Annotated in this window: 54 protein-coding genes, 1 tRNA gene and 6 pseudogenes (1 of these 61 running past the window's edge); 33 read left to right on the top strand and 28 right to left on the bottom strand. The window is 42.9% G+C overall.

The features are described from left to right. From IM475_RS16785 to IM475_RS16775, 3 genes are all read right to left on the bottom strand, one after another. Positions 1–1,640: part of an NACHT and WD repeat domain-containing protein coding region (locus tag IM475_RS16785; RefSeq protein ID WP_287728359.1), annotated on the bottom strand (this coding region is incomplete at its 3' end). The annotated region extends 145 nt beyond the left edge of the window; the window shows 1,640 of its 1,785 annotated nt. A 23-nt stretch (positions 1,641–1,663) separates the two neighbouring features. Continuing rightward, on the bottom strand, positions 1,664–2,077 hold the full coding sequence (locus IM475_RS16780; protein WP_287728356.1) for a Het-E N-terminal domain-containing protein: 414 nt from the start codon (positions 2,075–2,077) through the stop codon (positions 1,664–1,666). A gap of 37 nt (positions 2,078–2,114) precedes the next feature. Next, a complete protein-coding gene (locus IM475_RS16775) occupies positions 2,115–2,285 on the bottom strand; it encodes a hypothetical protein (RefSeq protein ID WP_287728354.1) in 171 nt (56 codons plus the stop codon). A 277-nt stretch (positions 2,286–2,562) separates the two neighbouring features. On the opposite strand from IM475_RS16775, the gene rplS reads away from it, so the two are divergent. The 7 genes from rplS (at position 2,563) to IM475_RS16740 (ending at position 6,337) form a co-directional block, all read left to right on the top strand. After that, entirely contained in the window at positions 2,563–2,925 is a 363-nt protein-coding gene (gene rplS / locus IM475_RS16770) for a 50S ribosomal protein L19 (RefSeq protein WP_002738040.1), read from the top strand. Between the two features lie 101 nt (positions 2,926–3,026). Beyond that, positions 3,027–3,099: transfer RNA gene (locus IM475_RS16765), tRNA-Trp, on the top strand. Positions 3,100–3,223: 124 nt separating this feature from the next. Further along, positions 3,224–3,460, top strand: a complete 237-nt coding sequence (secE, locus tag IM475_RS16760; protein ID WP_002737505.1) for a preprotein translocase subunit SecE — start codon at positions 3,224–3,226, stop codon at positions 3,458–3,460. Further along, positions 3,457–4,074: a transcription termination/antitermination protein NusG gene (nusG, locus tag IM475_RS16755; RefSeq protein WP_002735925.1), complete on the top strand. Its 618-nt coding sequence runs from the start codon at positions 3,457–3,459 to the stop codon at positions 4,072–4,074. Before secE ends, nusG begins: the two co-directional genes overlap by 4 nt. 3 nt (positions 4,075–4,077) lie before the next feature. Then, positions 4,078–4,503, top strand: coding sequence for a 50S ribosomal protein L11 (gene rplK / locus IM475_RS16750; protein WP_002735897.1), 426 nt, complete (start codon positions 4,078–4,080; stop codon positions 4,501–4,503). A gap of 55 nt (positions 4,504–4,558) precedes the next feature. Then, positions 4,559–5,272: a 50S ribosomal protein L1 gene (gene rplA / locus IM475_RS16745; protein ID WP_287728352.1), complete on the top strand. Its 714-nt coding sequence runs from the start codon at positions 4,559–4,561 to the stop codon at positions 5,270–5,272. Between the two features lie 141 nt (positions 5,273–5,413). After that, the gene (locus IM475_RS16740) at positions 5,414–6,337 is read left to right on the top strand and encodes a bifunctional riboflavin kinase/FAD synthetase (protein ID WP_287728351.1); all 924 of its coding nucleotides are present in this window, start codon (positions 5,414–5,416) and stop codon (positions 6,335–6,337) included. Here the strand turns inward: IM475_RS16740 and IM475_RS16735 are convergent. After that, positions 6,334–6,606 carry a hypothetical protein gene (locus IM475_RS16735; protein WP_287728348.1) on the bottom strand — a complete coding sequence of 91 codons (273 nt, stop codon included), beginning with the start codon at positions 6,604–6,606 and terminating at the stop codon, positions 6,334–6,336. The genes IM475_RS16740 and IM475_RS16735 overlap by 4 nt on opposite strands. A 6-nt stretch (positions 6,607–6,612) precedes the next feature. Beyond that, positions 6,613–7,131, bottom strand: coding sequence for a hypothetical protein (locus IM475_RS16730; RefSeq protein WP_104395601.1), 519 nt, complete (start codon positions 7,129–7,131; stop codon positions 6,613–6,615). 253 nt (positions 7,132–7,384) lie between these two features. Between IM475_RS16730 and IM475_RS16725 the strand changes: the two genes are divergently transcribed. After that, positions 7,385–8,308 carry an AAA family ATPase gene (locus IM475_RS16725; protein ID WP_287728347.1) on the top strand — a complete coding sequence of 308 codons (924 nt, stop codon included), beginning with the start codon at positions 7,385–7,387 and terminating at the stop codon, positions 8,306–8,308. 393 nt (positions 8,309–8,701) lie between these two features. Here IM475_RS16725 and IM475_RS16720 read toward each other — a convergent pair whose 3' ends face one another. From IM475_RS16720 to IM475_RS16705, 4 genes are all read right to left on the bottom strand, one after another. Continuing rightward, positions 8,702–9,616, bottom strand: a complete 915-nt coding sequence (locus IM475_RS16720) for a glycoside hydrolase family 75 protein (RefSeq protein WP_287728346.1) — start codon at positions 9,614–9,616, stop codon at positions 8,702–8,704. 237 nt (positions 9,617–9,853) lie between these two features. Beyond that, a complete protein-coding gene (locus IM475_RS16715) occupies positions 9,854–10,300 on the bottom strand; it encodes a protease inhibitor I42 family protein (RefSeq protein WP_287658533.1) in 447 nt (148 codons plus the stop codon). A gap of 264 nt (positions 10,301–10,564) precedes the next feature. Next, on the bottom strand, positions 10,565–11,956 hold the full coding sequence (locus tag IM475_RS16710; protein WP_287658535.1) for an IctB family putative bicarbonate transporter: 1,392 nt from the start codon (positions 11,954–11,956) through the stop codon (positions 10,565–10,567). Between the two features lie 144 nt (positions 11,957–12,100). Beyond that, positions 12,101–13,744, bottom strand: a complete 1,644-nt coding sequence (locus IM475_RS16705) for an alpha-keto acid decarboxylase family protein (protein ID WP_287728345.1) — start codon at positions 13,742–13,744, stop codon at positions 12,101–12,103. 254 nt (positions 13,745–13,998) lie between these two features. Here IM475_RS16705 and dndD point away from each other — a divergent pair, with 254 nt between their 5' ends. The 5 genes from dndD to IM475_RS16680 all read left to right on the top strand — a co-directional run bounded on the left by dndD (position 13,999) and on the right by IM475_RS16680 (position 19,894). Continuing rightward, positions 13,999–15,984 carry a DNA sulfur modification protein DndD gene (dndD, locus tag IM475_RS16700; protein ID WP_287658538.1) on the top strand — a complete coding sequence of 662 codons (1,986 nt, stop codon included), beginning with the start codon at positions 13,999–14,001 and terminating at the stop codon, positions 15,982–15,984. Positions 15,985–16,175: 191 nt separating this feature from the next. Then, a complete protein-coding gene (gene dndE, locus IM475_RS16695) occupies positions 16,176–16,574 on the top strand; it encodes a DNA sulfur modification protein DndE (protein WP_002735106.1) in 399 nt (132 codons plus the stop codon). Positions 16,575–16,680: 106 nt separating this feature from the next. Continuing rightward, positions 16,681–18,192 carry a cupin domain-containing protein gene (locus tag IM475_RS16690; protein WP_287658540.1) on the top strand — a complete coding sequence of 504 codons (1,512 nt, stop codon included), beginning with the start codon at positions 16,681–16,683 and terminating at the stop codon, positions 18,190–18,192. 26 nt (positions 18,193–18,218) lie between these two features. Next, on the top strand, positions 18,219–18,980 hold the full coding sequence (locus IM475_RS16685) for a class I SAM-dependent methyltransferase (RefSeq protein ID WP_287728344.1): 762 nt from the start codon (positions 18,219–18,221) through the stop codon (positions 18,978–18,980). Further along, entirely contained in the window at positions 18,977–19,894 is a 918-nt protein-coding gene (locus tag IM475_RS16680) for a TauD/TfdA family dioxygenase (RefSeq protein WP_287728342.1), read from the top strand. Before IM475_RS16685 ends, IM475_RS16680 begins: the two co-directional genes overlap by 4 nt. A gap of 94 nt (positions 19,895–19,988) precedes the next feature. Here the strand turns inward: IM475_RS16680 and IM475_RS16675 are convergent, their stop codons facing one another. Beyond that, positions 19,989–21,503 (bottom strand): SagB/ThcOx family dehydrogenase, encoded by a 1,515-nt coding sequence (locus IM475_RS16675; RefSeq protein ID WP_287728340.1) that lies wholly within the window; start codon positions 21,501–21,503, stop codon positions 19,989–19,991. Between the two features lie 247 nt (positions 21,504–21,750). Between IM475_RS16675 and IM475_RS23020 the strand changes: the two are divergent. Both IM475_RS23020 and IM475_RS16665 read left to right on the top strand, forming a co-directional pair. After that, a pseudogene (locus tag IM475_RS23020) lies at positions 21,751–22,096 on the top strand (type II toxin-antitoxin system RelE/ParE family toxin). Continuing rightward, entirely contained in the window at positions 22,083–22,445 is a 363-nt protein-coding gene (locus IM475_RS16665; RefSeq protein ID WP_287728339.1) for a helix-turn-helix domain-containing transcriptional regulator, read from the top strand. The pseudogene IM475_RS23020 and the gene IM475_RS16665 overlap by 14 nt, the downstream one beginning before the upstream one ends. Before the next feature lie 208 nt (positions 22,446–22,653). Here the strand turns inward: IM475_RS16665 and IM475_RS16660 are convergent, their stop codons facing one another. Then, positions 22,654–23,385: a PEP-CTERM sorting domain-containing protein gene (locus tag IM475_RS16660; protein WP_287728338.1), complete on the bottom strand. Its 732-nt coding sequence runs from the start codon at positions 23,383–23,385 to the stop codon at positions 22,654–22,656. A 260-nt stretch (positions 23,386–23,645) separates the two neighbouring features. On the opposite strand from IM475_RS16660, the gene IM475_RS16655 reads away from it, so the two are divergent. After that, complete coding sequence (locus IM475_RS16655; protein ID WP_287728336.1) at positions 23,646–24,587, top strand: Uma2 family endonuclease; 942 nt, start codon at positions 23,646–23,648, stop codon at positions 24,585–24,587. A 59-nt stretch (positions 24,588–24,646) separates the two neighbouring features. Here the strand turns inward: IM475_RS16655 and IM475_RS16650 are convergent. Further along, positions 24,647–24,736 (bottom strand): annotated as a pseudogene (locus tag IM475_RS16650) (PEP-CTERM sorting domain-containing protein); the annotation flags it as partial. A 265-nt stretch (positions 24,737–25,001) separates the two neighbouring features. Here IM475_RS16650 and IM475_RS16645 point away from each other — a divergent pair. The 7 genes from IM475_RS16645 (at position 25,002) to IM475_RS16615 (ending at position 31,098) form a co-directional block, all read left to right on the top strand. After that, positions 25,002–26,285, top strand: a complete 1,284-nt coding sequence (locus IM475_RS16645) for a flotillin family protein (RefSeq protein WP_149975649.1) — start codon at positions 25,002–25,004, stop codon at positions 26,283–26,285. Positions 26,286–26,456: 171 nt separating this feature from the next. Then, the gene (locus IM475_RS16640) at positions 26,457–26,834 is read left to right on the top strand and encodes a phosphomannose isomerase type II C-terminal cupin domain (RefSeq protein ID WP_061431867.1); all 378 of its coding nucleotides are present in this window, start codon (positions 26,457–26,459) and stop codon (positions 26,832–26,834) included. Positions 26,835–26,882: 48 nt separating this feature from the next. Then, positions 26,883–27,434 carry a bifunctional adenosylcobinamide kinase/adenosylcobinamide-phosphate guanylyltransferase gene (gene cobU / locus IM475_RS16635; protein WP_002736797.1) on the top strand — a complete coding sequence of 184 codons (552 nt, stop codon included), beginning with the start codon at positions 26,883–26,885 and terminating at the stop codon, positions 27,432–27,434. 5 nt (positions 27,435–27,439) lie between these two features. Beyond that, entirely contained in the window at positions 27,440–27,883 is a 444-nt protein-coding gene (locus IM475_RS16630; protein ID WP_287728334.1) for a class I SAM-dependent methyltransferase, read from the top strand. Between the two features lie 104 nt (positions 27,884–27,987). After that, positions 27,988–28,578 carry a 3-isopropylmalate dehydratase small subunit gene (gene leuD, locus IM475_RS16625; protein WP_002740602.1) on the top strand — a complete coding sequence of 197 codons (591 nt, stop codon included), beginning with the start codon at positions 27,988–27,990 and terminating at the stop codon, positions 28,576–28,578. A gap of 101 nt (positions 28,579–28,679) precedes the next feature. Next, positions 28,680–28,856 carry a hypothetical protein gene (locus IM475_RS16620; RefSeq protein WP_002737666.1) on the top strand — a complete coding sequence of 59 codons (177 nt, stop codon included), beginning with the start codon at positions 28,680–28,682 and terminating at the stop codon, positions 28,854–28,856. Between the two features lie 169 nt (positions 28,857–29,025). Further along, a complete protein-coding gene (locus IM475_RS16615; RefSeq protein ID WP_287658550.1) occupies positions 29,026–31,098 on the top strand; it encodes an AAA family ATPase in 2,073 nt (690 codons plus the stop codon). 29 nt (positions 31,099–31,127) lie between these two features. Here IM475_RS16615 and IM475_RS16610 read toward each other — a convergent pair whose 3' ends face one another. The 3 genes and pseudogenes from IM475_RS16610 to IM475_RS16600 all read right to left on the bottom strand — a co-directional run. Beyond that, positions 31,128–33,365, bottom strand: coding sequence for an FUSC family protein (locus IM475_RS16610; RefSeq protein WP_287728333.1), 2,238 nt, complete (start codon positions 33,363–33,365; stop codon positions 31,128–31,130). 56 nt (positions 33,366–33,421) lie between these two features. Continuing rightward, positions 33,422–34,867, bottom strand: a complete 1,446-nt coding sequence (locus tag IM475_RS16605) for an Ig-like domain-containing domain (protein WP_287658554.1) — start codon at positions 34,865–34,867, stop codon at positions 33,422–33,424. Between the two features lie 288 nt (positions 34,868–35,155). After that, positions 35,156–35,398 (bottom strand): annotated as a pseudogene (locus IM475_RS16600) (photosystem II q(b) protein); the annotation flags it as partial. A 226-nt stretch (positions 35,399–35,624) separates the two neighbouring features. On the opposite strand from IM475_RS16600, the gene IM475_RS16595 reads away from it, so the two are divergent. Then, positions 35,625–35,852: a DNA-directed RNA polymerase subunit omega gene (locus IM475_RS16595; RefSeq protein ID WP_002761217.1), complete on the top strand. Its 228-nt coding sequence runs from the start codon at positions 35,625–35,627 to the stop codon at positions 35,850–35,852. A 28-nt stretch (positions 35,853–35,880) separates the two neighbouring features. On the opposite strand, the pseudogene IM475_RS23015 reads toward IM475_RS16595, so the two are convergent. The 3 genes and pseudogenes from IM475_RS23015 to IM475_RS16585 form a co-directional block, all read right to left on the bottom strand. Further along, positions 35,881–36,066 (bottom strand): annotated as a pseudogene (locus IM475_RS23015) (hypothetical protein); the annotation flags it as partial. A 53-nt stretch (positions 36,067–36,119) separates the two neighbouring features. Then, a complete protein-coding gene (locus IM475_RS16590) occupies positions 36,120–36,776 on the bottom strand; it encodes a DUF3782 domain-containing protein (RefSeq protein WP_287728331.1) in 657 nt (218 codons plus the stop codon). Positions 36,777–37,023: 247 nt separating this feature from the next. Beyond that, positions 37,024–37,147 (bottom strand): annotated as a pseudogene (locus IM475_RS16585) (Uma2 family endonuclease); the annotation flags it as partial. 380 nt (positions 37,148–37,527) lie between these two features. On the opposite strand from IM475_RS16585, the gene IM475_RS16580 reads away from it, so the two are divergent. After that, the gene (locus IM475_RS16580) at positions 37,528–37,950 is read left to right on the top strand and encodes a SufE family protein (RefSeq protein WP_046663438.1); all 423 of its coding nucleotides are present in this window, start codon (positions 37,528–37,530) and stop codon (positions 37,948–37,950) included. Positions 37,951–37,954: 4 nt separating this feature from the next. Here IM475_RS16580 and IM475_RS16575 read toward each other — a convergent pair whose 3' ends face one another. Beyond that, positions 37,955–38,506, bottom strand: coding sequence for a ferric uptake regulation protein (locus IM475_RS16575; RefSeq protein ID WP_061431859.1), 552 nt, complete (start codon positions 38,504–38,506; stop codon positions 37,955–37,957). A 105-nt stretch (positions 38,507–38,611) separates the two neighbouring features. Here IM475_RS16575 and IM475_RS16570 point away from each other — a divergent pair, with 105 nt between their 5' ends. Then, a complete protein-coding gene (locus tag IM475_RS16570) occupies positions 38,612–39,877 on the top strand; it encodes a DnaJ domain-containing protein (RefSeq protein WP_287658556.1) in 1,266 nt (421 codons plus the stop codon). Here the strand turns inward: IM475_RS16570 and IM475_RS16565 are convergent. Continuing rightward, on the bottom strand, positions 39,830–40,444 hold the full coding sequence (locus tag IM475_RS16565; protein WP_287658572.1) for a molybdenum cofactor guanylyltransferase: 615 nt from the start codon (positions 40,442–40,444) through the stop codon (positions 39,830–39,832). The genes IM475_RS16570 and IM475_RS16565 overlap by 48 nt on opposite strands. Before the next feature lie 264 nt (positions 40,445–40,708). On the opposite strand from IM475_RS16565, the gene IM475_RS16560 reads away from it, so the two are divergent. From IM475_RS16560 to IM475_RS16540, 5 genes are all read left to right on the top strand, one after another. Further along, positions 40,709–41,848, top strand: coding sequence for a DegT/DnrJ/EryC1/StrS family aminotransferase (locus IM475_RS16560; protein WP_287728329.1), 1,140 nt, complete (start codon positions 40,709–40,711; stop codon positions 41,846–41,848). Between the two features lie 37 nt (positions 41,849–41,885). Further along, positions 41,886–42,791: a cyanoexosortase B gene (crtB, locus tag IM475_RS16555; RefSeq protein ID WP_287728327.1), complete on the top strand. Its 906-nt coding sequence runs from the start codon at positions 41,886–41,888 to the stop codon at positions 42,789–42,791. After that, entirely contained in the window at positions 42,784–43,530 is a 747-nt protein-coding gene (locus tag IM475_RS16550) for a cyanoexosortase B system-associated protein (protein WP_287728326.1), read from the top strand. The genes crtB and IM475_RS16550 overlap by 8 nt, the downstream gene beginning before the upstream one ends. Positions 43,531–43,684: 154 nt before the next feature. After that, positions 43,685–44,899: a polysaccharide biosynthesis/export family protein gene (locus IM475_RS16545; RefSeq protein WP_287728325.1), complete on the top strand. Its 1,215-nt coding sequence runs from the start codon at positions 43,685–43,687 to the stop codon at positions 44,897–44,899. Between the two features lie 117 nt (positions 44,900–45,016). Then, positions 45,017–47,215 (top strand): GumC family protein, encoded by a 2,199-nt coding sequence (locus IM475_RS16540; RefSeq protein WP_287728323.1) that lies wholly within the window; start codon positions 45,017–45,019, stop codon positions 47,213–47,215. Positions 47,216–47,221: 6 nt separating this feature from the next. Here IM475_RS16540 and IM475_RS16535 read toward each other — a convergent pair whose 3' ends face one another. The 5 genes from IM475_RS16535 to IM475_RS16515 all read right to left on the bottom strand — a co-directional run bounded on the left by IM475_RS16535 (position 47,222) and on the right by IM475_RS16515 (position 53,912). Beyond that, positions 47,222–48,670, bottom strand: coding sequence for a family 10 glycosylhydrolase (locus IM475_RS16535; protein ID WP_287658564.1), 1,449 nt, complete (start codon positions 48,668–48,670; stop codon positions 47,222–47,224). After that, entirely contained in the window at positions 48,606–49,580 is a 975-nt protein-coding gene (locus IM475_RS16530; RefSeq protein ID WP_287658566.1) for a hypothetical protein, read from the bottom strand. Before IM475_RS16530 ends, IM475_RS16535 begins: the two co-directional genes overlap by 65 nt. Before the next feature lie 84 nt (positions 49,581–49,664). Continuing rightward, entirely contained in the window at positions 49,665–51,029 is a 1,365-nt protein-coding gene (locus IM475_RS16525; protein WP_287728322.1) for a DUF3370 domain-containing protein, read from the bottom strand. Positions 51,030–51,481: 452 nt separating this feature from the next. Next, positions 51,482–51,931, bottom strand: a complete 450-nt coding sequence (locus tag IM475_RS16520; RefSeq protein ID WP_002735919.1) for a YlqD family protein — start codon at positions 51,929–51,931, stop codon at positions 51,482–51,484. Positions 51,932–51,992: 61 nt separating this feature from the next. Next, a complete protein-coding gene (locus IM475_RS16515; RefSeq protein WP_287728321.1) occupies positions 51,993–53,912 on the bottom strand; it encodes a long-chain fatty acid--CoA ligase in 1,920 nt (639 codons plus the stop codon). A 284-nt stretch (positions 53,913–54,196) separates the two neighbouring features. Between IM475_RS16515 and IM475_RS16510 the strand changes: the two genes are divergently transcribed. Continuing rightward, complete coding sequence (locus IM475_RS16510; RefSeq protein WP_287728320.1) at positions 54,197–54,787, top strand: Uma2 family endonuclease; 591 nt, start codon at positions 54,197–54,199, stop codon at positions 54,785–54,787. Positions 54,788–54,792: 5 nt separating this feature from the next. Continuing rightward, the gene (locus IM475_RS16505; protein WP_287728318.1) at positions 54,793–55,353 is read left to right on the top strand and encodes a Uma2 family endonuclease; all 561 of its coding nucleotides are present in this window, start codon (positions 54,793–54,795) and stop codon (positions 55,351–55,353) included. 27 nt (positions 55,354–55,380) lie between these two features. Here IM475_RS16505 and IM475_RS16500 read toward each other — a convergent pair whose 3' ends face one another. From IM475_RS16500 to IM475_RS16490, 3 genes and pseudogenes are all read right to left on the bottom strand, one after another. Further along, positions 55,381–55,638: a hypothetical protein gene (locus IM475_RS16500; RefSeq protein ID WP_287659522.1), complete on the bottom strand. Its 258-nt coding sequence runs from the start codon at positions 55,636–55,638 to the stop codon at positions 55,381–55,383. Between the two features lie 79 nt (positions 55,639–55,717). Further along, positions 55,718–56,359: an OmpA family protein gene (locus IM475_RS16495; protein WP_002733090.1), complete on the bottom strand. Its 642-nt coding sequence runs from the start codon at positions 56,357–56,359 to the stop codon at positions 55,718–55,720. 6 nt (positions 56,360–56,365) lie between these two features. Then, positions 56,366–57,233 (bottom strand): annotated as a pseudogene (locus IM475_RS16490) (methyl-accepting chemotaxis protein); the annotation flags it as partial.

Genomic DNA, 57,233 nt, shown 5'->3' with positions numbered 1-57,233 from the left:
TGCAAAGCATCAATTACCTTCGTGTTGCTTGCGTTGTGTTTCTGCAAAATTTTTCCTGCCTTAATCGCTTCAACAATAGCATCTAATTCTTTTCCCTCTTCATTAAAGAGATGCAAAGAATAACCACTGAGAGAATTTGCTAAACTAAGTTCTGTATCAACTTCGCGCCGTTTTCTTTCTGCTTCGATTTTTTCTCGTTGCTTTTGATAGTGATAACTAGCTTTAATAAATTTTACGGCTACATCATCTAAATTAGAAAGTGATTTTTCTTTGATAAGATTGACAATCCTTGTCAGTTTAGAACCTCCCCAAAGCTCACTACTCGCTTTTACTGCATCTTGCTTCTGTAAATCATCCCACTGTTTAGCATCAGCATATAAACGACTTCTCAGAACAATTATCTCCTCTTTTTCTCGAATTAAATCCTGTAACACTTTCCAAGAACGAATTAACTCCTCATGTGCCACCTCAACCGTTGCTTTCCCGTCTTCTCCCTTACTCACCAAAAGACGATTATCTATCAATTGATAGAGAACCTCCCCTTGCATTTCCTCCTGTTCAAAACTCGATTTATCCGCCCTTATGCTAACCGCTTCTTTCCCTTCTAAACTAATTAACTCTAGAAAAATTTCCTCTGCTGCTTTCCTTTGCTGTTCATTAAATTGACTATAAATTTTATCCGCTTGTTTTTCTAGCGCACCCGTTACCCCACCAATCTCTTGATAAATCTTATTATTTAAAACCCGCTCTTGAATATGATTTTTTTGCCACAATAAATCTAACGTATATTGTAACAGAGGTAAAGAGCCAGCCTGTTCATAAAAATCCGCAACAATTTGATTAATTAATCCCTTTTCAAATATTACCCCATTTCTCGCCGCCGGTTCAGCAATAGCTAATCTTAACTCACTTTCATCCATATCTGTTAACATCTTGCTATACTGATCATGGATTTTTCCTAAACTGGGATAAGGACTTAATTTATCTAAAAAATCCGCCCTCATCGTCATCACAATTTTAACTAAACTATTATTATTTTCAATTAATTTAATCAAACTTTTAATGAAAATATCTCTTTCAGTTTTCGGTGTACGAGTAAATAACTCCTCAAATTGGTCAATAAAAATAAACCATAAATCAGAATTATTTTTTAATCCTTCAACCACATTAATTAAAGTCTCTTCTTTAACAGCTTGTGCTAATTTCGCTTGGGATTGTTTATATCTATTTGCCAAAAGACAACCATAAAAAGACTCAAAGGGATTAACATCAGGAACAAAAGTTAAATTAACCAATTTATTTGCGCCCAAATTATCCTTTAACTTAGGAATTAAACCCGCTTGCACGAGAGAAGACTTACCGCTTCCCGACGCACCTAAAAGCAATAAAACATTCTTTTGCTTTAAATAATCAGTTAACTCAACAATCCAATTATCTCGCCCAAAAAACCTATCCTTATCATCTACTTCAAACTTCCTTAAACCCAAATAAGGTGAACCCGTAATTAAGGGTTGATTGGTAATTTCAATCTCAGATTTCTGGATGCTAATATACTGATTGACTGTCCCTAGATTTTCACCAGCGACAGCTTGAACCCCACCTTCAATATTAAGATTTTTACCGGCTTGATTCTCATTCATCAGGTTTGGGTGCTAAAGCGCAACTACGAGCTTTTAGGATTGTAAGTAACTGTTTGGCTTGCAGTCCCTCGATTTGAACCAACAACATTTTGAACCCCACCAGAAATATTTATATTATATTTACCTTCTTTTGCCCCTTCTGGATCTTCTTTTTTCATTACTTCTTGGGCTGCTTTAATAATTTCGTCATCCTCCTTCAGTTCTTTAAGTCCCGCTTCTTCTAACTCATCTTCCAAAAGAGCTTTCGTTTTTTCAGGTTTCTGTTCGTATTTATCTAAAATTGTTGATGAATCTGTTTTCCCTTTTTCTGCAAATTTCTTCTTAATCAACGCTTTTAAACTCTCATAAGCATCCTTAACGGCTGTTCCTGCCGTATCCTTAGCAGCAGCCGCCGCACCAGCAGCCAACGCAGTGATAATTAGAGAAATTGGTTCCATTGCCTGAGACTCCAAATTAGATATTGCTGACTCAATCTTAGATCAAAGCAAAGTATCTGACGCGATTATGGCGCAGGTATTGGGCGCAAATGGCTTGCTCGTCGGGGTTGTTGGCTACTACTATAAGCTGGACGTGGGGGACTTGCTTGGGAATAATATCCCAGCCAGAAAATCGCTCTGTAGAAGAATCAGACCAGCTAGATAGCATATTATCAAAGCGTAAGTCCCTTAGCTGCGGGGACTCTCGAAGGACTTCCCCCTACTTAGGGTGATCAGCACACTTGAGCGATCGGAGGGCGCAGGTTCTTGGCACTTCTACAGTAACGGATTTTGTCCACAATGTAGGGGCGAACTGCGTTCGCCCAAAAGATACATTATCAAAGCGCAAGTCCCTAATCCCGTTTAGAGCATATTTCATTTAGACGAGAAAGGCTGTACTTAAAAAAATATGGTATGATAGTAAATTGTCAGTTTTACGAAAGCCGATGAAAACGGAAGAGATTATCAAATCAATCGAAGCCGAGTATCTCAAGAGCGATCTGCCCATTATCCATGTCGGTGACACGATCCGGGTAGGGGTGCGAATCGTTGAAGGAGATAAAGAGCGGATTCAGCCCTACGAGGGTATTGTCATCGCCAAACGCCATGGCGGTATCAACGAAACGATTACAGTACGCAAAGTCTTCCAGGGTGTGGGAGTAGAAAGAGTTTTCCTACTCCACTCGCCCCGGGTTGCCAGTATCAAGATCATCCGTCGTGGTAAAGTACGCCGGGCGAAACTCTACTATCTGCGCGATCGGGTTGGCAAAGCCACCAGGGTCCAAGAACGTTTCGATCGCCCCCTCTAAAAAATTTCCGGCGACAGCCTAACCAAGAAAGTTGCTTAATCGCCAACAACTACGCTATAATAAATAAAGGCCTTAAAAAAGCCAAATAGTTTAGCGAATGGGCGCTCTTAGTTCAGTTGGTAGAACGCAGGTCTCCAAAACCTGATGTCGGGGGTTCAAGTCCTCCAGGGCGCGTTTGGTAATCACCAAGCCGATAATTGCAAAGGACATGATCTAAATGTCTGGGGGTTAGTGTGGGTTGTCCGGTGAAAATGATAAGTTAAGGATAGCTTGAGTATCATTTTAAGGAGTAGCGATCGTGGCCAAAAAAGAAACCCTAGAAAAAGACGCGAGCGACAAGAAAGAGGGAAGCTCCTTTCAGGTCAAGGAATTCGTCAATGAAACCAAAGAAGAACTCGCCAAAGTCGTCTGGCCTTCCCGTCAGCAACTTTTGAGTGAATCGGCGGCGGTGATGTTAATGGTGACTTTAGTAGCCACTCTCATCTATCTGATCGATAAATTCTTTGCCTGGGGTGCGGGGAAGGTGTTCCCATGAATCTAGAAGAAGAGCAGTTTCCCGAAGAACTCAATCTTAGCGGCCTACCGAAAAAACCCCGTTGGTATGCCGTGCAGGTGGCTTCCGGTTGTGAGAAACGGGTCAAAGCCAATTTGGAGCAGCGCATCCACACCCTCGATGTGGCAGATCGCATTCTGCAAGTTCAGATTCCCCAAGCGGCCACCGTCAAAGTCCGCAAGGATGGTTCACGGCAACACGGTGAGGAAAAAGTCTTCCCGGGTTATGTCCTGATCAGAATGATCATGGATGATGACGCTTGGCAGGTGGTGAAAAACACCCCCCATGTGATCAACTTTGTCGGGGCCGAACAAAAACGGCACTACGGACGCGGCCGCGGTCACGTCACCCCGCTACCCTTGAGTATGTCAGAAGTCGATCGCATCTTCAAACAAGCTCAGATTCAAGAACCCGTCGTCAAAATCAATATGGAAGTTGGCGATCAAATCTTAGTCCTATCCGGTCCATTTAAGGACTTTGAAGGGGAAGTGATCGAAGTTAGTCCCGAGCGCGGCAAACTCAAGGCCCTGCTCTCCATTTTTGGTCGGGATACCCCGGTCGAATTGGAATTTAATCAAGTCGAAAAACAAAACTAAATCATGGCTAAAAAAGTCGTCGCAATTATTAAACTAGCTTTACCTGCTGGTAAGGCTAACCCTGCTCCTCCGGTCGGTCCTGCTTTGGGTCAACACGGGGTGAATATTATGGCGTTTTGTAAAGATTACAACGCTAAAACCGCCGATCAGGCCGGGATGATCATCCCTGTGGAAATCTCCGTTTTTGAGGATCGGAGTTTTACCTTTGTTCTCAAAACTCCCCCCGCTTCCGTTCTCATCCGCAAAGCAGCCGGCGTGGAAAGAGGTTCCAACGAACCTAACAAGAAATTTGTCGCCACCATTACCCGCGACCAATTACGCGAAATCGCCCAAACTAAAATGCCCGATCTTAACGCTAACGACATCGAAGCGGCCATGAATATTGTGGCGGGAACGGCCAGAAATATGGGTGTCAAGATCTCAGACTAAATCTTATTTCGGGGAGAAGTTAAGCTTCGTTATTACCCAAGGAGCAACAAATCAGATGGTAAAAAAAGTTTCACGACGTTTGCGAGATGCCCAGGCTAAGGTAGAAAATAAAGCCTACGAGCCATTAGAGGCACTGACATTATTAAAGGAATTAGCGACGGCGAAATTCGACGAAACCGCCGAAGCTCATATTCGTTTAGGTATCGATCCTAAATATACCGACCAACAACTGCGGACAACGGTAAGTTTACCCAAAGGAACCGGACGCACGGTGCGAGTAGCGGTCATTACTCGCGGGGAAAAGGTACAGGAAGCGAACAACGCCGGGGCCGATATCGTTGGTTCGGAAGAATTAATCGAAGAAATCGCCAAGGGGATGATGGATTTCGAGGTGTTAATCGCCACCCCCGATATGATGCCGAAAGTGGCTAAATTAGGTCGTCAACTCGGTCCACGGGGTTTAATGCCCTCACCGAAAGGGGGAACCGTAACCACGGATTTAACGGGGGCAATCGCTGAGTTTAAAGCGGGTAAATTGGAATTCCGGGCTGATCGCACCGGGATCGTTCACGTTCAATTTGGTAAAGCTTCTTTTAGTGCCGAGGATTTGTTGATTAATTTGAAAGCTTTACAGGAAACGGTGGACAGAAACCGGCCTTCCGGGGCCAAGGGGCGTTACTGGCGCACAGTTTACGTTTCTTCCTCCATGGGGCCATCGATTCAAGTGGATATTAGCGCGCTGCGGGATCTGAAATTAGCAGAAGGTTAATGACAGTTATTTTTTCTGAAAAAGCCTCCAAGTAATTGGGGGCGTTTTTTTGGCTTGATCGCCCGATTGATATAGAATCAAAAGGCTACACTCAAGATTAATCGCTTGAACTATTCTCTTGTATCTGTTCTTAGAGCCAGCGTGTGGATTGTAGATTCCCCTAATACCCGTATTTTAGCCCCTTGTGCGATCGCTCTTGGTAACTTTGATGGTTTGCACCTAGGTCATCAAACCGTCCTACAGCCAATTTTTCAGGATGGCCCCGCTTATCCCACCGTTGTTAGTTTTACTCCCCACCCGCGGGAATTTTTTACGCGAGAAAAATGGCAATTATTAACTCCTCTAGGGGAAAAGGTGGAGGTTTTAGAGAATTTAGGCGTTAAACAATTAGTTTTACTGCCTTTTTCGGCTGAATTAGCTTCCCTGACTCCCTTGGCTTTTGTCGAACAGATTTTAGTAGAAAAATTACAGGCTAAATCGATCAGTGTTGGTCAAGATTTTCACTTCGGTTATCGTCGTCAAGGTACAGCCGAAGATTTATTACAGATCGCCTCTCAATTTAATATTAAAGTCGAGATTGTTGGTTTAAAAAACTGTGGGGCGGGTCGGATTAGTAGTTCCCTAATTCGTCAAGCTTTGGCAGCAGGAAACGTTGAGCAAGCTGGGCAAATGTTAGGTCGTCCCTACAGTTTAACCGGTCGCGTGGTCGTCGGGCAACAGCTGGGCAGAACATTAGGTTTTCATACCGCTAATCTACAGGTTCCCCCCGATAAATTATTGCCGCAATTCGGGGTTTATTGCGGTTGGGTGCCTCTTGATGGTTCTCGCTTACCGGCAGTTATGAATATCGGTTATCGTCCCACGATTGAGGGAAAAACTATCAGTGTGGAAATCCATTTATTGGATTGGTCAGGCAATGTATATGATCGCATTTTAACGATGGATTTAGTGCAATTCCTGCGACCAGAACAGAAATTTAATTCTCTCGATCGATTAAAAAATCAGATCGAGATAGACTGCGATCGCTCTCGGTTAATTCTAAGTTCTGTAACCGACAACTCCTAATATTTTTGGTATTCTCTTTCCACTTTACCCACCGCTTTCAATAAAGGAGAATCGAGGGAATCGATCCAATCAGCTACTTCTCGCGCTAATCCTAGGGTAACAATACCTTGAGACGATGGTAATTGACCGGCTAACGCCTGACTTTTGATGGTTTTCAGGACAGAAATTAAACCCTCAATCCGAGTTGATATTTCTGTTTTCCGCATCTGTTCGGCCACGGTAATAGCTTGGTCAATTGATTGAACTAATTCCCTCATGTTCGTTTCCATAATATTCTAGCGACAGGAAAAAGATGTAACCGTTATTGCTCGCCCCTCTCCCCATTGTATATTGGCATCTCGCGAGTCTTTAATAAAAGTTTGCTGACCACCACCGGGATAACAATCAGCCGGATTCTGGGGGGCGACAATTCCTTGATAAACCGTTGTTCCCGCAGGTAAAGTCACCGATACTACTTTGGTCGCTTGATTGGGAGGATTCCACTTTTGATCGAGGGCTAAATTTCTGATCACCTCCACATTGGTGGTATATTGATCCGTAGTTAGAAAACGACCTTTTTTGTAATTTTCGTCACTATAATAACGGAAGAAAGTCTGGGGTTTTTCTAGGGTAATTGCCTGACATTCACTATTGCGAAAAGTGATGGCAAGATCTGGAGGAAGGGGACAGGAAGGCGCCTGATCTTGAGCCAATATTTTCCGAGAATTGAAAGTCAAATTTTCGGGTAAACTATTGGTTAATGTACTGGCAGCGATTCCTAAAACAAGACTAAAAACGAGCGAACTAGCTTTCATCTTCACTGATTAAGAGAAATTCTTCTCGATTTTACCGTACTGAACCGACTGAAAATCTTGATTTCGCCCACTGGCAACAATTCTTAACTAATTTTCTCTATGCTCGCCACCCTAACCCCGATTAGCTCCCTAGCAGAAAAATTACCGCCATTGTCTGTCAACTTTCCTCGCTAGTGTGGGCAAATTGGGAAAAGAATCGTTAAGATCAAAAAAATTAACATTAATCTTCTTGACAAAATACCCCATTTGTACTATGAGAGACGCTATTGATATTTTGATGGAAAATTTGAGCCAGAGCATCGTCGGCCAAACCGAATCGATTCGCATTGTGCTGGTGGCTTTGCTCAGTGGTGGTCACGCTCTCCTCGAAGATGTCCCCGGAGTCGGCAAAACCCTGTTAGCTAAATCCTTAGCGCGTTCAATTAACGGTCGTTTCCAACGGGTACAATGCACCCCTGACCTCCTCCCTAGTGATATCACGGGAACCACGATTTGGAACCCCAACAGTCGCGAATTTGAATTTATCCCCGGCCCCGCTTTTGCTAACGTCCTGTTGGCCGATGAAATCAACCGGGCCACCCCGCGCACCCAATCGGCACTTCTAGAAGTCATGGAAGAAAAACAAGTTACCGTCGATGGAGAAGCGCGGCCGGTCCCCCAACCCTTCTTTGTTATCGCCACCCAAAACCCAATCGAATATCAAGGCACTTTTCCGCTTCCAGAAGCACAAATGGACCGTTTTGCCGTTTGCCTGAGTTTGGGTTATCCCAGTGCAGCAGAAGAATTAAAAATGTTACAAAGACAGCATTCTCAAGAGACGGTTAAATCCCTAGAAGCTTGTATTTCCTTAGAACAGGTGGGAGAATTGCAAAGATTAGTCAGTCTGGTCAAGGTAGCTCCTGCTTTACAGCAATATATTGTCGATTTAGTCCGCGCTACCCGTGACCACGAAGATATTAGTTTAGGAGTCAGTCCCCGGGGTTGTGTGGTTTTGCAAAAAGCAGTTCAAGCTTACGCTTTCCTCGAAGGTCGCGATTATGCTATCCCCGATGATGTTAAGTTTATCACTCCCTACGTCTTCTGCCATCGTCTGATTCCTAGTCACGGTCGTCAAGCTAAAGCTATCGTGGAAAGACTTCTGCAATCGGTGGCGATCGAGGATCGCATCTATGCTTAAATTTCAGTTATCGATGAACGGTAAGTGACAGGGTATTTCTAAATTCTGCCAAATTGGTAGAGCCGATCTATTAATTGCTAGTATTACCTTAGCTCACTCAAAGCTGGAGTAAAAAAATTTAGTGAGTCCACGGAAAATCTGCTCTCAGGAGAAAACAATGTTTTGTTCACAGTGTGGAATCAAAAGTGGACATCTCTAAAAATTATCACCCGATCACAGCTTGCTTTTATGCCCTGTACTAATCAAACAGTTCGATAACGGAAATGTATGTCTATCGTTGCTAATTCAATTTCAATGATCGTTCCTTTCCTCCTTGCCAGAAAAGCGATCGCCCGCTCTTGTATAGGCTAGATTAAGTTTCTGTAAAATTACCTCTCTGAATTCGATCATCAATCAATTTTGATACCACGGAAGTATGTAATTTTTAGAAGCTCTAACAAACCCTTTTTGGTTGTTATATTCAACCATCAGCCATAAACCACTATTGCCAAAACCAACATGGAAAACTTTCGGTCTTTGAGAACTAGAGTCAACCAGACTTTTGATCACTGTATCTATAGGGATAGTGGTGATAGGCGGTGAGCCTGTACCAACTGAAGGACGTAAATTCAAATCAGTCAAGGTTTTAAAGTTTGGCGCATTGATAATCTCCCAAACCTCAACATCATTTTCACCGGCCTTTTCTTGCATTTCTTCCTGCGTCATGGAGTAGGTTACGTCACCAAAGTATTCTCGAAAGACTTCTAGACCCACAGATTGAATTTCATCAAAAGAGGATGGGATAGGTCGTGTAGCAGTTGATTTTGGAAAAACCAGGTACTCAACTCCAAATTCGATTCCACTAATAATCTCAGTTTTACCAGCATTCCAAGGGTTTTCTCCCAATGCTTCAACCAGTTTGATCGAGCCTTCGCCAATTTTATCGGTAGGTCCTTGATCAGCATAAATTGCCAAGATTTCATGTCCTTGCCAACGAACAAGAGCTAAGTCTCCTAGTTTACAAGTTACACCGGAGACTGAAGCAAAATTTCCGGGTAAAACATAATAGGGAATGGTTTCTGCATTGACATACTCAGCATCTCCTCGCCAACCATTGCTCTTGCGGAGAGATGTGGGAAGTTGACCATATTTGGGATCAATCTGGTTTGCGCGAGGTGAACCATCAGCATCCGTATCCATATCAGCTTTGATGTAAACAGCACCGTTACTGAGTATCTTGATGCGTGATTGAGTTGGTTTATAGGAATGGGAAATGCTCCTTCCTGCTTGTATAGCAGAAACAATTTTATCTGACCATAACTGAGACATATTGACTTTCTCCAAAGGATAAAAGATAATTTTAGTTTGACATTAAAAACCGACTGGATTTACTCGCATTTAAAATATCTACCTTCTTTATCTTCAGACTTTTGTTTACACCAATCGTTCAATCTCTCGTAAAAGTTTTTGTGCTTCTGGATAGCATCGATTTATTACGAATGTTTCACTCATTTTTCTTTCCCTCCTAAGTCGTTACTCACTAGCCCCTGGCTGTCCGAGAAGCCTTTACTCTCGGACTTGGAGCGTGACAGTAAATCGTTCGACAACTGACGATTCTCCTTGCCACTCTCGCCAGAGCTTAAGCCTTAGTTGGTCTATCCCAGCCCGTTGCGCTTTAAAGGTCAGGATTCTCCGACCGCCCCCGCCGACTTTCGACTCCCCGGCAGGTACATACTCAGAGGACTGCAGCTCCACTAAATCGCCCCCGCCGCCATCAAGCGCCCACTGAAAGCCGGTAGTGGGATTCTCGTCGAGGGACAGTAGCAGCAGGTCGTTGACCTGCATGATGATGGATTTGCCGTTGTCAGTGCGAGTAAGGGTTAGCATTGTATCTTGACCGTTCCCTCCTTTCGGGTTCCACTCTGTCGCCCCAAATCCCTGGGAAAAGACCGGGGAAAGCACGAGGATTAGAGTTATGACAATCGCAACGGCCCACTTAAGAGAACGATCCATTATTTTCCTCCCTCGTCTCTATAACGGCCACAGGGATTTACTCTCGTTATTGCAGTTAGGAAATCGCGCCAAGCGCAGAACAAACTGGGAAACGATCCAATTTAATTGTCTCTTGCTTTGCCCACCGAGAAATGGTAGGATGGAAGATTTGTGATTTTTCTTAATAATCCCCCTCGCCTACGCCTACACGAGCTTCAAATACCCTTCAGAGCAGTCCTATCCGTAATTTGAAATAACTCCTCAATGCTCCCCCATTTCGCCCCCCTAGAGGAGAGAATTGCCAGGATCAAAACCTCTAGCGGGGGAATAACAACGACTAGCAATTAAACCCAAAACTAACCACCAGAGGGTACTAACCTGGGGACGATACCAAACCGTATCAAAAAAACCGTGGGCAAGAATTCCAGCCATAGCGGCAATTGCCCCGATTAACCAAAAGCCTTGACTATCCATTTTATCGCGTAAAAGTTTAATTTGATGGATGCCTTGGCCGATAGTTGTGACTAATAACCAGAGGAAACAGGTAAAACCAATAATTCCCGTTTCTACCATGATTTCTAATAGCACAGAATAGGCACTTAAAGCCGTGTATTTTGGCTTCATGAATAGGGGGTAAATTTTCTTAAAAGCATCATTACCCGGTCCGATGCCCAAAAGTGGATAGGTTTGAATCATGCGAATAACTGCATCCCAAACATTAATCCGAAAGTTATTACTACTATCTTCCCGTCCGGCGAAAATACTCATCACCCGAATTCGCAGGGGATCGACCAATAAAATCGCCCCTAAAATCACCACCGCTAAACCACCTAAAATTAATGGTAAAAGCCATGTTTGCCAAAATAACGGTAGATAATTTTTGAACCAATAAAATAATAGCAATAAGAAGACGATTCCTAAGACCATCAAACCAATCCAACCGCCACGACTCTCGGTAAAAAATAAACAAGCGGCATTGGCTAAAGTTAATAAAGCCGCTAAAATTTTCGGTAGCCATCCCTGCCACACAAATAATGCCGCACCGCTAAAGGCAATACCAGGGAATAAATAACTAGCTAATAAATTAGGATTACCGAGATAACTATAAACCCTAGTATCCCCCGCTAATTCTGAAGTGGGATCGTTCCAAGTTGCTAACTGTTCCGCACCAAAAATTTGCTGACGAATGCCGTAAACGCTGACTGCTAAAGCGGTTAAAACTAAAGTAGTCAGAATCCAATTTGTTAGGCGTGGTGATCGCATGATTCGGGCGGTAAAGGCAAAAAAGATGAGATTGAGAGTTAATTTAATTAATCCTTCCAAGGCTGCGGTTTTAACGGGAGAAAAAGCAGTAGAAACCGTGGCAATTCCCCAATATAAAAGTACTAAAATGTGAATCGGTGTCACCCCGATTTTGCCTTCATCCACAAGGGTTAAGAGTAGCCAATAACCCGCTATTGCTAACAATAAAAAACCGATTTGACTGGTGGAGAAAAACGGCGCAGTGGCGATAAGGAGAGAGATTAACAGCGCACCCATCAGTTCTGTCCACTGCACAAACCAGCTACCCTGTCGCCATTGACTAAAAAGGCCGACTAAACGATGCAGATAGCTATATTTTGACCAAGAAGCAGGCGAAAAGTTCAATAGGGTGATTTGTTTCCATAAAGCATTCATAGGGTTTTTAGTTGTGGTTGTCACCATCACACTTTGATTAAGATACCGATTGTATCTTAATTGTTGACTCTTGGGAGCCAAAAGAGTTTCAGTCTGGTGTCTTAGGACAGCTTCACACAGTCAAAACCTAATAGCATAACCAGTCTAAGCGTGGGGTGAACGTAAAGCTTGACCTAAACGAGTTAAGCCTTGGGAACAGTCAAAACGATCGAGATGTACTTCAATAAATGATAGGCGATCGATGTTACCCTGGGCAATCGATAAAGCCTTTTCTAATTCCCCTTCTGTCCTGACTTGACAACTCCAACTTTCCCCGTTAAATACTGCTGGTAATTGGTGATATTTCCACGGTTGTAGATCATTATAAATATTATCCTGAATTACCCGCTCGATCGTGTAACCGTCGTTATTAATTAAAAAGATAATTGGATTGAGATGGTGACGGATAATTGTCGAAAGTTCTTGGGCGGTCATTTGAAAAGCACCATCACCCACAAAGACGATAGGACGAGTATTGGGTGCGGCAAAAGCTACTCCCAAACAGGCGGGAATTGAATAACCAATGGATAGATAAAATGCTTGACCGATAAAGTCGGTTTTTTGGGGCATTAATAAATCAATTGTGGCAATAATTGAGTCCCCTGTATCGGAAATAACAAAAGATTCTTGAGCGATAAAATGATTTATTCGCTCATAAAAACGAGCATTAGTTAATTTTTGCTCTGGCACGGGGATGAATTCTAAATTCTTCAATTCGGCCGCGGGTTTAATCTCTAGTGTAGCCGCTTCTTTGTGACTTAGCTTATCAATTAAACCATCGATAAAATCCCCTAGGAATACCGGTTGATAGAAGTGATGTTTAATTTTTACTTTCTCGGAATTGGCATTAATCAAATTATTGGGATTTAAATTAGCCGTAAATCCGCCTAAATTCATGTCGGACATTATTGCCCCTAAACAGAGGACACAATCGGCATTTTCCACCCGTTGATTAACGTATTCGCGACTTAATGCCCCCACATAAGTGCCGATAAATTGCGGCTGCATTTCCGAAATTGACGACTTACCTAAAATAGTGGTGGCTAAGGGATAACCCGTTACCTCTAAAAGTTTCAGCAACTTATCCTGGAGTTTAAACCGATGGAATTCTACCCCTGCTAAAATAATTGGTTTTTCCGCTTTTTCTAATAAAAAAACCGCTTCTTCAATGGCTTCTTGTAAAGCGGCGGCATCCGTGAGATTATCGGTTAAATAAATTGGCTTTTCTGAGGGGATACAGGGACGATAGACCAGATCCCGGGGAATTTCGATATACACGGGACGTTTGTGATGCAAACAAGCGGCTAAAGTTTGATCGATTTGACTGGCTGCTTGGGCAGAATTAGTGAGAATAACCGAGGCAACCGTGACTTTTTCCATGATGGACAATTGCAGATTATAATCGCCCGTGGTGTGGTGTAATAATAAATTATCCCGGCGAATCGAGCGATCGGAAGCTCCACTAATTACCACCAGGGGAACTCTTTCAGCGTAAGCACCGACCACAGCATTAACCAGGCTAAATCCCCCAACACCGTAGGTGACACAGACAGCACCCATCCCTTTGACTCGCGCGTAGGCATCGGCGGCATAACCCGCGTTAAGCTCATTACAGGTACAAACTAATTCGATCGGACTTTCCACCAAAACATCCATCAAATCGAGGACATAATCCCCCGGCACCCCGAAAACATGATTAATCCCTAAATTATGGAGACGCTGGCATAAATATTCGCCGATCGTGATCATAGCAATTTTCTCCCCTGTGTTGGCACTTTCACGCCGATCATAACGATTTTTTCAAAAAATAGGCTAATGCCCAGTAATAAACTGGAAAGTAAAGATCAGGAAACCTTGATTATATCTAGGCGATGGTGATCAATGCTATAGTATAAAATCTGGGGTTTTTTCTTGGGTGTAAAAAAATATCTGCGGCACTTTTTCAGGTATAATTTTTACAGGAGATTCCCTAAAACTTTCGACTTAACTAAGGCTGACTGTTAATGATTTTTACTGAATTAGTTTTGCAAAATTTCGGTCCCTACGCCGGTCGTCAAGTGATTAATTTACGTCCCGAAAAAGATAACAATCCCTGTCCGATTATCCTTTTAGGAGGCATGAATGGCGGCGGCAAAACTACTTTAATGGATGCGATTCGTTTGGCTTTGTACGGTGCGCGGGCGAAGTGTTCTACTCGCAATAATTTAAGTTATGCCGAGTTTCTCAGTCAAGCAGTTAATAATCAAGCTTCCCTCATCGATCAAGCTAGAATAGAACTGGCTTTTGAACATCTAGTTAATGAACAATGGCGACAATATCGTATCGTTAGATACTGGACAAAACAGCCCAAAGATGGTAGGGATACCCTCGGTATTTTAGATGAAGATTGGCCCGATCCCGCCTTAGCTAATACTTGGGATGAATATATTGAAACTTTATTACCTTTGGGTATTTCTAACCTGTTTTTATTTGATGGGGAACAGGTAAAAGAATTGGCAGAACAGGATGTACCTCCTGACAGCGTTAAGGATTCGATGCAGACTTTATTAGGGTTAGAATTAGCGGAAAGATTAGCAGTTGATCTTGATATTTTAGCTGGTCGCAAGCGCCGGTTATTAGCAGCAGAAAATGAACTGGCAACTATTGAAGCTATTGAGAAAAAATTAGCTCAGTACCAAGAAGATTTAGAATTGGCTAGACAAGAGATGGAAACTCAACAAAAAAATTTAGATTTGGTTAGAAATGATTTTGATGCAGTCTCGGATAAATTTCGCATTGATGGCGGAAAAATTGCCGCCGAAAGAAGTCAATTAGAGAGCAGAAAAAAGGATTTAGATAAAAAGTTAGATAAACAGAGAGAATATTTAGGTCAATTGGCGGGGGAATTTTTACCATTAAAGTTAATTTTTCCTCTCCTAGAAGCGGCTAAAATTCAGGGAGAAAAAGAGCTAAAATTTCAATCGTCTCAAGTCGCTCAATCGGTTTTAGAATCCAGAGATAAAAAGTTACTTGCTTATTTAAAACAACTGAATTTAACTTTAGAACAATTAGATAATATTAGAGAATTTTTACAGCAAGAAAATCAGTTTTTAGCTGAGGATTGCGATTCTTTGATTACTCCTTACTTAGATTTAGACGAGGAGGCGATCGAATTATTAAATCGAGTCTTAACCCATCAACTACCGGCACAAATTAACCTCGCTCATCAAGCGATGGAACAATTAAGAAATCTGGAAGTTGACTTAGATAATTTAGAGCGAGAATTAGCAGTAGCAGCCTCTCCCGAAGAATACGAAACCCTGAGTAATAACTTAAAAACCGCTCAGAAAAAGTATCTAAATGCTCAAGCGGAATACGAGCAAAGCCACAAAAATTATGAGGAAATCAAAAAGAAAATTGAGAAAACTAAAAAAGAATTATTTGCCTATAGTGAGAAAGCTTTAGAATCGCAAAGTAACGAACATATCGTCAATGCAATTGTCAAAGCACAGCAAACTTTAAAAGTGTTTAAAGAGCGCTTAACTTTAAAAAAGTTAAATAGATTAGAGGGAGAAGTGGCGGAATGTTTTCGTTATTTATTGCATAAGTCCGATCTGGTGCAGAAAATAGCGATCGATGCTGATACTTTTGGTCTATCTCTCTTTGGTCCCGATGGACAAAATGTGCCTAAACACCGTCTTTCTGCTGGAGAAAAACAACTATTAGCGATCGCTTTTTTGTGGGGATTAGCGCGAGTCTCCGGGCGAGATTTACCCATCGCTATCGATACACCCCTCGGACGTTTAGATTCTTCCCATCGCCATAATTTAGTTGAACGTTATTTTCCCGCCGCTTCCTCTCAAGTCATCCTCCTTTCTACCGATACAGAAATTGGACAAAATGAGCTACTCTTATTAGAAGAACAGGAAGTAATCGCCCGAAAATACCTGCTAGAATACAATTCCCAACAACGTCAAACCACTATTCACCCTGACCGCTACTTTTGGTAAGATTATGACTGAGATAAATTCCCACGAAATCCTCCCCCAATTAACTTGAGACATTGAATCAGTTATCAGTTATCAGTTCACTGTTTATCGATCACTGAAAAAAAGCTCTCCACTTCCCACTCTCCTATTAAACAGTATTGAGTATGACTAACTATTTTATCATCGGTAAGATCGAGGGAAAATTATAGATTATGGAATCACCGATCGAACGTTTTCGACTATCTCAAACCGCCAAAGATAGCCTAATAAAATTAAAACGCTACACCAAAATTGACCAATGGAATATCCTCTGTCGTTGGGCTTTTTGTCGTTCCCTTGCTGAACCGAGTCTCCCCTCTCCCGTTCCCATTCCTGCCGATAGCAATGTAGAATTATCCTGGAAAGTATTCGGTGGAGAAATGGCCGATATTTTCTTAATTGCCCTCAAACAACGTTGTCATCAAGACGGATTAGGAACCGATAAAGAAACTCTAACTCAACAATTTCGCTTACATTTACATCGCGGGATCGGTTATCTTGCCGGGGATGCCAAGCTAAAAAAAATCGATAATTTAATCGAATTAGAGAGAGAAAATCTCAGAGAATCTTAATCAAGAATGATCTGTTTTCAGGGGGAGCGCATCTCAAACGCTATTGACAATTGGCCAATTTTGTGATGGTATTTAAAAGAGGGCGGCTATCGGGGGATGAGAAAAAATGGAAAATTTAATCGAGGAAGCACTAAGCCATCGAGCGATTAATCATCCGTATTTACTGGCTTTAGAAAAAGGAGAATTTCAACATATTGATGAAGTTCTGACAGACTTTGCCAGTCAATACGGAGCTTATAGTGACTGGTTTTCCCGTTATTTAACAGCAGTAATATCAAAGCTAGAAAATCCCACTCATCGAAATCACCTGCTGAAGAACTTAGCTGAAGAAAACGGACATCTACACCATGAAGATCTCGAAGCAATCCGTAAATTAGGTATTAAGGACGAGTGGGTACAGGAAATTCCGCACCCACAGTTATTCAAGCGTTTTCAAGAAGCGATGGGAGTAGATAGCACGCAAACGCCTTGTGTTGAAGTGGAAATCTGGCGTGAATCATTCTTATCGCTGCTCCAGAATGGAAGTTCACTCCAAGCTATTGGAGCGATAGGTTTAGGGACTGAATCTGTTGTTAAATTTATCTACAAACACATTATTGAAGCGATCAAAAAACATACATCATTATCCTTGCAGCAATATGTATTTTTTCCTTTACATACAGAAGTGGAGGATGAACACAGCTTAACTTTAGTTGAGATTGCTAAAGAATTAGCCAGTGAAAGCGAACAGGCTGTTCTGGAATTACGGAAAGGAATGTTAAAAGCCTTGAATCTACGTGCTGCTTACTGGGACAATATGTATGAACGTGCGTTGGCGCTAGATAAATCTTTGACATCATCAGACCAACTCAAGATTGTTACGCTTTTCACTAAAATGATTAAAGGCAAAAAGCTGTCTAATCAGGAACAGGAACTTTTATTGCATCAAATCAATGACGTGCGTATTGGATTGACGGAAGACTTATCTACTGTTCCAGTGGAAAAACTACTACCCGGATTGAGTTCACTTTTGCTATACGGGATGCAAACGGAAAAGCACAAAGAAGAAGTTCTGAACCTGTTAAATTGGCTTGCAGATCCATCTAATGAATGCCAATGCTCTCAAACAATATTAAGGCTTGCATCACAACTTTACCATGATTTTCAAACAGTGCGACTGGGAGCATTGACCGAAAAAATCAATGAACAAAAAAGCTTGACTCATGTGCAAGAAGGTAAAGAGCTTATTTCAACAATCAGCGCCAGCAACTTAGAAGCCTTATACAACAATAAGGTTGATAAACTCAATATTGATTTTAACGTATTTCGCCTACCATTTGATCTAGAAGTTTTAGATCCACGCCTAGTTATAGTCAAGCCAGGAAAGGCGAATGAAATGCACAGACACGCACATGAAACCGTATTTGTATTTCTTCAGGGTCAAGGAAAAGTTATTGTTGATCAATACGAAAACGAAGTCGAACCGGGTACTTTTGCTGTTATTCCCCGTTGGTGTGTTCATCAATCTGTGAACTTAGGAGAAGAAGATCTGGTTTTTCTGGCGATAGCTGATTTTGGATTAACTGGTAAAAGTTTTATGGGTAATTACTTACACAGTGCTAGACTAAAACAAAATTAGTGCAAATTTTATCACGTTAGATAGGTATGAAAGCAACACAAGAAACCAAAAAACTTTACGACGAAAGCGCAGCAGACTGGAAACGAGTAGAACCGATTTTGCTTTCTGATTACTCCGCGCGTCCGTTTGTCATTGATTTATGTGAACCGATTGTCAACAAGAATATATTAGATCTAGGCTGTGGGGAAGGTTATGTAGGAAGAGAGTTAATTAACCGAGGCGCTCAATCTGTTCATGGGATTGATATTTCATCGCAAATGATCGAGCAGGCCTTGATTCAAAAAAACGAGCATCAGATTACTAATGCTTCCTATGAAGCTGGTGATATTCGTGATTTTGCGGTCACTGAGTCCGAACAATACGATTTAGTTCTGGCTATGTTTCTGTTCAACTACTTAAATGTTTCAGAAACTATTAGCACGATGCAGAAAGCCTACCAACTTTTGAAATTCGGTGGCTATTTCCTGTTCGCCGTCCCCCATCCCTCTTTACCTTTTCTGAAAAAAGATAAGTTTCCCTTTTATTTTAAACCGAAAGCTGGCTATTTTTCCGGACGCAATCAATTATTCCCCGGTGAGATTTGGCGCAGAGATAGAAAAGCCGTCGCCGTGCAATGTGTTCATAAAACTATGGAAGATTACTTCACATCTCTTCGTTTAGCAGCCTTCACAAAAATGCCAGAAGTTTATGAACTAAAAATTAATCAGGAACATTTAGAACTAGACCCAGAATTTTTTACTCCGCTCATTGACCTTCCCCTTCACGTTGCTTTCAAAATTCAAAAATGATTATACCGATTTCTGAGCTTAATATTTCATTACTGACTTGGAAAAAATTGCCTGATCCTTCTCAACTATTTTTTCATGTACCAGAATCATTAGTCTCAGATTTACTAAAAAGAAGCAATCACAAATGGCTTGAAAAACCCAACGAAATAGGACAGGAAACAGTCAATAAAAATCTTGATTTTTTCCTACCATTTCGTGAGAAATTGCTCCAGAAACCAGGCATAATTATTTTCCGATTAGAACCGGAATTAACAGAAATAGAAATGCGGTTAATTTATGCTTTTATTTCTCGCATTTTTGGACTGCTAAACCACCGCTATGGCTATTTTTTTGATGTAATCGATCGAGGAATGGATTACACTAAAGAAGCTATACCCGTTTCGATGACGAATGCAGAAACTGGCTATCATACCGATAGTACAGCCAAAAACTACTTCCCTGATATTGTTGGCTTACTGTGTCTTGCTGCCGCAGATGAGGGAGGAGATTCCCTGGTAGTAAACGCCGCCAATTTGTATCAATATTTCTGGCAAAACCATACAGACCTAGTTCCCTATCTTTACAAACCTTTGGCGCGGGATGTGATTACACCTGGAGAGATTAATTCTCAAGAAGCTATTCAAAAGAATAATTTCCCCTTATTCTCAGCCGATTCTCAGGGTCTGGTTTTTCGTTATATGCGGTACTGGATTGAAGTCGCTTACTCCAAACTGGAAATAGCGCAACCGGAAGCTATCACAAAAACACTCGACATCATCGACGACTTTTTTTCGGAACTGGAAAATACAGTCCGCTTCAAAATGAAAAAAGGTGATATATTTTACATTAATAATCGCTTTTTATGCCACAATAGAACCGCTTTTAAAAATTCAGGAAAACCCCGACAGATGGTCCGTAGTTGGATTAACCTTTAAACAAAATACGTACAAGGGAGAAAGTGAACCGGTCAAAGTACAGAGTACAATGACCTCAACTTCCTTGTCACCCCTTCAGTGGTTCAAACTCACCTTAAAAAACTTTCGGTCGGCCTAAAGTAGTGATATAGATAACTGCTTCATCGGAGGGAATTCCTAACACTTCATTCACTTGATCATCAAAAAAACCACCGATACCACTAACCCCTAACCCCAGATGAATAGCCGCTAAATTTAATCTCTGTCCCAAATGGCCCGCATCTGCATGAAGATAACGATAAACTCGATCGCCATATTTAGCCACTGCTTTTGACAGATCCGCCGTATGAAAAACCACAGCAGCCGCATCCCGTCCCAAATCCTGACCTAAACAGAGATAATGTAACTCTTGCTGGAAATTTTTAAAGCGAATTTGCCGCAATTCTTGGGCTTTAGGAGCATAATAATAACAGCCTTCCTCTAATCCAGTTACTGCCGAAACAGCGATAAAAGTTTCCAATAAATCCAGAGCAAAATAATCGGGATTGGGATCGAGATTTTGACTGGCATAATCTTGGGGTTGATAGGTAAAATGCAGCAGCGCTCGCAATTCGTCTAAACTGAGACTAGCACCACTATAAGCGCGGGTAGATCTGCGTTTAAGCATCGTACTTTCCAGATCGATTAAATCTTCCCCCCAATTGACGGGACGGGATGTCACGGAAACTTTTAGACAAAAAGGAAAATTATATTTATCTTCCCAATTAGAGGGGGTAACAGTTGCTTCTATCTTCTCATCTGTAGCTATGATAGTGGCTCGGTGTAGGGAGTTTAATAATTCTCCCTCGGGAATTTTGGGATAAAGAGTCGTGGTTGCCGAAGGGAGTGCCGTGGTACTATGGGGGAGATTTTGCCGGATATTGAGCAGATCTGCCAAAGGAATCACCGTCATGACACTTTCTTTCTCGGAATCAAGATAAAGTAATTCATTCATCTGACTATCGTTAAAACCACCGATTAAATGAGCGCGATAGTCATTAATCGAGGCTGATAGCTCAATATTGCCCAATAAATGCCCTGTATCGAGGAAAATACGCCGATAAGCTCGATCCTCGTAGCGCCAAGCAGACCGATAAAAAATGGCACTGGTAACTAAAGCGATATCGGTACTTTCTAAAACAGGATTCCAGAAACAAGCAGATTGTAGGTTGGTCCAGACATCACTTTCCCAGAATAAAAGCAGCGAGTGACTTTGACCTTGATAACTGTAGAGACCGGCGGGTAAAAATTCCGTGCCACGGGAGATCAGATAGACCTCGGCGGGGTATAATCCACCAGCAGAGGGTGCGGAACGTAGGTACAAGGGACTCCCCATAGTGGCGATTTTGGCAGTTAACCCATAGCTACAGCCCAAAATTCGCGATATACGTCGCCAAAAGTCTCCTTTTTGGGGAACCGTTTGACGGGAGAGGTAGGGTTTGAGATCGAAAGTCTGACCGATTTTGTATTCTTTGAAGGGATGGGGTTGTTGACTCCAATCAAGACCTTTACTTTTTGAGGCGATCGTCTGGGGGTCGTATTTGGTCCGCTCGTGGTAGTATTGGGCGATCGAGATTGGCTGATCTGGCATGATAAAGATAGGCTGTCTAAGCTTTACTTTTTAGTTTGACATACTCCCACCCCTAGAAAACGGGTTTCTGAAAGAAACCCGTTTTCTAAATACTCCCCTCTCCCACCCCCCTGCTCTACGATGTCGGGTAGGGTTGATTCATGAATCAACCCTACCCTTGATAAAGGGGGTGGGGGGTTGGGGGTGGGGGTAATTAACCATATCTGCCATTACTTTAGAAAAATAGTATAACTGCTATAATTATCCCATAGCGGCTCAACCCAGAGAAATTCGACGTTATGTTACCAGTGACGGCAAAGTTCCCTTTGCCCAATGGCTCGATTCTTTGCGGGATATTAAGGCTAAAACTAAAATCGCTCAACGCCTAAACCGGGTTAATTTAGGTAACTTAGGGGATTATAAATCAGCTTTGAGCAGGAGTTTATGAACTACGAATAGACTATGGTTCTGGTTATCGCGTTTACTTTGGACAAATCGGAACAACAATTATCTTACTCCTGTGTGGAGGAGATAAAAAAACGCAAGCTAAAGAAATTGAAATAGCCCAAAAATATTGGCAAGACTATAGGAGCCGAGAAAATGCCAGTCAGTGATAGTTATCATGATTCCCTGATCGAATCCCTTAAAGATCCCCATTATGCAGCAGTTTATCTGGAAACTCATCTCGAGGGAGATGAATATGAATTTGAATCAGAATTACTCAGACTCGCGTTCAATCACGTCCTAGAAGCCCTTGGCCCTCAAAATCTAACACCAGAACAAATCAAAATTCAGGCGAAGCAATTGGAAGAACTAATGCAAAAACCTGCACCTGAAGCCATGAATCAACTAACCTCTTGGCTTCAAGCTTTAGGATTGAAATTAACGATAATGATCGCTCCAAAAATGCCAGAAATAAATCATGAAAATGACGCTGTTAGTTCAATCAAGATTACAGGGTAGTTTGTAGGTTAGATTGAGCAATTTAATACTTAACCCAAGTTGCTAGGGCGTAGGGTGCGTGTTTGCGGCTATCAATTTGGTCAAAAAAACAAAATTAAAATTCGCCGTAACGCACCACCTCTGTAATCAGGGACGACTACTTCGTGCCAGGTATCAAAAACCCCTAAAAAAGAGAGAGGAAACCCGCGTCTCCTCTCCCTTGTAGGCATTATTTCCTCGCTTTGCGGACAGCACCTCCTAGCATTAAACCGCCCAGTGTGATATAACCAAGAAGGCTAGAGGGTTCGGGGACCGAAACGGGCGCGGGCGGGGTCGGTACAGTCAAGATGCTGGAGAGACCATAGAGCCTAAGCGAGCTGCTAGCCTGCTGATCTGAACTGAACACCCAGCCAAAAGTCTGATCAGTCTGGCCCACGAGCGCCAATCCTGAACCCAAGAAGTATGCGCCCCCCAAACCACCAGTCCCGTCGGACGACGTCCCAGTCCATACAAAGTTGAACCCAAGATATGTGTTAGAAGGTGTTAAGTTAAGTTTAGAAGACACTTGACCATCCCACAGATCTGCATTATCGTTCGCGACCAGGTTGCCATCAATGAGGTAGATGGGAACACCCGTACTCGATGGATTAGTACCCGTATTATCACGGGCAGCGACCGAAGCGGTAGAACCGATCGCCTTCCAAGTGGTCGTCAGTCCAGCAGCATTCAGAGCAATTGCGAGAGCTGATGTTGGTGTTACATCATTAGTGACAAAGGTATTGTAGTCGTTGATGTTGGTGCTTGTTGCATCCCGTGTGCCGTCAGTAACAAACACCAAACGATACTGATCGCCTGGATTCAAGCCAGGTGGGACGACAACAATAGCAGCTTGTGCTGCACCAGCCGTTCCTAGAGTGGCTGCTAGGGCAACCCCGGATAGAATGCCGAGTTGTAATTTCATCAAAAAAAAAGGGTTAATGGTAGATAATTTGAGTGCTTACGACATTTCGATTCGGGTTAAGCGATAGCGCAACCCAAAACAATGACAAGCGAACCTAACAGTCAAGAGGATACACACTCCCCCCCCCGCATTGTATCAAAAGCTACAATTTAATAAATCTTTATATTCTTTTCCCCCAGGGCTGACGCCGCTACAGTAATCACAGTTACAATGTTTGAGAGGTCTGAGTGGTAACTGATAACTGATAACTGATAACTGAAATGACTACACCTACCTTCACCATTCCCCAATCTGACCCTCCCCTTTCCCCTCGGCAATCCTTGCCGACGATGTACGATTTACCTAGTGATAATCCACTGGAACCCGGTTTGCCTGACGAATTTCACCTATTACAACCTCAGTTATTACTGCTGACTTTCCAGCCTCCCAACTGGGAACCAGAGCTAGTTTTTAGCGCCGCTGACCTTAACCTTTACTACGATGTCAGACACCCTCAATGGTACAAGCGTCCTGATTGGTTTGGGGTGGTCGGTGTTCCTCGTCTCTACGATGGCCATGACCTGCGCTTAAGTTATGTGATTTGGCAGGAAGGGGTTTCCCCTGCGATTGTGGTGGAATTATTGTCTCCAGGTACGGAAAATCAAGATTTAGGCGAAGAACTACGCCAACCAGAAGAACCGCCAACTAAGTGGACAGTTTATGAACAGATTTTGCAGGTTCCCTACTATGTAGTTTTTAGCCGCTATACTAACCAACTTCAAGCGTTTGAACTGGTAGGCGGTCATTACCAACCCGTGACTTTAGTGGAGGGACGCTTACCGATTCCTCAACTGGAATTGAGCTTGGGTTTGTGGCAAGGTTCCTATCGGGGAATTGAGCGGCTATGGTTACGCTGGTTGACGCTGGAGGGAGAGTTGATTCCCCTGGCCGATGAGGAGTTAATTGTGGCCAGACAAGAGGTTTCTGCGGCTAAACAAGAAGCTTCTGTGGCTAAACAAGAGGTTTCTGCGGCTAAACAAGAAGCTTCTGCGGCTAAACAAGAGGCTTCTGTGGCTAAACAAGAGGTTTCTGCGGCTAAACAAGAGGTTTCTGCGGCTAAACAAGAGGCTTCTGTGGCTAAACAAGAGGCTTCTGTGGCGAAACAACGAGCAGAACAACTAGCGGCACGATTGCGGCAATTAGGGATAGATACTGAAACCTGAAGGCTCAAAAACCACCCAAAAAAAGAGAGAGGAAACCCGCGCCTCCTCTCTCTGGGACATTATTTTCTCATTTTGCGGACAGCACCCCCTAGCATTAAACCGCCCAGTGTGATACAACCAAGAACACTCGTAGGTTCGGGGACACCCACAGCAGCAGAAGCGACGGTCAACAAATGCCGAGAGATTTTTTGAGATTATTTATACATTGAATAATTGGCTCTACGAATAAAGTTATGTGTAGATTTTAGAAGCAATTTGATTGAAGTCAACATAAAACTAGAGGATTTTACTCTATCATTACTTATTTTAATTTTGGATGTAGCCCACCCTACTGGACTTCAACGTCTGTCAAAGTTGGAAATTGATGGATACAATTTAGTTAATTTGATCCGAGCATCGACCGTAATAAAATCTATGGAAATTATCGCTGTTTTACTGGGAGTTTTCGGTTTAGGCACAGGTGCGGGTTTATTAGTCATCCGTAACTATTACCATATCTGTCAACCGAGCGAAGTTTTAATTTTTGCTGGTAGTCGTCGTCCCACGGCCACGGGCAAAACCATCGGTTATCGTTTGGTAAAAGGGGGCAGCAGTATTCGTTTACCTATGCTAGAACAAGTGTATCGAATGGATCTGACCAACATGATCATCGATCTCAGGGTGGTTAATGCCTATTCTAAGGGCGGTGTGCCTTTGATCGTCACCGGGGTGGCGAATATTAAAATTGCCGGGGAGGAACCGATTATTCATAATGCGATCGAGCGTTTATTGGGCAAGAAACGCAAGGAAATTGAACAATTGGCTAAAGAAACCCTAGAGGGGAATTTGCGCGGTGTCTTGGCGAATTTAACCCCAGAACAAGCGAACTCCGATCAGATCGCTTTCGCTAAAAGTCTCTTGGAAGAAGCGGAACAGGATCTGGAAAAATTGGGTTTAGTTTTGGATAGTTTGCAGATCCAGAATATCTCCGATGAGGTGCGTTATCTCGATTCGATCGGACGGAAGCAAAAAGCCGAATTACAGAGAGATGCCCGGATAGCAGAAGCAAAAGCCCGAAAAACATCGATTATCAAGGCTTCCGAAAACCAACGCCTAACCGCTTTGCGTCGTATCCAAAAAGATTTAGAAATAGCCAAAGCTGACGCAGAAAAACGGGTGCGCGACACTCAAACTAAGCGCGGCGCCATGATTGCTGAGGTAGAATCGGTGGTTATGTCCGATTTAGCTAAAGTACAGGCCGAAGTGGCGGTACAAACTGCCCGAATTAAGCAGGTGAAACAGCAATTACAAGCAGATGTGATCGCCCCGGCGGCAGCGGAATGTCAACAAGCGATCGCCAAAGCCCGGGGGGAAGCGGCCAAAATTATCGAACAGGGGAAAGCGCAAGCGGAAGGAACCAAAAAATTAGCGGCCTCTTGGCAAGGAGCGGGAAATAACGCTAAAAACATCTTTTTATACCAAAAACTGGAGTTATTACTTAAATTAATGGTCGCTAGTGTGCCAGAAGTGCAGGTGCAAACGGTGACGGTAGTGGACGGAGGTGATGGTAATCTTGTCCCGAAAATGACTGCTTTTGCCGAACAATTGCGTCAAGCTACCGGAGTGGATCTGGTACAAATGGCTAATCGCCTAGCACAAACCGAGCCATCTGTCAAGGGCAAAGACACAAATTTTGATTTTAAACAATTGCCCTCCTGAATCAGTTATCAGTTATCAGTTATCAGTTTTGAGTTTTAAGTTTTGAGTTTTAAGTGAGCAGTGTGTATTAAGTGATCATCATCAAATGGCAGTTTACTGCTGTCTTTTCACTGTTCACTGATAACTGATTATTGTCCACTAGAATGTTGATCAAGTTTGGAGACCACCGCCATGGATGACTTAATTAATGCTCCCTCCCCTTCTCCCCAAGACCTAGAAATGACGAGGACTCCCCCCTGGGGAACGGTGACGGTATTGGAGGAAGGTCCGCGGTATCGCATCAATCGCATTGTCATTAAACCCGGCCATCACATGAGTACCCAAATGCACTACCATCGCAGTGAACACTGGATTGTCGTCTCTGGTACAGCGCGGGTAATTTGTGATGAAAAAGAAACTCTCCTCAAACAAAAAGAATCTACCTATGTTCCCATGAATACCCGTCATCGGGTGGAAAACCCCGGTTCTATTCCTTTGGTGATGATCGAGGTGCAAAATGGCGAATATTTAGGAGATGATGATATTCACCGTTTTGATGATCGAGAATAGGACAGTTTTCTCCTGTATATACTTTAGTTATTTGCCAAAATCTCGATCGTGGATGAAAAAATTATCCTAGTTACAGGGGCCGCCCGTTCTGGGAAAAGTGAATGGGCCGAATATTTAGCCAAAATCAGCCAAAAACCCGTTATTTATATCGCCACCTCCTCGGTGGATGAAAAAGATCAAGAATGGTGCGATCGCATTGAAAGACACCGGCAGCGACGTTCCCCCCAATGGCAAACCCAAGAAATTCCCCGACAATTGAGCGAAACTATTGATAATAGCCCATTTACTCACTGTTTGTTAATTGATTCCCTCGGTACTTGGGTAGCCAATTGTTTAGAAATGTCGGCAGCTGAATGGTTAGAAATTAGCGATCGATTCTTGTATTCCCTCAAAAATGCGGCGGTTGATGTTATTCTGGTGGCGGAAGAAACCGGTTGGGGTGTGGTTCCCGCTTATCCCCTCGGTCGTCTGTTTCGTGATCGTTTAGGCGATCTCTGTCGTAGAATTGGCACAATAGCAGACGCGGTTTATCTAGTTACCGGCGGCCATGCTCTTAATTTAAGTCAATTGGGTCAGTCTTTGTCGATAATTGGGCAATAGAGAAGATGAGCAACGATTATCAGCGTCAAGTGATTGATTTTTATGCCCGTCGTCACGATTACGATAACGATTTTACCGAAGCTCGCGCCCTTAAATTAGTAAATTATCTCTATTTACAAAAAAGCCAATCTGTGCTAGACGTGGCAACGGGAACGGGATTTATTGCGGTCGCAATTGCGCCAAAAGTAAAAAGTGTCATCGGGGTTGATTTGACACCAGAAATGATTGCCAGAGCCGAAAAAAAGCTAGAAGCATTAAATATCGAGAATATTGACCTGATTAACGCCGATATAGCTGCCATTGACTTTGCCGAGTCTAGTTTCGATCTGATTACCTGTTCTCTGGCGATTGCACTTTTCCCCGATATCCCGCAAGTGCTGGCAAAATGGTATCAATGGTTAAAAAAAGGCGGTTCGGTCGCCTATCGGCTGCCGAAATTGCGACTCTAGTGAACAATTATCGCCGAGAAATCCAGAAAAATGCCACCGATCAGGGGGTATGGCAAGATGCAACCACCTTTTTTATCACTGCTAGTAAAAGTTAGAAAAAGATCATGAGTCAAGTTAAAACCATCTCCGGACGAGCTTTACCCTTGCGAGGCAACGATATTGACACCGATCGCATTATTCCGGCTCGTTTTTTGCGTTGTATCACCTTTGAAGGTTTAGGCGAACAAGTGTTCGCCGATGATCGAGCGGCTTTACAGGGGAGTCATCCTTTCGATCTACCCCAGTACCAAGGGGCGAAAATTCTGGTAGTCAATGGTAATTTTGGTTGTGGCTCTTCTCGGGAACACGCACCGCAAGCGATTTTACGTTGGGGAATTCAAGCAATTATCGGGGAAAGTTTCGCCGAAATATTTTTTGGCAATTGTATCGCTAATGGGGTTCCCTGTGTCACTGCCGAGGCTAAAACCATCACCCATTTACAGGATTTAATTGCAGCTAATCCCGAAATTCCCGTCGATCTTTCTTTGACAACCATGACAGTGGAATGGGGGGATTTTGTCGCTACCGTCTCTATGAATGAAGGTTCCCGACAGATGTTAATAGAAGGGGGTTGGGATACCTGCGGACAGCTGTTACAAAATCTCGATCTGATTCAATCTACCGCCCAAAAGTTACCCTATTTAAGTTTCGTTTAGGGAAACAATCTAGGCTGAGGGTGCGTTAGTAATAGATTAACGTACCCCGGCAAGGATTTTGTTTGCAATGCAGCGGCTGTAAATATTAAAAAATCTGCCCTATGACTAATCCTGATAATAATCTCCAAAATATCCAAGAACCGATTTTAAACGCTCCCGAAGATGTGCGAAAAATCATCGATCGAGTTTTAAAATTGGAAAGAGATAAGTTATACCAGCGCAATCCTCGCAATATCAATGATGATGTTTTAACGATTATTAAAGAAGTAATTCAATAATTAGCTTTTAGCTATCAGGAGTCAGGAGACAGGAGTTAGGAGTCAGTAGTTAGGAGATTAGTTTTATTTATTCTCCCCTCTCCCATCTCCCCGCTCCCCGCTCCCTTCTCCCCACTTCATAATTCATAATTCATAATTCCCACTTCCCCATTATCCCCTCTATCGAACTATGAAACTACTATCAATAAAGTTATGTAATTTTCGACAATTTTATGGTAAGACTCCTGAGATACATTTAGCGGCGAGTTCTCGCAATACGACGGTAATTTATGGCAATAATGGGGCGGGAAAAACAACAATTTTAAATGCTTGTACCTGGGTTCTTTATGAAAAATTTACAGCAGCTTTTGCCGAACCAGAGTTATTAGTTAATAAACGGGCAATTACGGAAGTAACCACGGGAACTTCCATAGAATGTTCCGCAGAAGTAAACTTTGAACATGAAAATAAACGCTATCAGGTAAAACGAAAATTTTTCGCCTACCAAGATGTAAATAGCAAAATTAAATACGGTTCAAATAGTTTATATATGCTCTACGCTGGTGATGATGGCAATTGGTACACACCCAATCAACCAGCGGAGGATATTATTAATCAAATTTTACCCGAAAGTTTACACCGTTATTTCTTTTTTGATGGCGAATATATCGATCATCAATTCCGCAGTAGTAGCCAAGGTAAAATCGCCGAGGATACAAAAGAATTATTGGGAGTTAAAGTATTAGACAGAGCGATCGAGCATTTAAAAAAAGCCAAAAAATCTTTACAAGATGATCTTAAAGATTTAGGGGAATCGGATTTAAAAAAGTTATTGAAACAGGAAAGTAAAATTGAGCAGGATTTAGAGAAGTTAAAACAGCGTCAGCAGGATATTATTAACCAGTTATCCCAGCAGGAAGAATTAAAAAAAGCCGTCACTAATCGCTTACTAGATTTAAGTGGTGCCGAGGAATTAAAACAGTTAAAAGAAAAATTAGAACAACAGGAAAGAAATCTGCGGCAAGATTTAGTCAGAACTAAAGATAAATTAAAGAAATTAATTTCTCAGCAAGCTTATCAAGTCTTTTTAAAAGGAATTAATCAAAATTTTCAGCAATTAATCGATCGCCTACGACAACAGGGGGAATTACCCAGTGGTATCAAACAGCAATTTGTCCAACAATTATTAGAGCGGAAAAAATGTATTTGTGGCCAGGAATTACAGGAAAATAGCCAAGCTTATTTACAGGTGGAAGACTGGATGAATAAAGCAGGAATGGCCGATGTGGAAGAAGCGGCCATTCGCTTATCTTCCACAGTCAAAGAAATGGATAAGAGGGTCTTAGATTTTTGGCAAGAAGTGGATAGTTATCAAGCTAATATTCACCAGTGGCGCTTAGAATTATCTTTGGTAGAATCAGAATTAGATGAAGTTCGGGATAAATTTCGCCATTATCCCGATGAAGATATTAAAAATCTGCAATCTCGCTTAGATGCGATCGAGGATTCCCTAAAAGATTTACGCTTGGAACAGGGCAGCAATAAAAATCAACTAGATATCTATGAAAAAGAGTTAGAATCCCTGCAAAAACAGGTACAGAAACAGCAACAAAAAGAGGAAAAATATAATTTAGGACAACGACGTATTTTAGCGACTCAAGAGGCAATTAATCGCATTAGTGAGGTAAGACAGAGATTAGAAAATCAGTTTCGTTTGTCCTTAGAAAAACGGGTACAGGAAATCTTTAACTCAATTTCTTTTACTCCCTATATTCCCCGTATTAGTCCCGATTACGAGGTAAGATTATTAGAAAATACGACAGGATTCGCCATTCCCGTGGCAGCTTCCACCGGAGAAAATCAGATTCTCAGTTTATCTTTTATCGGGGGAATTATCGATCGAGTGCGAGAATGGAGTCAGAAAAATACTTTGATGGGAATTGATAGCAGCACTTTTCCTCTGGTGATGGATTCCCCTTTTGGTAGTCTTGATCATATCTATCGTCGGCAAGTTGCGATCGCTATTCCTAAATTAGCCAATCAGTTAATTGTTTTAGTGACAAAAACTCAATGGAGAGGAGAAGTAGAAACCGAGATTTCTCCCTATATTGGTAAAGAATATGTGTTAGTTTATAATTCTCCGAAAGCGGATTGTCAAGAGGATTTAATTAATCTTCATGGTGTTGATTATTCTCTAGTGAAACGCAGTCCTAATAATTTTGAATATACGGAAATTATCGAAGTTAATCGATTTTCCTCCTGACTGCTAAATTCTGTTGTTATAACTAAATTTTAACTTCTAATAAAACGATCAATTGCTGTGTTCATTACCCCAACACGACTGGATAATTCCACAAGTTCCGTGGTGACAATATTATAATCCCCTAAATATTTATGGAGATTAGTTCCCTCTTTTTGATGGGCAATTTCTACTAACCTTTCCTCTCGCAATTCTTGCAAATGATCGAGGATGCTTTCTAAAGTATCTTCGAGGGGAGGTAAGGGAAGAGGAGGATTATTTGTTTGCAAAGCTTGGGTTAATTGCGTCAAAGCTTGGGTTATTTGTTGCGTGAACAGACTTAGATTAGGATGGGGAGGACTACCGCGATATTGTTCCAATTCCGTCAATAAAACTGTCACCCCGCGACCAAAACGAGGAATATAATTACTTAAAGTGATTGCCGGTTCCATTTGTGGAAAGGGTGTGCTAGGATCATCAATTAATCGTTGTAGGGCCGTTTGCATAGTTGTATTTGCTCGTCGAGCTTTATGGCGATGGGAAGATAAAATTGCAGTTTGATAGGATGATTCTCCTAAATAAACTGCCATAACTGACTGAAAATATATTTGATTAGCTTCTAATGCTTTAATGGCAGCGAGGGAAAAACGTTCATCTTCATTAAACCGTAAAAAACCGAAGGAAAGTGCAAAGGCTAAAGCACTACCGATTAAAGTATAAACTATTCTGATATACTCTAAATTAATACCGTCATTGCTGGCATCCAGACGACTGATGATTAAAGCAAAAATTGTGATAAAAAATACGGCCAAACTATAGTGAAATCGCACCAAAGTTAAAGCGATCGCTATAGAAATCACTCCAATAATTTCTAACCAGATCGGATTATCTATAATTCGCAACAGTGCCAAAACAAAAAACGAGCCTAAAATCGTGCCAAACACCCGATTAAAAAAGCGTTGAAAAGTCAAGCTAAAATCTGGTTTTAACACAATAACTAAGGTTAAACCAATCCAAAAACTATGGGTAATTCCCAGCTTATTGTAGATCAACACTCCTACGGCACTTCCCAAACCCAAACGTAAACCATGGCGAAATAGGGGCGATTCTAGATTAAAATTAGATCTTAATGGTTCCCACCAAGCTTTTTCTTGACCGTACTCTTTTTCTATCCCTTCAAAGTTCCGCTGCCAGAGATTTTTTTTATCGGAAAAGTTCTCGCTTTGCCGCAAATGTTGCGCTGTTTCACTGGCTATTTTTAGCTGTTTAGATAATTTTTTTAAACGATTATTTAATTGCGAAATTGCCACATAACTGCTATAATCATCCTGGGCATTTTCTAAAACTTTAGCTTGCAGGTTTTTTTGTTGCTCGATCGCCTTGAGTAATAGCTGCAAGCGCTCACAATCCGGTTGTTTATTTCTACCCAAAATTAACCAGGCAATATCTTCGCTAATTTCCGCCACTTGCACGAGAATATCTTCTAATAAAATACCCACCGTGGTCAGTTGTGGCAAGGGATGAAGATGAAGCAATTCTCGCAGCGCAATTAAGCTGGTATTAATGCGATCGCTATCTTCAATCAAGACGATTAACAATTCCCGCAGCTCACTCTTTCCCCAACGTCCCCGACGCGTCAAGGTGACAGTTTTCCTAGAACGGAGCAACAGTTGCCGGATTTTGTTAAAAGATGGCTCCTCATTAGCATTAGAACGAGAGTTTAAGGGCAAAGAGCGGAGATAGGTGGCGATACCATGAAAATTTTCCGCCGTTACCTGACGTAAAGGCTGATTAGGGCGAAAAGGCCAGATAAACAGGGCTAAAAAAATTGTCCATCCCCCTCCCAACACAGCGATTCCGGCCCGTTGTAAAGCGACGATAATATCTCCCGATGGCAAAGAAACAGCAAAAAGCAGCAATAAACTAATTACTACCCCAGCTAACGCCCCATTTTCCCCGTAAACTGTCAAATAACCCGCTAGAAACAACCCGCAAAAAACTATGACTACGGTCAATCCTAGCCAAGCACTGGCTAATGTGCCGATAATCAAAGCTAGAGCCATCCCGATAGTCGTAGCGACCAGGGTTTTCGCTCTCAGGCAGTAAAGCCCCCCCACATCGGCTAAAATCAAGATTTGAGCCGCTAAACCGACCATTAACCCCAATTCTGACTGATTTAAAATATCACCGATAATAATCGGTACCGCGAGCGCCAATAAAGTCCGAATCCCCCGCTCGATCTCGATATCGCCACTAGGACGGAATAAAAAAGCAAATCGCTGAAGTAGCATAAATTCACTGAAAACTTAACTCTGGAACCTGATAACATAGCTACCGATCAATAATTTTAGGGCAGCCAACGGGGTTTAAAACCGGCGTTGAGTTCTTGCGGTAAAATTTTCGGGGTGCTATCGGGACTGAACTGATCAGGAAGTGGTAATAACCAGAGACGACCATCGGCAATGCTCGACCCCTCCCCGGTGACTAAATCATTTCTGACTCCAAAGGGTGTGGTTGCTAACTGATCAAATAATAAGGCCACGCCATCGGGAGACATACTCATCTGCACGTCACGATAATTAGGTAAGGCCAGCAGGGGCATCATTTTACCCGTTTCTAGCTCAATAATCCCTAAAAATGGTTCTTCTTTCACTTTGCCATCGCTGCCCATAACCAGATCGCTTTTCAGACAGTAAAGGGTTTTTTCTTGTCGCGGTTCAAATTCACAGCTAATAATCGGATTAGCTGTTCTTAATAGTAGTCTTGACTCTCCCTGATCGTTGAGCAAAAATAGCGATCGCTGATTATCCGCTTCTGATTTCACCATTAATTTTTGGCGACCATCCTGGGAAAAAGCGAGTATTTTTTCGTAGGTGGGCAAAAATTGCGATTTTCCCGCCTGGACATCCAAAGGAATCACCGCTACCCCTCCCGTTTGACTGACAACCGCTTTTTTACCGTCGGGAGATAGTAAAAAATTATCCGCTTGTATTCCTAACGGTCGCGATTGTCCATCATCACTGATTACCCATAAACTGGCATCCCCCGGATTACTGTGATTGATTCTCTGCACGATTAGGGTTTTGCCGTTATCTGAGAGATCAAAGCGCAGATTTTGATAGGTTTTCGCATCTAAAAACCTTTCTATACGACCACTGGGCAAATTTTGACCATGTTCGTCATGATTTAAACCCGTGGTAATTGTGTAAAGTTGCTGTTTCGGGGTATCCCGTCCTAAGTCAGAGCGATCGAAGGCCGAGAATAAAATTCTCTCCCCCCTCGGATAGATTTGAAAATCCGTGACCACCAGATCCCCAGGGGTAAGGATGGTTTTTTTCAGTTCTGTGACGTTATTTGCCCCCTGAATGATATTACAGACGATTAAACGGCCTCTTTCCTCTTGGTTGACTCCAATATAGGCAAAAGCTCGATCGTGGGTGTAAAATTCCCCGATAAAGTCCTCACCTTGGGCAATGAGTAACTTTACTTGATATTTTTTGCCGTAGATAGGCAATTCCGTCAAGGTATAGGTCAAGCGATCGCCAGACCAGCTAATTTTACCCGGCAAGGGAGGATCGATCACCAAGCTGGTTTCCACGTCCGAACGGTCAATCGGTCGATTAAAACTTAAAGTAAAATAATCGTCCCTAACGCCGATTTTTCGCCCTTGCCAGCTAAAATTCTCCCCTCGCGTAGGAACTTGATTTCCCTGGATCAAAATCGACGATATTGCGGCAATTAAAGCCAAAATAGTCGCTAACACTAAGCGATCAAACCAAGCTAATCTTTTCATCAGTTATCAGTTATCAGTTATCAGGAGTCAGTCAGGAGGCAATAGGCAAAAGGCAATAGGCAATAGGCAATAGGCAGTTTTATTCTCCCCACACCCCACACCCCACACCCCACACCCTACACCCCACTTTCTTATCAGCTTTAGTAATGATTGTCATCGGTTTTTTCAATCGAATAAATAAAAACGCCCCCAAAAAGGAAGCGTTTTTTAACTTATCATGAGGACTTAGCAAAATGTGTGCAGAGTTAGAACGCGGATGTTGGATGGGGATCCAGCATCTGTTTATTTTTAACCATTGATCGCCGCTGCCGTCAAGGCCATGGGGATAGCATCACCGGAAGCTAAATCGAGGGGGAAGTTATGAGCGTTGCGTTCGTGCATTACTTCAAAACCAATGTTAGCGCGGTTGATCACATCCGCCCAAGTTGCGGTCTCGCGTAGCGAGCGCGTTGCGACCGCACGTCCCAGGGAATCGATAATCGACTGGTTAAAGTTGAAACCGTTGAGGTTAAAAGCCATGGTTGAGATACCTTTTTTGGGTTTATTTATTTCAAAAATTATCTCTTTATTTGTATATTTTTAAACTTGTCTTAAATTGATTTAAGTTTTGTAAAAAGTAGTTGACAAAATCTGATCGAGATAAAGGATAACCCTATCCTTAAAGTTGACAAAATATGGTAAGGTGGACTGAGTAATAAAACTTATCACTAAAATCAGTGACAAGTGCCAAATTCACCAGAGAAGGCTAAATATAACTATGTCCAAACGGTTTAAATTCGACTCCTCCGAGATGATTTATCTCACCGATAAACTGATGAATGCGGCCAGCAATCGTTACTCGATCGTCGTGCAAGTCGCTAGACGGGCCAAACGCGTCCGCTACGATACCGTAGAAAATATCGATGACCCGATGATTAAACCCGTCCAACGGGCCCTGATGGAAATGACCGACGAATTAACCGAACCAGAATTATTACGCGATTAATCCCCTAAAATTGCCGGAGAACCCACCCCTAAATTTCATCGGGGTTGATACCCAGTGATCTTAGTCTTTCCGCTAGTCGTTGGGCTTTTTGTTCCGCTTCCTGTTTGGCTAAACGTTCTTGCTGGGCGATCAAACCTGCTTGACTGGCGATCGCCGCAGCTGCCCTCGCCCTTTCCTCTGCGGTTAAATAACGATTTCCCGATACTGGGAAGAAGGCGATTTTTGTCTAGGAAAGGTTAACCATAGCGATTGTTTTGACTAGGGAAATTACCAAGTATTCGGTTGAAAGTCGGCATCATTAATAATGACCACCGTATCCCCGGAGGGTTTAATCACAAATAGACCTTTTTTATAAGCGTATCGATCGATCCCCTCGTTGATTTCAATTCCCGCCACCGCACCGTAAGCTTGATAGTTTTGATAATGGGGAAAAGCGATTTTAAAACGAGTCAATTTTTCAATAAATTCATCCACATCATCTTTAGATAATCTAGATTTACATTCCACCACCACGAGATCGGTATCATCTACCGCTAGAATATCAACTTCCATGGCGATGCCCTGACGCTTGACTCTAGCGCGGGGATAAACTTCTTTAATATCGATGCCTTTTTCCTGAAAAAGCCGTAAAACCGCCGGTTCTACCAATTCTTCCACAAATCGACCCCAGCGAGTGGTGAGACTATCTACCGCTTTGCTGGTTCGTTCAACCGTCCGTTTCAGTTCTGCCATCGAGCGATCGCTTTCTAGCTTAGATTCGGCGAGGAGGTTCTCTATTTCGACTCTATGGCGATCGTATTCCGCCTTGGATTCGGCAGCCCGGCGATCATATTCCGCCTTGGATTCGGCAGCCTGGCGATCATATTCCTCGGCGGAAGCGCGGAATAGCTGGTAAATATCCTCAAGAGTTACCGGTTCATTCATAGACTTACCTCTAAAACACCCCTGATCATTTTAGCGATTCCGTCGAGAAGCCAGACGAGAGCCAGAGAGCAAAACGAAAAAAATATTAAGAATTATTTAAAAGACTTGACAAATGCGAAGGGTTAGGGTGAGTTTTCTCTGGAATTTACTTGCTTCCAAAACTTGCATAATCCTTACAACGCTCAAAGAGCTTGATCTTAGATGAAACTAACGATTATCGGCATTTCATCTGGGGTTGCCTTCGCGACATAAATGCTAATAAACTGAGTAATAGATGGGGAATGTCGTTGGTGTAACTGGTTATCCACCGGCGTTTCGTCAGCACAGGGCAATTCTTCGGCACTGGGAAGAAGGCGATTTTTATTAGACATCTCCAAAAATTATAACCCAGTCATAGCTTGCTTTTAGTCTGCGTACTAATTAGATAGTTCGATAGCTGAAATGTACATCTATCGTTGCTAATTTAATTTTACTGAAAAAATATGAGGCAATTAAAATAATTTTTATTCAGGTAGATTCCTTAACTAGAAAGACTTTTAGTCTTGAGATAATATTAGGTCGAGGTCTATTGTAGGAAAGGTTAACCATAGCTCCTGCAAGCGTGGTGTTTGATTGATGCCAATTCTAGCAGATAGCCTCCAGACCCTCTGACCAAGGCAGTCCTAGCCGCGATAACCACAGCGCTCAACTTCCGCGAGAATGCTAATATAAAAAAGCTATTGGCTAATTTTTTCTTATTTTAACTTGCAATATGCTCCCGTCTAATCTCGATCGCATCGTCGAACGCCTCAAACGTCGTACCGATCCTAAGCAAAAATACGAACAATTACTAGCTTTTGCTAAAAAACTAGAACCAATACCAGAATCTGCCAAAATACCCGCTAATAAAGTTCATGGCTGTGTATCCCAAGTTTATATCACTGCCGACCTCGAAAATGGCCAGGTTTGGTACAAAGGGGATTCCGACGCGCAATTAGTCAAGGGTTTAGTTGCTTTGTTAATCGAGGGTTTAAATGGACTGACTCCCACGGAAATCCTGCAAGTCACCCCGGATTTTATCGAAGAAACCGGTTTAAAAGTCAGCCTTACCCCTTCCCGCGCCAACGGATTTTATAATATTTTCCAATTAATGCAGAAAAAGGCTCTCGGTTTTCAGTTGGGAATGTCCGCTTAGATGTCTAGTTTTCCGGTTCTGGCTCCTTTGATTCGGGAATCTCGCAGTTTTGGAAACGAGTATCCACCAGCGAACGCGTACAGCACCAATTACTCGGTATTCCCGACGGCCAACCCATCCGCAAAGCTTCCGGACAGATAGCCATCACCGTTAACTGACAGTCAATTAACTGAAAACCCTCTTTCTCACACTGTTTGAGACTGTGTTTGAGAATAGAATCATTGTTAAATTCGATGGTTTTATTGCACTGAATACAGACCAAATGATGATGGTGGTGGGGATAGGGTTGATTGAGTTCGTAGTGTTTATGACCTTCGGCCAATTCCAACTCCCGCAAAATTCCCATCCGCGACATTAGTTTAACACTGCGGTAAATCGTCGATAAACTAATTCCTTCCCCCCGTTTGTCCAGTAATTCCTGCAATTCTTCGGCACTGAGATGATTGCCTTTCGGTAAATTCTGGAAAACGTGCAGAATTTTCTCTCGCTGGGGAGTTAAGCGCCACCCCCGCGCGTTGAGTTCCGCTTTCAGGGAGGAGGCAGTGTAGGCAGACATAAGCGATCAACTCTCAATAAAAGCTATTTAATTGACAATGATAGTCGTTTCGGCAAGCCATTGGCAACAATTTTCAGTAGTTGAAAATTCTCCCCCCATTCGAGTATGAAAAATTACTATGAAATCCTCCAAATTCCCCGTAATGCCAGTAATCATCAGATAAAAGCCGCTTTTCGTCGTCTGGCCCGGCAATATCACCCCGATTATAATCCCGATGATCCAGAGGCAGTCAGAAAATTTCGGGAAATTGAACAAGCTTATCGGGTTTTGAGCGATAAAGAGAAAAGAAAAGAGTATGATCGCAATTTATCCCCAGAAATACCCACTTTTCACCGCAGTGCCGAGGATTTTTATCAACAGGGATGGCGCTACGCTCAAGAGAGAAATTATCAATTAGCGCTCGCATTTTACCAGCGAGCGATCGCAATTAATCCGCAATTTTGGCAGGCCTATCTGCAACGGGCGGAAGTTTACTACTATAATCAGCAGGATCGGCAAGTTTTGAGCGATTGTCGCCAAGTTTTGCAGTTAAAACCCGATTGTTCCCAAGCTTACTATTACCTCGGTTTATCCCGGCAACGACTCGGTTACACCCAATCCTCCCTAGAAGCTTACCGTCAAGCAATCGCCATTGACCCAGATAACCCCCAATTCTATTATCAAAGAGGATTGGCTCTAGAGGAACTCTCGGAACTGCCGGCAGCACGAAAGGATTTCCAAATAGCAGCCAAAAAATTTAAGCAACAGGGAAATTTTCGCCGCTATCATGCCATTGCCAATAAATTAAGAGACCCTCAGAAAAGTTATCGACAACGGCAATCGATCAAGTGGTCAAAAACTCTTTTTATTGTTTTTAATTTGCTGAAAATCTCTTTTTTATCTTTGCTCAAACCCAAGACCGGTCTAGCAGAGGCTTTTTTAAAGTTCAACCGTAATCAGGCTTTGGCTATGGGTGTATTGGCAGCAATCATCAGCAGTTTTTTTATCGCTTTGACTTGGCAAAACTGGACAGTTAAATCTGATTTTTTACTGTTATTAGGCTGGGCAGTATTTCCTTTTATTATTCTGACTTTATCTAGTTGGTTGGGCAGAAAATTAAGTAATAAATATGGTAGTCTCACCGGCGATATATTTTTAGGTGGCTTGATAATTTTGCCCTTTTCCCTCGTCATTTTGCTCACTTCCTATTTATCCATAAATGGCGATATTATCGGCGCAATTATCGGTGTAACTGGCGGTTATCTAACCGGAATGCTCTACTATGGTTATCGCCATTTATCCAATATTTCTTCGCCGATCTCTTTACTTTTACTCCCTTTTGTGCTAGGTTTTCTTACGGTTAATATCTGGGGAGTTTATTATTATCTCTAAATCTTCTGGGGTATTACAGTTAAATAAAATCTCGGAATTATCGATAATTAATTTCTCCACCACGGAGACATTTAACCATTTTTGAAAAGAAGTTCCCCCTTGCTGAATATAAGTCTGCAAAGATTCTAAACAACGACGATGATAAAAAGCACAGAGAGGTTCCCAACGCTCACCGCAGCGGGGAACCAAAGCCATGGCATTTTCTGGTACAGTGGCTAATAATCTTGACCATCCTTGAATAATTGGGGGCGTTAGTAAAGGTAAATCGCAAGGGAGCAATAAAACCCAATCGGTTGATACAAAAGTTAATCCCAAGGCAAAGGCCAATAAAGGCCCCCTAGTGGGGAGAGGTTCCTTGATTATCCGGCAGTATTGGGGAATGATCAGTTCATAACGTTCCGGCCAAGGCGTGATCACAGACACCTGTGCGGCACAATCTTGGGCAATTAAACAGATATTCTCCAGAAAAGAGAGACCCTGAAAAGATAACAAAGCTTTATCTCGTCCCATCCTGGAACTTTCGCCACCAGCCAGAATTAACGCCGTTAAAGCGGTAAAATCACTCATAATAACCAGTTCTATCGGAAAAATACGATGATTAATCACGCTCCTTTCTGCGATCGCAAATTAGGCCAAATCCGTTTTTAATAGTATGATTAACTCCCAATCTAACTTTAAAAACCCAATTGCAGGATTAAGGATAAACCACAGAGGCACAAAGGACACGGAGAAGAAGACAGAAAGGACAAGAGAGCCTACTAATCTAGCCAAGTTGCTCAAATCTATGCTAGTCTCTTGACAATTAATAATGTCTCCATAAACAAGCACTAGATGAGTTCCCATTTAATCAAAGTTCCCTTTGTCGATTTAACTTGGCAAAATCAGCCCCTACAAGCAAAAATTACCGAGGCAATCCAAACAGTTATCGACCGGGGAGATTTTGTTTTAGGCCAAGCTTTAGCCGAATTTGAAAGCGCCTTCGCCCAAGCTTGCGGAGTCGAGTATGCTGTGGGAGTAGCTTCTGGCACTGCTGCTCTTGCCCTGGCTTTACAAGCTTACGGCATCGGTGCCGGGGATGAAGTGCTAGTCCCCGCTAATACCTTTGTCGCCACCCTCATGGGTGTTCTGCAAGCGGGGGCCAAACCGGTTTTAGTTGATTGTCACCTCGATACGGCCTTAATTGACCTCGCGGCGGCTGCCCAAAGAATTACCCCCAACACCCGCGCCATTCTCCCCGTACACCTGTACGGACAGATGGTATCACCCCAACAATTAGAGGATTTTGCCCGCAGCTATAATCTGATTATCTTTGAAGATGCGGCCCAGGCCCATTTAGCCAGTAGAGAAGGTTATCGCGCCGGCAGTGTCGGTGTGGCGGCGGGGTTTAGTTTTTATCCCAGTAAAAATTTAGGTGCTTTTGGCAATGGCGGAATGTTGGTGAGCAATGATCCCGAAATTAGCCAAAAAGCCCGCAGTTTAAGAAATTATGGCGCACCGAGCAAGTATTTCCACACCGATATCGGCACTAATAGCCGTTTAGATAGCATACAAGCCGCCATTTTAAACATTAAATTACCCCATCTGGAAAGTTGGAATCGCTCCCGTCATCGAGCGGCAAGACAATACGACCGGCTTTTGGCTCCTTTAGCCGATAAGGGCATTTTACCCATACGAGACGAAACCGAGACTGGTCATGTCTATCATCTCTACGTTATTCGCATCCTTGCCCATTGTCCCGTTGAGCGCCAACAACTACAAGAACAATTAACTGCCGTCGGTATTCAAACCGGCATTCATTATCCGATTCCCTGTCATCTGCAACCGGCCTATCGCTACCTGGGTTATCAACAGGGAGACTTTCCTAATGCAGAGATTCTCTGTGAAGAAATTGTCTCTCTCCCCATGTACCCCGGTATCAGCGAGGAGCAAATTGAAACCGTTGTTGAACAAATCACTGCGATCATCGGGTAACATAAATTCAGAATTTGTCACTAAATCGCTCTGTCCTATGGGTATTAGTCCTTCCCTATCGCCCGTCTCCCACAAAAATCGGCAATCTTGGCTGATGATCGGTTTCTTGGCGGTTATCTATGGTCCGGTGATCTTTCACTGGTACGATGGTTGGCTGAATAAATCGATCGGCATCGAACACGAATACTTTAGCCACGGCTTGATCGGCCTTCCCTACGCCGCCTATATTGTCTGGCAGAATCGCAAAAAATGGCAACGCCTCGAAGATCGCTCCCATCCCCTCGGAGCGTTTTTGTTAACCCTAGGGGCGATTTTTTATCTCCTCGGTTCCTCTCTTTGGGTTAGTCTGTCTTTCCCGATTATGTTAGCGGGAATCTGTCTCTGGTTAAAAGGAACGGAAGGTTTTAAATTACAGGGATTTCCCCTACTTTTAACAGCCTTAGCGACTCCTAATCCCATCCCCTACCTGATCACTCCCTATACCCTACCCCTACAGGTTTTTATTGCCGCTTGCTCTGGTTTTATTCTCCAGCAAGCAGGCTTAGATGTCTCCGTTGACGGTATCCATGTAGCGGTAGAAGGTCGGATGGTGGAGGTCGCCCCCTACTGTGCGGGGCTGAAAATGTTATTTACCAGTCTTTACGTCACGCTGCTGCTGCTCCATTGGACTGATACCATCAAAAACGGTCGTAAAACGCGCTTTATGCTCCTCAGTGCCTTGGGAATTAGTGTCGGGGCTAATACTATTCGTAACGCGCTTTTAGCTTGGTTTCACGGCACAGGACAAGAGGAAAACTTCAAATTACTCCACGATAGCTGGGGGGGTGATTTGTACTCGGTCTTTATGTTATTACTCATCCTTTTGGTCTTCCAAATCATGCAGTATCGCGAGGCAGCCAAGAAACAGTCCCCGGCTCAAGAGGAAGGTAGCCAGGATGATTAGTCAAAAAATTCCGGCCGAGGTAACTTTAGTGTTAGATAAAGTCAAAAAAAAGCTCCCGGGTAATTATTTACTGCTGTTGGGGTTGCTGCTGCTGTTGATTTTAGGCGGTATCTTGCCCAATTTAATTTCTGGCCAGTGGTCTTGGGTGGAGCAACCGAGAATCGGTAATATTCAGAAAATGCTGGCCCTACAAGAATCGGGAATCAAGTTCTCTGACCTGAAAACCATCGATCAGCAGCAAGGAGAAATCGGTGAGGGAAAATGGTCGGTACAAGTGCTGGAAAGTCCTGAGGGCAAGAGGATCACCCTGCTTTTAAAGCCACAGATCTACTATAAAAATCAACCAGGGTTAGAATGGTCGGATATCAGTTCGATTAGTCGTTGGAATCGGGGGGAAACAACCGAGCTATCAATTCCCACCAGGTCGGGAGGAAAGGCCACGGCTCGATTCTATCGGGCCTGGACACAAAACACCTTTGCCGTGGTGCAGTGGTATGCTTGGCTAGGTGGTGGTCATTACGATCCCTCTGTTTGGTATTGGCTTGACCAATGGGCGCAATTAAAAAGACAAAGAGTACCCTGGATAGCCGTTTCCTTAGTGATTCCCCTAGAACCGACGAAAGAACTGCAAACTCTCACTCCCTTTGCTCTCAGTCTCGCCGGGGAAGTGCAAAGTTACTTAGAACAAAATGTCTTAAGTCAATTAACTTCTGTGCCTGAGAGCAAAAAAGAAAAGTAATTTCTCTGCTCGTAACCATCTCTTTGAAAAAACTAGCTCAAGGCACTTTTCTAGCCCTTAATAGCTTCTTGGTTCCCCTCCCACTAGATAACTCCCAGAAAATAAATTGTCATCGTCAGAACCCAAAAATTGATAGATCTGTATGATTCCACCAATGCTCAACAAGTTTTTGCCAGTTAATTTATCCAGAACCGGGGCTATGGCCTTATCGGGGTTGAGTCTGACAGGGTTCTTATGGGTAATTGACTCCGAAGGACTCAAGGCCCAGGGTCCTTTGTCCATACCCCAGACTCAACCAGGATCTGGGTTAGAATTTTTGCCACCCCAACCCCCTAATCCCACCTTTCCTGAAAACACGATTCCCCCCGCTGGCTACAGTCCACCGGTTTACTCTCCTAATAATCGCCAATTCCGACAAATTCAGTCCTATCGACTCGATATCGGCGATCAAATTACTGTCTCGGTTCCCGATTTTCCCGAATTTAATTCCTCAGGTCCTGTGGATCCCGATGGTAATTTTCTGGTGCCGATTTTAGGGCGTATTCCCTTGTTGGGCTTGACTTTAGACGAAGTGCAAACTAAAATCCGCCTGGAATTGGGGCGAAAATACTTGCGGGAGGAACCGGAAGTCATTGCGGTTTTAAGCTCTGCCCGTCCCGTCCAGTTAACCATTCTGGGAGAGGTACAGCGACCGGGGTTTTATAGTGTTGCTCCTAATACTCCCCTAGCGCAGGTACTTTTGGCGGCGGGTGGTGGCACTCCCAGGGCCGATCTGCGTTCGATCGTTGTCCGTCGGGTTTTAGTCGATGGTACAGTATTAGAGGAGAAACTTGACCTTTATACTCCCTTAATTAAAGGAGACCGCTTGCCAGATCTGCGTCTGCAAGGGGGCGATGCCGTGATTGTTTCCAAGTTAGAAGTGGGTCAAGAGACGGGATATAATCGCACATTGGTGGCGAGAACCACCCTCGCCCAGCAGAATATCACGATCAGGGTTTTAACTCCCTTAGTTCCTTCGGGAATTGCCCTGAGAAATGTTTCGATTCCTAATGGCAGTACCTTCCTCGATGTGGTGGCTAGTTTACCAGTTTCTGATCGCCTGCGGATTAATGTCAATGAAGTGTCCCTGCTACGTTTTGACAGTGCCAAAGGGGGAATTGTTAGTCAAACTTTGAGTCCGATAGCGGCAGTTAGGGGAGATATCTCGCAAAATGTTCCCTTAGAAGATCAGGACGTAATTATCGTTACCCGCACCCTATTAGGGGAAATTTTCGCCGCTTTTAATATTATTACCCAACCCATCCGGGATATTACGAGTTTTACCAATACAATTCTCGACATTAGCAATCAATTCGATAACTTCCGATAATTGAGGGGCAACTCGCTCGTCTCACTCCTTAACACAACTTCATAAGCTAGGATTTCAAGGACGAGAATAACTCTTGACCGCTAAAATGTAAAGAATCTGGGAATACATTAAAAAGCTATGGCTCTACCAATTGTTAAACGATTTCTCATCTCGCTAGATCAGAACAAATTTGTGGGAATATTCGTCTTCCTCGTCTGTTTAGGCGGTTCTGTGATCTTTGCTCTCCTACCCGATCCTGAGAAACCCCCCACCTTTTATCGGGCGGTGGGACAATTGGCCTACCGGGTGCCGCCGCCAGCTTTTACCAGTACAGGAAGCCAACTGCAAGAACAAGGGCGGGCTATTGACCGCGATTTACTGCTGTCTCCCCGGGTATTGGTCAGTGCCGCCAAAAAATTGCAATTTAATCAGGAACAGATCGTTAAAATTCGCGATCAAGATTTGAAAATCACCTTCCCCGGTGAAGTGGAGGGACAAAAAAATAATAGCGACCAACCCCAAGAGATACTTTTAGAGTTAAGGTCCGACTCCCAGTCCAAGGCGGAGTTAATTCTCGAAACCTTGATGAAGGAAATGGTGGAATACAGTCGCTGGCTGAATACTTCCCAGTTACGGGCCCGCATAGAAGCTCTCAGTGTCCGACTTAACGAAGTCCAAAAAGATTTAACCAGAGCCGAAGAAAAGTTTTATCGCTACATTAGTACCCAGGGTTCAGATTTATTGGCGATTCAAGATGGGAGTTTATTCACCGCTATCACCAGTAGTCAACAGCAACAGCGAGAAATTCGCCTAGAACTGCAAGGCATTCAAGGACAGATTAATAGTCTGAGTAAACAACTCGATTTAACCCCCGATCAAGCTTACACCTCCTCGGCCCTTAGTGCCGACCCGATTATTGCCAGTATCCGAGCGCAGATCTTGGGTACGGAAGCCCAATTGGAGCGACTACAGAAGGATTTACGTCCCGAACATCCCACCGTAGCTAAATTACGCAAAGAACAGGAAGTTAACGAATCTCTCTTACAAAAAAGAGCCGCCGAGGTGATCGGAAAAGATGGCATCCTGACCGATCTTCCCAGCAGTCGCATCCGTCAGCAAAGTAATCTCGATGCCACCCGTCAACAACTAGCGGCTCAATTAGTCACCCTGCAAACCCAGCGCGAGGGTTTAATGAAACAATTAGAATCCTTAGTGACTCAGGAACAGCAATTACGCTCCCAATACGAGAAATTCCCCGATAAACAGCTACAGCAAGCTCGTTTAATCCAAGCTGTCGCCTTTCAACGGGGTATCTACGAGAATATTCTCAATGCTCTGGTGGATGCTCAGGCTGCAGAAGCGGAAACCGTGGGTAGTCTCACCGTCGCCCAAACGCCAGTTGCTCAACCGATCGAACAGGTGTTTAACCGCAAGAATCGTACCTTGATTCTCTTGGTGGGCGCTGGTTTGGGAACTTTAGCCGGATTGGGCGTGATTCTCCTGTTAGCAGTGATCGATGATCGCCTGCACAGTCCCCAAGAATTGCGGGAAGCTTTGGTTAGTCGGGATATACTACTCTTAGGACAATTGCCCATTGTCCGCAATTTAGAGGGCGAGGAAATCGAGCCGATTCTCGCCGATGCTAATGCCAATTATCTCCCCTACTACGAACGTTTACGCAGTACCCTGCGACTTGTGGGCGGCGGCGAAACGGTGAAAGTGGTCATTGTCACCAGTATTACTGGCGGAGAGGGGAAAACCGCCACTGCCTATAATCTGGCGATCGCTGCGGCTTTAGCGGGCCGACGGACTCTGTTAGTCGAAGGAGATCTGAGAAGTCCCTCTAAGGCCGAAGAAATCGGAGTCACTCCCGATCCCAATTCTTTCCGAGAACCCCTACTTTACTACGGGGCAAAAAGTAAATCGATCCGGCTGGCCCCAAATATTGAAAACCTTTCCATTTTGCCCAGTCCCGGTCCGCAAAAACAAGCGGCAGCTATCATTGAATCGAGCGAATTACAATTAATTCTCAAAGATTCTCGCGGCCGTTTCGATCTGGTGATTGTCGATACTCCTTCTCTGTCTAGCTGTAATGATGCGCTGCTCTTAGAAGAACTAGCAGACGGGATTATTCTGGTAACGCGCCAGGCGATAACTCGTTCTAGTCTCTTGAGTGAAGCAACTGATCAGTTAGCAGAAGCGGAGGTGAAAATTTTAGGGGCGGTGATTAACTACGTCGATATTACACCGACTCTCAACACCGCCGGACCGGAACTGCCGCCTTTGATAGTTCCCCCAACACAGGGACAAACAGAGGAAGTGAAAGTGGAGGTGTAAATGCGGTTACGTTGGACAAAATCTTCTGGCTCGATCGAATTGTGGTTCTTGCCAAGAAAAAGCAAAATGACTGATACTATCTATGGTGGGAAAGGCTATGCGAATTGCTTCCATTTGCACTTCTAAGGAGGGACGATTGTTATAGGGTTGTCCCCATAAACCCGCTAAAGCTGGGATAACAGGAGTTTGATTTCCCCTGCTTGCCACTACTCTTTTGATCTGATTAACCACACAGGTGGTATCGTTACAATTAGCGTAGGACATAGGATGCCATTCTAGGGAAGCGGGAAAACTATCCCAAGCTTGTAAACGAGAATCAAAACCTTGATTACCCACAAGACGATTCCCATCGGGAAAAAACACTGCCCCGGCGGGAATTCCCTGACGTTCCACTAGGGCAGAAAAATAACTAATATAATCAATGACACCCTGGGCAGCATGGGCAACCGCTAGGAACCAAAGTTCTAATTTGAGGCGATCAAAACGACTTTTAACTGATTGTTTCATCTCCTCTTCTAAGGGGATTCTACCCTGCCAAAGAGGGGCGGTTTCTTGGGGATAAAGGCGGTCGGCTTCGACGATATCATCGGGGGAAATTTGGCCGCGAGTCAGATAGCGATCGATTAAAAATTTGCCCTTATTATTCAATCCTCGATTAATTAAAGCTTGTCGGGATGCCGGACTAAAAATCCATAAATCTTTGACATCATCAGCAACGGAATCGACTCCTGTTCCTCTGGGATAGCGAATATAATCAAATAAAACTCCATCGGGACGACGTTGTAAAATGGCTTCTAGGAGAATTAAATAATCCTGTCGCGCTTGATTACTGTAGGGATCGACAAAAGTTTGGGATTGATCATCGACAAAAGAGGTGCTATCTTGTCCTTTACCATTGCGTACTAACACCTCCTGTCGATAGGGTTTCAAGCTATAAGCATAGCCAAAATTGAGGCTAAATAACCAAGCATAAACCTTTAAACCGCGTTTATGTCCCTGTTTGATCGCTTGTGCTAATAAATCCACATTTCCGGCACTGGGATTTTTAATGACGCTATCCCAAACGGTGGGATTATTGTTAGGAGGTAATAGGACTTGACCATCGGCAAAAACTTCCAGATAAACTGTATTATAACCTTTGGCCACGATGCGATCGAGGATACTTTCGATCGAGCCGGGGCGGGTATCACAGGAGTAGAGACGTAACCAGATCGCCTGTTCCTGTAACCAGTGTCGGGAACGACAAAAGCGCAATTGTTCAGCATATTTATGCAATAAAATGTTATATTCTTGGGGCGAAGTTTGACGCAGATTTTCTTGTTGTTGGATTTCTGATTCGGACAGTTGACAATTATTATTGACAGCGAGGCTAGAGTTGATCCCTAGATGACTACTCCAGAGGATTGTAGCGAGGAAACAAAATAGCGACCGCAGATAATTGACTTTTTTTAACATAGTTGTTCACAGCGTTTGCTATTTTTTTATTGTTGGCACTTTCAGATAAATAGCCATTTTTCAGGAGAAAAGCTCTCAGGGCAGTGGGAAAGTCTGGATATTTGCCGATCACTGTACTTTCGCCATTGATATCGAGACCCCAATCGGAGTTTTTATCGTAATTAGCGAGGAGAAATTGCCAAGCTTCTTCGTATTCTCCTAGGAGAATTTTTTGGGCCACATAACCGGCCAAAATGCCATTGACTTCGGCTTTTTCTTTTTTAGCTAACTGCCAGGCTTTCAACATTTCAGCTAAAGTTTTTCTTAATTTTTGAGGATATTTTCTGGTGACATCTGCTAATTTACCCTGTTGAAAAGTATAAATTCTCGAGGGAGGAAAAGAGGCGGCGTAGGAACTAAAAGCATACAAAAAAGCATTATCAACGGTGACAAATTCATAATTATTATCTCCATCTAAATCTTCAAAGGAACCACCACTACCATCTAAAAAACCCGTTTCTTCTCTAATAAATTTATCTTTTTGCCAAGTATAAATTACCAAAGATGTGCAGCAATGAGCGCCGCCGCTATAGGTGGAGACAATAATCTCATCGATGCCATTATTATCTAAATCTCTTAATTCGACATAGCCGGCTCCAAAGGCACTATAGCCGCTATTTTCCTGATAAAGTTGCTCGTTATAAAAGATTTTATAAGAAACATTATTAATATCAGAACTGTCATCAACTCTCTCATTCAGATTCCTGGGTTGATAGCTAACTTTTACCTTAATTTTTCCCGATTTAATTACTTGATTTGTTAGGGTTTGACCGGTATCAAAATCGAGTTTAGTCACGGCTAAACTCGCAGCTGTATTGCCCAAAAATTGAGATAATAAGCAGAAAATAAAGCAAGTTTTGCTAATATTCATCGGCCGATTCACAGAGAGATTAATTTCAGTGTATCTTACTTATTACCCCCGACAATCAGCCGTTAACTTTTCGAGAAAAACTATCTATTCCAAAGTTTTAACGCTCAAAACTTGGGGAGGTGTGGCATCGGGGGGATAGAGAAAATCGAGATTAATGTCGCGTCTGGCTCCGGGGGGAAGTTCCACCTGTACTAAAGCTTCTCCCTGTTGTCCTTCCCGTTGAACGAGATGGAAAAAACGTTCCTCGGTGCGTCCCAGTGCGTTAAGATAGGTAACGCGCACTGCACCCCGGAAAAATACCGGTCCCTGGACGGGTTCAACAAATAGCAAGCGATCGAGATAATTGTCTTCTTTAATTGGGGTTTGAATACTCAAAGCCACCACCTGGGTTTTGCTAGTGTTGTTATATAGAGGTAAAGTCAGATAGTAGTGAACACCGTAGTTACCGTGAGCTTTGAAAGCCGTATCGGGATAACGCACTAACATGGGGGCGCTTTGGATTTGTCTGGTTCCGAAAGTAGCTGCCGTCACCGTACTTAAAGGATAGGCAAAAGCTTGACCGGGTTGAGGAATGGTGAGATTAATTCCCCCTTTAGGATCGACAATGCGGGTTGCCCATTCCGAACCGACAGAAATTCCGGCGACGCGACCATAAAAATTTCTTCTTCCGGGAGACCATTGATCGGGAGGAGTGGGGGGAAAATCGCGAGGGGCGGCTAAATCACCTTTAACTAATAGGGTACGCCATTCTTCTAGGGTAGGGGGACGAAAGGTTTCTATTTCCCGATCTTCGATTTTGACTTTTTGGGGAACTTCGTAGAGGGCTAAATTGGCCATATAGACGGGTCCATCGCTGTAGAGACGTAGGAGGGTCGATCGGGCGCTACTTCTGGGGATAACCAGATCGAAGAGCATCCGACTTTGGCCTGGGGGAATGACGATCTGGGTGGGAAATTGGGTATCATGGCGACGACGCATGATATCGCTGGCTAAACGGGAACCAGGACCAGAAAAAACCCGGCCGTTGGGATCTTCTACCAGAGAGGGTAAATCGACAAAAGGGGCATCAGCGGAGGTGACGTAACTGACTCCTTGCAGGATGCGGATAACCAGGTTTCTGGAGGTGGGATTAGTAACGATCAGGCCCTGGTGTAAGTCGCGATCGGGGTCGGTTTGACGGGCGATGTGGTGGGTGAAAACGTCAAAACGTCCTTGTAGGGGATGATTGAGATGGGCGACGGGAAAACGTTTTCCTTTGCCGGGGAAAGTGGAGAGGAGAATGCCCTCTTTTTCTACGATTTCGGGACTATTGCTATTAAAAACTAGAACGTCATTCAGTTGACCGGGCAACTGACGCACTTCCTGATATTGGGTGATTAATTTCCTCTCTATCTGGGGCAGAACCGAGGCGGACTGAGCTAAAAGAATAGTGGGTAAGAAAGAAAGCATAGAGATTTCATATTTATAGTATCTAATTAGAGCTTGCTGAATAAATCTAAAAACCTTGTTGGGTAAGACTTTTAGACTTTTTGTCAATCAAAAAGTAGCAAATATGGGAGTGATCGGGGGGAAATTTCAGGGACTTTTTCCCTGAAAATTAGGTAATTGACCCCCTCAAAATCGGTAAAACCCCACACCCCACACCCTACCCCCACGAAAAACTTTTTCAGCAAGCCCTAATTAAGGGTGAGTCGATGGAGAGATGAAGTTATACAACAATATAGGCGAGTTTGTCCGGGCGATCGATAAAGAATCTTAATATATTTTTCAGGTTTGAGCAAGCCATGTCAGGGGTGATGTGAGCTAGGGGCGGTTTTCTGGGTGAGCAAGGGAGAATAACCCTTGCTATTGCCGATTTTAACGGTTAAGTTGACAATGAACCGTAACTGCTCACCCTAGCTTTAAATTTCGCCGCGAATTTCTTCGACTATGCCATCTCTAAGGACGAGTTCCACATTCATTTTGGCTACTAAGTTATCGCCTTTTTCGACGCGGAAAAAGCTTTCTAATTGTGCTTGGGCGACTTCTTGATTGAGTTCCAAGAGTTGTACCTGTTGCAATTGTTGCAGATACTGGTTTTTTTGTTCGAGAAACTCACTTTTCTGTTGATTGACTTGGATTTGAATATTGTCAATCTGTTGGGCAGCCGCGGGGGGTAAGGGGATCAGACTCTGACGCTGAATTTCGGCGATCGCTCTTTGGCCTTGGGTTTCTAATTGTTGAATTTGTGCATCAATTTGCACCATTTGTGCTTGTAATTGCTGTTGTGCTTCTTCTTTCCAGCGCGGAGTCACGATGACTTTAATTGTCACCGGGCGCTTCAGTAATAAACTGGTTTGTGCGTCATCCATGATTTGCCTATCCTAAAAAGGTCTTTTTGTCAAGGGGTTAGGGAATATTTGCCGGAAATATTTACTTGGCAAACATCTCGTTAATCATATCGCGATAGCGTTGCGTTACTACCGGTCGTTTAATCTTTAAAGTTTGGGTCATCATGCCGTTTTCTTGGGAAAAAGGCTCTAAAATTAACTCAAAGGTTTTAATCTGGTCATCGGCACGATAACCGGGCCGATTTCTTACCTCGCGCTTTAATTCTTGTTGGTAGAGATCTAAGACTTTTTTGCTGTAGAGATCGCTAGAAAGAATCGTGGAGCGATCACTGTGAAGATCGGGTAAATTTAAGGATATTTTCTGTTCTTGGGCCCAATTGGCCAGTATATCAAGATTAGGCACGATCAAAGCCCCCAAAGCTTTTTGATCCTGTCCCACTAGCATGATTTGGGAGATAAAGGGACTGCGTAAACAAGCATCTTCAATCGGTTGCGGTTCGATATTTTCACCATTGCTCAAAACAATTGTATCTTTGGCCCGTCCGGTTAAGACTAAATCCCCGGCAGCGGTTAACCAACCAATATCACCGCTATCAAACCAACCATCGGGAGAAATCGCTTTTTCGGTTGCTTCGGGTTTTTTATAGTATCCCTGCATCACCTGCGGACCGCGAATCAAGACTAAACCGTGTTTTTCTGTGGGTAGGACTTCTTTGCTGTGTAAATCGACAATACAGATTTCTGTCTGAAAGACGGGACGACCGGCAGACCCGCGCAGGTTATGATCGATACGACGGACGGTAGCGACGGGAGAAGTTTCTGTCAGTCCATAACCAACTAAAATCGGGATTCCGGCAATCTCATAGAAAGTATCTAGATGTCTGGCTAAGGAACCACCACCACTAACGAAGATTTTAACTTTATTTCCCACTGCTTGGCGAATTTTGTTATAAACCAGCTTGTCACCGATGGCATGGAGGGGATAGAGTAAGAGGGATTGAATTCTTGCTTTTAGTCTTTCGATCTCGGAAGCGTGAAGATGATCTAGACTGAGATTATCGGCGATACGTTTAGCAATAACGTACTTTTCCGACTTTTCTAGCAAAAATCGCACTAATTTCTGTTTTGTGGCCGATTGTTCGCTAAATTGTTTTTGGATACCCTCGTAAAGAGATTCCCAAAGACGGGGAACTCCCACCATTAATTGCGGACTAAATTGCTTTAAATCGGACTTAAAAGTGCGAATACTGGTATAAATCTGGGTGCAACCCTGAGCTAGACTGAAATACTCACAACTGCGCTCGTAGGAATGCCATGAAGGTAGTATACTTAAAACTCGATCGCCGGGATCCGGTTGAAAGATAGCATTTAAGTTGCGTACCTGATGCAGCAGATTACCATGACTTAACATCACCCCTTTGGGTTGTCCCGTCGTTCCCGATGTGTAGATGAGGGTAGCCAGATCATTTTCGCTCTTGGTGATAGGTTTAAGGGTGTTCTCAGCCCCGATCGCCATTAGTTGCTTGAAATTTAAGGTCTGCACGGAAATCGCCCCAGTAGCGGGGTCTTCGTCGGTGAGCAGCACGATTAATTTTAGGGGCAATTCAGGGATTTTCGCCAGCAATTTCCCTAAAGTTTTGTTATTTTCGACAATCAGCGTCTGACTGTCACTATCGGCCAGAATATAGGCTAATTCCTCTGCATCTGCTTGAGCAGATCGTACCGCGTTGGCGGCCCCGGCTGCCATGGAACCTTGGTCGGCAATAAACCACCGGGGACTATTATCGGCAAATAAAGCGACATTTTCGGTTTCTGTGACTCCTAATGCTTGCAAAGCGGCGGCAAATTGCTGAATTTGTTGATAAAGTTGCCGATAGGTGAGAATTACTTCCGGTTTACTGTGGGGATCCTGCAGGGCGATAATATTGGGGAAACGCTGGGCAACTATTGACCAAACTTCGGGTAAAGATTGAATATTTGAATAGTCAATTAGGGTTGTCATAGCAGTAGTTATAGTGGGTTACAAGGGTAATAACATATAGATTAACCATTCGAGGCTCTTTTTGCGGGTTCTCCTAGACAGTATTTCAACAGGTATCTGTCCTGCAAAGTTAATTTCCTAGTCGAGACTCGGAGAGGGGAGACTTTTCAGTTATCGGTGAACAGTAATCAGGGAATGTACTGTTACTTAATACTGCTTACTGATTACGGAAAAGGCTAACGGCTTAGATGTATAATTAATTTTGCTTAGGTACTTAAATATAGTTGTAACTAGCAGAAAAAACGATGATTGCTTTATCTAACTATAATAATCTCACTCCAGAAGAATATCTTCAGTTTGAAGAAAAAAGTCCCATTAAACATGAATATATCGATGGACAAGTTTACTCCATGACAGGGACGACGGATACTCATAATATTGTTTCGGGGAATATATACACAATTATTCGTAATCATTTGCGGGGTTCCGATTGTCGGGTTTATTTTGCCGATGTGAAAGTCAGATTAGAGAAGCGCAATCACTTTTATTATCCTGATATTCTTGTCACCTGCGATGACAGAGATAGAGAAACTGCTACCTACAAAAGTTTTCCTAAATTGATTATCGAAGTTCTCTCCGATTCCACAGAAGCTTTTGACAGGGGGGATAAATTTAATGATTATCAAACTCTAGAACGTTTAGAGGAATATGTCTTAGTCAATAGTAAACACCAACGAGTGGAAACTTTTCGACGGGGTGAACAGGGTTTATGGATTCTGCAAACCTATCAGCAAGAAAGTTTTAGTTTACAGAGTATTAATCTGACGGCATCTTTTCGGGATTTATACGAGGATGTCACCCTAGAAACGGTTAATGATACTCCCGAAAGTCCTTAAAAACCATGATTGCTCTATCTAACTATAATAATCTCACTCCAGAAGAATATCTTCAGTTTGAAGAAAAAAGTCCCATTAAACATGAATATATCGATGGACAAGTTTACGCCATGGCAGGGACAACGGATACTCATAATATTATCGGACTCAATTTCACTTTTATCATTCGTAATCATTTGCGGGGTTCCGATTGTCGGGTTTATTTTGCCGATGTGAAAGTCAGATTAGAGAAACGCAATCACTTTTATTATCCTGATATTATTGTCACCTGCGATAACAGAGATAGAGAAACTGCTACCTACAAAAGTTTTCCTAAATTGATTGTTGAAGTTCTCTCCGATTCTACAGAAGCTTTTGACAGGGGGGATAAATTTAATGATTATCAAACTCTAGAAAGTTTAGAGGAATATGTCTTAGTGAATAGTAAACACCAACGAGTGGAAACTTTTCGACGGGGTGAACAGGGTTTATGGATTCTGCAAACCTATCAGCAAGAAAGTTTTAGTTTGCAGAGTATTAATCTGACGGCATCTTTTCGGGATTTATACGAGGATGTCACCCTATAGGGAATGAAAAATCATTAAGGTACAACCTCAAAAGGTTGATTTCCATACCGTTTGGTCTTTATCATCTAAAATATTTGTAAAAACTTGTTCTACTCGCTCAGATAAATCTGATGGCTGAAAATAAACTCGTCCAACTCTTCCTTTTAATTTTTGGTCTAGGGTTTCTGGAGTGGAAGAATTGGAAGATTGATTAGGTAGAATGGTCAATCTCACTCGCTGACCTGCTAATTTAGCACTATGCTGTAAAATTTCTTCCCAAGTCCCCTCTAAAGTGTTTTGTTCCATAGATATTGATTTGAATTTCGTTCTTTCCTCAGTGTAACAAGCAAAAGATAAAAAAACAAATTTCTAGAATTTTTTTGTCTTATTGTTTTCTACCGGGGGGAATAAAACGGATTTCAATTCTGCGTCTGCTTGCATCTGCGTCACGATTAACCGCAGCTAATTTACCCGATGGTAGGTATAACTGTCCTGCGGAAAAAGCTCGAAATTTGACGTTTTTGAGTTTACCTGTGCTTTCGATTTCTTGGACTACTGCTAAAGCTCGCATTAATCCTAAATCAGTGTTAGAACCGGGTACGAGCATTTTAACAGATTGTTTTCTGCTGGCAACCGATTCGATATTTTTATCGAGATTACTTGTCTTTTGTATTCCCTGTCCGTCCGTGTGTCCAATTACTTGAATAAAGTCGATTTCTCTGTCTTTGGTAATGGTTTCGATAGCGGGAATAATGCGCTGACGAATATAGGTTTTTAAAGCGGGGTTTAATTCAGCACTTCCCGACTGAAATTTAAATTTTCCTGATTTTTCATCGATAACTATCGGGGTTGCTGTTTGTAGTTTTCGGTTAGCTTCCTCCAGTTTACTGATGAGATTATAGGACTGAAAAAGTGCCAAGAGGAGAAATAAACTCAGAATCATGAAAGCATTGGACATTAAATCGGTAAATGCGGGATAAACATCCACCGATTTATCTTCATCTCGGTAGTAGGTACGTCTAGACATAATTGCTTAGAATTTGTTAGTGAAGTTATCAAATATAGTCTTAATCCCCTTCTCAACATCTTTTTGAGGAGGATTAGGGATTGTCTCAAAAAGTTCTTCCATCTCATCCTTAAGTTTTTCTATCTTATCCTTTAAGTTAGAAAATTCAGAAAGTTCTTCCATCTTATTATTTAAGTTAGAAAAGTCAGAACGCATATCGTTAATTTTCTCCAGTTCTACTAAACATTTGTGAATTTCTCCATAGATGTGTTCAATCATTTTTTGATTTGATTTATTTTCCTTAGCGATAACTTTCTCTAACTTATCTCGCAAAGATTCTAAGTTAGCAGTTAATTGACTGGTGTTGGTGTTCACTGCGTTAATTACTTGAGAAAAATCTGATTTAAGGCTGCCAAATTGATTGGCTGTTTTCTCAATAGATTGGGAAACTGCTTTTAATTGTTCTGAGTTCTTAGTTAATTTATCATCAACTACCATCCCTAAGTTATTGCTTAAAAAGTTTAAATCAGACTGTAAGCTTTCCTTGACTTGAGTAAGTTGCTCTGTCACTGTACCAATTAACTGAGACAAGTTAGCATTAGTCACATCTGGATTATTACTAGAGCGCTCAATCCCATGGGAAGCTGTGAGAATTGTATCGGAGGTTTGGGAGAGTCTTTCATCAAGACGATTAATAAGTTGGTTTCCTAATTGTTTCGACTCGGAGTTAAAACTGTCTTGATAGGTTTTCACGGTTTCGATTAATTTTACTAATTCTCCCTGAATGTTGGATAACTTTTCTTGTTCGGTGACTGAGCGTTGCTGATTTTGTTCTAGGATTGTCTCAGATTTTTGATTCAAGTCAGTAATTTTTATTCCTAACTCAACCATAGTT

The sequence above is a fragment of the Microcystis sp. M061S2 genome (assembly GCF_020245605.1).
In the GTDB taxonomy this organism is placed as follows: Bacteria; Cyanobacteriota; Cyanobacteriia; order Cyanobacteriales; family Microcystaceae; genus Microcystis.
This window is presented reverse-complemented; position numbering and strand designations above follow the sequence as displayed.

What these genes read in the sequence shown, in the direction of transcription:
- IM475_RS16665 (WP_287728339.1), top strand. Translation starts at nt 22,083, where the DNA reads ATGCCAGTCAGTGATAGTTATCATGATTCCCTGATCGAATCCCTTAAA.
- IM475_RS16685 (WP_287728344.1), top strand. Translation starts at nt 18,219, where the DNA reads ATGAAAGCAACACAAGAAACCAAAAAACTTTACGACGAAAGCGCAGCA.
- IM475_RS16545 (WP_287728325.1), top strand. Translation starts at nt 43,685, where the DNA reads ATGCTCAACAAGTTTTTGCCAGTTAATTTATCCAGAACCGGGGCTATG.
- rplS (WP_002738040.1), top strand. Translation starts at nt 2,563, where the DNA reads ATGAAAACGGAAGAGATTATCAAATCAATCGAAGCCGAGTATCTCAAG.
- IM475_RS16605 (WP_287658554.1), bottom strand. Translation starts at nt 34,867, where the DNA reads ATGAAAAGATTAGCTTGGTTTGATCGCTTAGTGTTAGCGACTATTTTG.
- IM475_RS16565 (WP_287658572.1), bottom strand. Translation starts at nt 40,444, where the DNA reads ATGAGTGATTTTACCGCTTTAACGGCGTTAATTCTGGCTGGTGGCGAA.
- nusG (WP_002735925.1), top strand. Translation starts at nt 3,457, where the DNA reads ATGAATCTAGAAGAAGAGCAGTTTCCCGAAGAACTCAATCTTAGCGGC.
- IM475_RS16735 (WP_287728348.1), bottom strand. Translation starts at nt 6,606, where the DNA reads ATGGAAACGAACATGAGGGAATTAGTTCAATCAATTGACCAAGCTATT.
- IM475_RS16620 (WP_002737666.1), top strand. Translation starts at nt 28,680, where the DNA reads ATGACTAATCCTGATAATAATCTCCAAAATATCCAAGAACCGATTTTA.
- IM475_RS16690 (WP_287658540.1), top strand. Translation starts at nt 16,681, where the DNA reads ATGGAAAATTTAATCGAGGAAGCACTAAGCCATCGAGCGATTAATCAT.
- rplK (WP_002735897.1), top strand. Translation starts at nt 4,078, where the DNA reads ATGGCTAAAAAAGTCGTCGCAATTATTAAACTAGCTTTACCTGCTGGT.
- rplA (WP_287728352.1), top strand. Translation starts at nt 4,559, where the DNA reads ATGGTAAAAAAAGTTTCACGACGTTTGCGAGATGCCCAGGCTAAGGTA.
- leuD (WP_002740602.1), top strand. Translation starts at nt 27,988, where the DNA reads ATGAGTCAAGTTAAAACCATCTCCGGACGAGCTTTACCCTTGCGAGGC.
- IM475_RS16730 (WP_104395601.1), bottom strand. Translation starts at nt 7,131, where the DNA reads ATGAAAGCTAGTTCGCTCGTTTTTAGTCTTGTTTTAGGAATCGCTGCC.
- IM475_RS16495 (WP_002733090.1), bottom strand. Translation starts at nt 56,359, where the DNA reads ATGTCTAGACGTACCTACTACCGAGATGAAGATAAATCGGTGGATGTT.
- IM475_RS16515 (WP_287728321.1), bottom strand. Translation starts at nt 53,912, where the DNA reads ATGACAACCCTAATTGACTATTCAAATATTCAATCTTTACCCGAAGTT.
- IM475_RS16505 (WP_287728318.1), top strand. Translation starts at nt 54,793, where the DNA reads ATGATTGCTCTATCTAACTATAATAATCTCACTCCAGAAGAATATCTT.
- IM475_RS16630 (WP_287728334.1), top strand. Translation starts at nt 27,440, where the DNA reads ATGAGCAACGATTATCAGCGTCAAGTGATTGATTTTTATGCCCGTCGT.
- IM475_RS16580 (WP_046663438.1), top strand. Translation starts at nt 37,528, where the DNA reads ATGCTCCCGTCTAATCTCGATCGCATCGTCGAACGCCTCAAACGTCGT.
- IM475_RS16710 (WP_287658535.1), bottom strand. Translation starts at nt 11,956, where the DNA reads ATGAATGCTTTATGGAAACAAATCACCCTATTGAACTTTTCGCCTGCT.
- IM475_RS16500 (WP_287659522.1), bottom strand. Translation starts at nt 55,638, where the DNA reads ATGGAACAAAACACTTTAGAGGGGACTTGGGAAGAAATTTTACAGCAT.
- IM475_RS16560 (WP_287728329.1), top strand. Translation starts at nt 40,709, where the DNA reads ATGAGTTCCCATTTAATCAAAGTTCCCTTTGTCGATTTAACTTGGCAA.
- IM475_RS16660 (WP_287728338.1), bottom strand. Translation starts at nt 23,385, where the DNA reads ATGAAATTACAACTCGGCATTCTATCCGGGGTTGCCCTAGCAGCCACT.
- IM475_RS16615 (WP_287658550.1), top strand. Translation starts at nt 29,026, where the DNA reads ATGAAACTACTATCAATAAAGTTATGTAATTTTCGACAATTTTATGGT.
- IM475_RS16775 (WP_287728354.1), bottom strand. Translation starts at nt 2,285, where the DNA reads ATGCTATCTAGCTGGTCTGATTCTTCTACAGAGCGATTTTCTGGCTGG.
- IM475_RS16655 (WP_287728336.1), top strand. Translation starts at nt 23,646, where the DNA reads ATGACTACACCTACCTTCACCATTCCCCAATCTGACCCTCCCCTTTCC.
- IM475_RS16680 (WP_287728342.1), top strand. Translation starts at nt 18,977, where the DNA reads ATGATTATACCGATTTCTGAGCTTAATATTTCATTACTGACTTGGAAA.
- IM475_RS16610 (WP_287728333.1), bottom strand. Translation starts at nt 33,365, where the DNA reads ATGCTACTTCAGCGATTTGCTTTTTTATTCCGTCCTAGTGGCGATATC.
- IM475_RS16590 (WP_287728331.1), bottom strand. Translation starts at nt 36,776, where the DNA reads ATGAATGAACCGGTAACTCTTGAGGATATTTACCAGCTATTCCGCGCT.
- IM475_RS16705 (WP_287728345.1), bottom strand. Translation starts at nt 13,744, where the DNA reads ATGATCACGATCGGCGAATATTTATGCCAGCGTCTCCATAATTTAGGG.
- IM475_RS16550 (WP_287728326.1), top strand. Translation starts at nt 42,784, where the DNA reads ATGATTAGTCAAAAAATTCCGGCCGAGGTAACTTTAGTGTTAGATAAA.
- dndE (WP_002735106.1), top strand. Translation starts at nt 16,176, where the DNA reads ATGGAATCACCGATCGAACGTTTTCGACTATCTCAAACCGCCAAAGAT.
- IM475_RS16725 (WP_287728347.1), top strand. Translation starts at nt 7,385, where the DNA reads ATGAGAGACGCTATTGATATTTTGATGGAAAATTTGAGCCAGAGCATC.
- IM475_RS16595 (WP_002761217.1), top strand. Translation starts at nt 35,625, where the DNA reads ATGTCCAAACGGTTTAAATTCGACTCCTCCGAGATGATTTATCTCACC.
- IM475_RS16570 (WP_287658556.1), top strand. Translation starts at nt 38,612, where the DNA reads ATGAAAAATTACTATGAAATCCTCCAAATTCCCCGTAATGCCAGTAAT.
- IM475_RS16715 (WP_287658533.1), bottom strand. Translation starts at nt 10,300, where the DNA reads ATGGATCGTTCTCTTAAGTGGGCCGTTGCGATTGTCATAACTCTAATC.
- IM475_RS16520 (WP_002735919.1), bottom strand. Translation starts at nt 51,931, where the DNA reads ATGGATGACGCACAAACCAGTTTATTACTGAAGCGCCCGGTGACAATT.
- IM475_RS16510 (WP_287728320.1), top strand. Translation starts at nt 54,197, where the DNA reads ATGATTGCTTTATCTAACTATAATAATCTCACTCCAGAAGAATATCTT.
- IM475_RS16720 (WP_287728346.1), bottom strand. Translation starts at nt 9,616, where the DNA reads ATGTCTCAGTTATGGTCAGATAAAATTGTTTCTGCTATACAAGCAGGA.
- IM475_RS16575 (WP_061431859.1), bottom strand. Translation starts at nt 38,506, where the DNA reads ATGTCTGCCTACACTGCCTCCTCCCTGAAAGCGGAACTCAACGCGCGG.
- IM475_RS16530 (WP_287658566.1), bottom strand. Translation starts at nt 49,580, where the DNA reads ATGAATATTAGCAAAACTTGCTTTATTTTCTGCTTATTATCTCAATTT.
- crtB (WP_287728327.1), top strand. Translation starts at nt 41,886, where the DNA reads ATGGGTATTAGTCCTTCCCTATCGCCCGTCTCCCACAAAAATCGGCAA.
- IM475_RS16780 (WP_287728356.1), bottom strand. Translation starts at nt 2,077, where the DNA reads ATGGAACCAATTTCTCTAATTATCACTGCGTTGGCTGCTGGTGCGGCG.
- dndD (WP_287658538.1), top strand. Translation starts at nt 13,999, where the DNA reads ATGATTTTTACTGAATTAGTTTTGCAAAATTTCGGTCCCTACGCCGGT.
- IM475_RS16675 (WP_287728340.1), bottom strand. Translation starts at nt 21,503, where the DNA reads ATGCCAGATCAGCCAATCTCGATCGCCCAATACTACCACGAGCGGACC.
- IM475_RS16645 (WP_149975649.1), top strand. Translation starts at nt 25,002, where the DNA reads ATGGAAATTATCGCTGTTTTACTGGGAGTTTTCGGTTTAGGCACAGGT.
- IM475_RS16535 (WP_287658564.1), bottom strand. Translation starts at nt 48,670, where the DNA reads ATGTTAAAAAAAGTCAATTATCTGCGGTCGCTATTTTGTTTCCTCGCT.
- IM475_RS16525 (WP_287728322.1), bottom strand. Translation starts at nt 51,029, where the DNA reads ATGCTTTCTTTCTTACCCACTATTCTTTTAGCTCAGTCCGCCTCGGTT.
- IM475_RS16540 (WP_287728323.1), top strand. Translation starts at nt 45,017, where the DNA reads ATGGCTCTACCAATTGTTAAACGATTTCTCATCTCGCTAGATCAGAAC.
- IM475_RS16640 (WP_061431867.1), top strand. Translation starts at nt 26,457, where the DNA reads ATGGATGACTTAATTAATGCTCCCTCCCCTTCTCCCCAAGACCTAGAA.